Source organism: Deinococcus sp. QL22 (assembly GCF_023370075.1).
In the GTDB taxonomy this organism is placed as follows: Bacteria; Deinococcota; Deinococci; order Deinococcales; family Deinococcaceae; genus Deinococcus.
The window spans coordinates 2,760,095-2,816,597 of sequence record NZ_CP097149.1 but is presented as its reverse complement, the minus strand read 5'-3'; the positions used below and the strand labels follow the sequence as shown (position 1 = coordinate 2,816,597).

At 62.7% G+C, this 56,503-nt stretch carries 57 protein-coding genes (1 of these 57 only partly in view); 38 read left to right on the top strand and 19 right to left on the bottom strand.

The features are described from left to right. Positions 1-59: 59 nt before the first annotated feature. The 6 genes from M1R55_RS14030 to M1R55_RS14005 all read right to left on the bottom strand — a co-directional run bounded on the left by M1R55_RS14030 (position 60) and on the right by M1R55_RS14005 (position 7,771). Complete coding sequence (locus tag M1R55_RS14030; protein WP_249392350.1) at positions 60-326, bottom strand: M-like protein; 267 nt, start codon at positions 324-326, stop codon at positions 60-62. A 190-nt stretch (positions 327-516) separates the two neighbouring features. Further along, positions 517-1,638, bottom strand: coding sequence for a DUF58 domain-containing protein (locus M1R55_RS14025; protein ID WP_249392349.1), 1,122 nt, complete (start codon positions 1,636-1,638; stop codon positions 517-519). Beyond that, positions 1,635-2,633, bottom strand: a complete 999-nt coding sequence (locus M1R55_RS14020) for a MoxR family ATPase (protein ID WP_249392348.1) — start codon at positions 2,631-2,633, stop codon at positions 1,635-1,637. The genes M1R55_RS14025 and M1R55_RS14020 overlap by 4 nt, the downstream gene beginning before the upstream one ends. Positions 2,634-2,638: 5 nt before the next feature. Continuing rightward, positions 2,639-4,096, bottom strand: a complete 1,458-nt coding sequence (locus M1R55_RS14015) for a DUF4129 domain-containing protein (RefSeq protein ID WP_249392347.1) — start codon at positions 4,094-4,096, stop codon at positions 2,639-2,641. 150 nt (positions 4,097-4,246) lie between these two features. Beyond that, positions 4,247-6,019 (bottom strand): RNA polymerase sigma factor RpoD, encoded by a 1,773-nt coding sequence (rpoD, locus tag M1R55_RS14010; protein WP_249392346.1) that lies wholly within the window; start codon positions 6,017-6,019, stop codon positions 4,247-4,249. A gap of 477 nt (positions 6,020-6,496) precedes the next feature. Next, positions 6,497-7,771, bottom strand: coding sequence for a class I SAM-dependent methyltransferase (locus M1R55_RS14005; RefSeq protein WP_249392345.1), 1,275 nt, complete (start codon positions 7,769-7,771; stop codon positions 6,497-6,499). A gap of 284 nt (positions 7,772-8,055) precedes the next feature. Between M1R55_RS14005 and M1R55_RS14000 the strand changes: the two genes are divergently transcribed. Together M1R55_RS14000 and M1R55_RS13995 are read left to right on the top strand one after the other, a co-directional pair. Next, positions 8,056-8,751 (top strand): ribonuclease HII, encoded by a 696-nt coding sequence (locus M1R55_RS14000; RefSeq protein WP_249392344.1) that lies wholly within the window; start codon positions 8,056-8,058, stop codon positions 8,749-8,751. Between the two features lie 139 nt (positions 8,752-8,890). Beyond that, a complete protein-coding gene (locus M1R55_RS13995) occupies positions 8,891-9,121 on the top strand; it encodes a hypothetical protein (protein WP_136366736.1) in 231 nt (76 codons plus the stop codon). Between the two features lie 64 nt (positions 9,122-9,185). Here the strand turns inward: M1R55_RS13995 and M1R55_RS32130 are convergent, their stop codons facing one another. From M1R55_RS32130 to M1R55_RS13975, 5 genes are all read right to left on the bottom strand, one after another. Beyond that, positions 9,186-9,485 carry a transposase gene (locus tag M1R55_RS32130; protein ID WP_249394130.1) on the bottom strand — a complete coding sequence of 100 codons (300 nt, stop codon included), beginning with the start codon at positions 9,483-9,485 and terminating at the stop codon, positions 9,186-9,188. Positions 9,486-9,527: 42 nt separating this feature from the next. Next, on the bottom strand, positions 9,528-9,800 hold the full coding sequence (locus tag M1R55_RS32125) for a hypothetical protein (protein WP_371827114.1): 273 nt from the start codon (positions 9,798-9,800) through the stop codon (positions 9,528-9,530). Positions 9,801-9,820: 20 nt separating this feature from the next. Beyond that, complete coding sequence (locus tag M1R55_RS13985; protein WP_249392343.1) at positions 9,821-10,291, bottom strand: helix-turn-helix domain-containing protein; 471 nt, start codon at positions 10,289-10,291, stop codon at positions 9,821-9,823. Between the two features lie 180 nt (positions 10,292-10,471). Further along, positions 10,472-11,329 (bottom strand): GNAT family N-acetyltransferase, encoded by an 858-nt coding sequence (locus tag M1R55_RS13980; protein ID WP_249392342.1) that lies wholly within the window; start codon positions 11,327-11,329, stop codon positions 10,472-10,474. Between the two features lie 56 nt (positions 11,330-11,385). Next, on the bottom strand, positions 11,386-12,120 hold the full coding sequence (locus M1R55_RS13975) for a hypothetical protein (protein ID WP_249392341.1): 735 nt from the start codon (positions 12,118-12,120) through the stop codon (positions 11,386-11,388). Positions 12,121-12,256: 136 nt separating this feature from the next. Here M1R55_RS13975 and M1R55_RS13970 point away from each other — a divergent pair, with 136 nt between their 5' ends. Both M1R55_RS13970 and lepA read left to right on the top strand, forming a co-directional pair. Continuing rightward, complete coding sequence (locus tag M1R55_RS13970; RefSeq protein WP_249392340.1) at positions 12,257-12,817, top strand: MOSC domain-containing protein; 561 nt, start codon at positions 12,257-12,259, stop codon at positions 12,815-12,817. Positions 12,818-12,900: 83 nt separating this feature from the next. After that, positions 12,901-14,706, top strand: a complete 1,806-nt coding sequence (gene lepA, locus M1R55_RS13965; protein WP_249392339.1) for a translation elongation factor 4 — start codon at positions 12,901-12,903, stop codon at positions 14,704-14,706. Positions 14,707-14,775: 69 nt separating this feature from the next. Here lepA and M1R55_RS13960 read toward each other — a convergent pair whose 3' ends face one another. Then, complete coding sequence (locus M1R55_RS13960) at positions 14,776-15,390, bottom strand: LysE family translocator (RefSeq protein ID WP_249392338.1); 615 nt, start codon at positions 15,388-15,390, stop codon at positions 14,776-14,778. A 138-nt stretch (positions 15,391-15,528) separates the two neighbouring features. Between M1R55_RS13960 and M1R55_RS13955 the strand changes: the two genes are divergently transcribed. From M1R55_RS13955 to ftsZ, 12 genes are all read left to right on the top strand, one after another. Further along, positions 15,529-16,596 carry an RNA ligase (ATP) gene (locus tag M1R55_RS13955; RefSeq protein ID WP_249392337.1) on the top strand — a complete coding sequence of 356 codons (1,068 nt, stop codon included), beginning with the start codon at positions 15,529-15,531 and terminating at the stop codon, positions 16,594-16,596. 255 nt (positions 16,597-16,851) lie between these two features. Further along, a complete protein-coding gene (locus M1R55_RS13950; protein WP_249392336.1) occupies positions 16,852-18,009 on the top strand; it encodes a HAMP domain-containing sensor histidine kinase in 1,158 nt (385 codons plus the stop codon). Further along, positions 18,006-18,590 (top strand): response regulator, encoded by a 585-nt coding sequence (locus M1R55_RS13945; protein WP_026298755.1) that lies wholly within the window; start codon positions 18,006-18,008, stop codon positions 18,588-18,590. The genes M1R55_RS13950 and M1R55_RS13945 overlap by 4 nt, the downstream gene beginning before the upstream one ends. A gap of 167 nt (positions 18,591-18,757) precedes the next feature. Continuing rightward, positions 18,758-19,291, top strand: coding sequence for a hypothetical protein (locus tag M1R55_RS13940; RefSeq protein ID WP_249392335.1), 534 nt, complete (start codon positions 18,758-18,760; stop codon positions 19,289-19,291). Between the two features lie 151 nt (positions 19,292-19,442). Next, complete coding sequence (locus tag M1R55_RS13935) at positions 19,443-20,621, top strand: pyridoxal phosphate-dependent aminotransferase (protein WP_249392334.1); 1,179 nt, start codon at positions 19,443-19,445, stop codon at positions 20,619-20,621. 80 nt (positions 20,622-20,701) lie between these two features. Beyond that, the gene (locus M1R55_RS13930; protein WP_249392333.1) at positions 20,702-21,454 is read left to right on the top strand and encodes an AIM24 family protein; all 753 of its coding nucleotides are present in this window, start codon (positions 20,702-20,704) and stop codon (positions 21,452-21,454) included. Between the two features lie 371 nt (positions 21,455-21,825). Then, complete coding sequence (gene murG / locus M1R55_RS13925; protein ID WP_249392332.1) at positions 21,826-23,064, top strand: undecaprenyldiphospho-muramoylpentapeptide beta-N-acetylglucosaminyltransferase; 1,239 nt, start codon at positions 21,826-21,828, stop codon at positions 23,062-23,064. A gap of 253 nt (positions 23,065-23,317) precedes the next feature. Beyond that, positions 23,318-24,703 carry a UDP-N-acetylmuramate--L-alanine ligase gene (gene murC, locus M1R55_RS13920; protein ID WP_249394223.1) on the top strand — a complete coding sequence of 462 codons (1,386 nt, stop codon included), beginning with the start codon at positions 23,318-23,320 and terminating at the stop codon, positions 24,701-24,703. Then, entirely contained in the window at positions 24,700-25,605 is a 906-nt protein-coding gene (locus M1R55_RS13915) for a UDP-N-acetylmuramate dehydrogenase (RefSeq protein WP_249392331.1), read from the top strand. Before murC ends, M1R55_RS13915 begins: the two co-directional genes overlap by 4 nt. Next, on the top strand, positions 25,602-26,342 hold the full coding sequence (locus M1R55_RS13910; protein WP_249392330.1) for a cell division protein FtsQ/DivIB: 741 nt from the start codon (positions 25,602-25,604) through the stop codon (positions 26,340-26,342). The genes M1R55_RS13915 and M1R55_RS13910 overlap by 4 nt, the downstream gene beginning before the upstream one ends. Beyond that, entirely contained in the window at positions 26,339-27,715 is a 1,377-nt protein-coding gene (gene ftsA, locus M1R55_RS13905) for a cell division protein FtsA (protein WP_249392329.1), read from the top strand. The genes M1R55_RS13910 and ftsA overlap by 4 nt, the downstream gene beginning before the upstream one ends. A 422-nt stretch (positions 27,716-28,137) precedes the next feature. Continuing rightward, positions 28,138-29,211: a cell division protein FtsZ gene (gene ftsZ / locus M1R55_RS13900; RefSeq protein ID WP_064014594.1), complete on the top strand. Its 1,074-nt coding sequence runs from the start codon at positions 28,138-28,140 to the stop codon at positions 29,209-29,211. 177 nt (positions 29,212-29,388) lie between these two features. Here ftsZ and pfkA read toward each other — a convergent pair whose 3' ends face one another. From pfkA to M1R55_RS13880, 4 genes are all read right to left on the bottom strand, one after another. Then, complete coding sequence (gene pfkA / locus M1R55_RS13895) at positions 29,389-30,393, bottom strand: 6-phosphofructokinase (protein WP_249392328.1); 1,005 nt, start codon at positions 30,391-30,393, stop codon at positions 29,389-29,391. Positions 30,394-30,444: 51 nt separating this feature from the next. Continuing rightward, complete coding sequence (gene rsmI / locus M1R55_RS13890) at positions 30,445-31,416, bottom strand: 16S rRNA (cytidine(1402)-2'-O)-methyltransferase (protein WP_249392327.1); 972 nt, start codon at positions 31,414-31,416, stop codon at positions 30,445-30,447. Next, the gene (locus M1R55_RS13885) at positions 31,409-31,645 is read right to left on the bottom strand and encodes a hypothetical protein (RefSeq protein ID WP_249392326.1); all 237 of its coding nucleotides are present in this window, start codon (positions 31,643-31,645) and stop codon (positions 31,409-31,411) included. The genes rsmI and M1R55_RS13885 overlap by 8 nt, the downstream gene beginning before the upstream one ends. A 106-nt stretch (positions 31,646-31,751) precedes the next feature. Then, a complete protein-coding gene (locus M1R55_RS13880; RefSeq protein WP_249392325.1) occupies positions 31,752-32,180 on the bottom strand; it encodes a hypothetical protein in 429 nt (142 codons plus the stop codon). 197 nt (positions 32,181-32,377) lie between these two features. Between M1R55_RS13880 and M1R55_RS13875 the strand changes: the two genes are divergently transcribed. After that, complete coding sequence (locus M1R55_RS13875) at positions 32,378-32,818, top strand: 23S rRNA (pseudouridine(1915)-N(3))-methyltransferase RlmH (protein WP_249392324.1); 441 nt, start codon at positions 32,378-32,380, stop codon at positions 32,816-32,818. Between the two features lie 136 nt (positions 32,819-32,954). Here the strand turns inward: M1R55_RS13875 and M1R55_RS13870 are convergent, their stop codons facing one another. After that, the gene (locus tag M1R55_RS13870) at positions 32,955-35,921 is read right to left on the bottom strand and encodes an insulinase family protein (RefSeq protein ID WP_249392323.1); all 2,967 of its coding nucleotides are present in this window, start codon (positions 35,919-35,921) and stop codon (positions 32,955-32,957) included. 137 nt (positions 35,922-36,058) lie between these two features. Here M1R55_RS13870 and M1R55_RS13865 point away from each other — a divergent pair, with 137 nt between their 5' ends. The 14 genes from M1R55_RS13865 (at position 36,059) to M1R55_RS13800 (ending at position 48,859) form a co-directional block, all read left to right on the top strand. Further along, a complete protein-coding gene (locus tag M1R55_RS13865; RefSeq protein ID WP_249392322.1) occupies positions 36,059-37,108 on the top strand; it encodes a cell ssuface protein containing Ig-like domain protein in 1,050 nt (349 codons plus the stop codon). Then, positions 37,105-37,992, top strand: coding sequence for a hypothetical protein (locus M1R55_RS13860; RefSeq protein ID WP_249392321.1), 888 nt, complete (start codon positions 37,105-37,107; stop codon positions 37,990-37,992). The genes M1R55_RS13865 and M1R55_RS13860 overlap by 4 nt, the downstream gene beginning before the upstream one ends. Continuing rightward, the gene (locus M1R55_RS13855; protein ID WP_249392320.1) at positions 37,989-38,525 is read left to right on the top strand and encodes a hypothetical protein; all 537 of its coding nucleotides are present in this window, start codon (positions 37,989-37,991) and stop codon (positions 38,523-38,525) included. The genes M1R55_RS13860 and M1R55_RS13855 overlap by 4 nt, the downstream gene beginning before the upstream one ends. Positions 38,526-38,668: 143 nt before the next feature. Next, entirely contained in the window at positions 38,669-38,881 is a 213-nt protein-coding gene (locus tag M1R55_RS13850) for an RNA-binding S4 domain-containing protein (RefSeq protein WP_064014586.1), read from the top strand. A 151-nt stretch (positions 38,882-39,032) separates the two neighbouring features. Further along, positions 39,033-39,590 carry a DUF1684 domain-containing protein gene (locus M1R55_RS13845; RefSeq protein ID WP_249392319.1) on the top strand — a complete coding sequence of 186 codons (558 nt, stop codon included), beginning with the start codon at positions 39,033-39,035 and terminating at the stop codon, positions 39,588-39,590. Further along, positions 39,587-40,558: an FAD-binding oxidoreductase gene (locus M1R55_RS13840; RefSeq protein ID WP_249394222.1), complete on the top strand. Its 972-nt coding sequence runs from the start codon at positions 39,587-39,589 to the stop codon at positions 40,556-40,558. Before M1R55_RS13845 ends, M1R55_RS13840 begins: the two co-directional genes overlap by 4 nt. A gap of 156 nt (positions 40,559-40,714) precedes the next feature. After that, positions 40,715-41,716, top strand: coding sequence for an isocitrate/isopropylmalate dehydrogenase family protein (locus M1R55_RS13835; protein WP_249392318.1), 1,002 nt, complete (start codon positions 40,715-40,717; stop codon positions 41,714-41,716). A gap of 317 nt (positions 41,717-42,033) precedes the next feature. Then, positions 42,034-42,951: a phospho-N-acetylmuramoyl-pentapeptide-transferase gene (locus M1R55_RS13830; RefSeq protein WP_249392317.1), complete on the top strand. Its 918-nt coding sequence runs from the start codon at positions 42,034-42,036 to the stop codon at positions 42,949-42,951. A gap of 33 nt (positions 42,952-42,984) precedes the next feature. After that, the gene (locus M1R55_RS13825) at positions 42,985-43,968 is read left to right on the top strand and encodes a class I SAM-dependent rRNA methyltransferase (protein ID WP_249392316.1); all 984 of its coding nucleotides are present in this window, start codon (positions 42,985-42,987) and stop codon (positions 43,966-43,968) included. A gap of 129 nt (positions 43,969-44,097) precedes the next feature. Continuing rightward, positions 44,098-44,790: a cytochrome c gene (locus M1R55_RS13820; protein WP_249392315.1), complete on the top strand. Its 693-nt coding sequence runs from the start codon at positions 44,098-44,100 to the stop codon at positions 44,788-44,790. Positions 44,791-45,004: 214 nt separating this feature from the next. Further along, positions 45,005-46,699 (top strand): dihydroxy-acid dehydratase, encoded by a 1,695-nt coding sequence (gene ilvD, locus M1R55_RS13815; protein WP_249392314.1) that lies wholly within the window; start codon positions 45,005-45,007, stop codon positions 46,697-46,699. Positions 46,700-46,805: 106 nt separating this feature from the next. Further along, on the top strand, positions 46,806-47,279 hold the full coding sequence (locus M1R55_RS13810; protein ID WP_249392313.1) for a helix-turn-helix domain-containing protein: 474 nt from the start codon (positions 46,806-46,808) through the stop codon (positions 47,277-47,279). Next, positions 47,177-47,926 (top strand): IS630 family transposase, encoded by a 750-nt coding sequence (locus M1R55_RS13805; protein ID WP_249394221.1) that lies wholly within the window; start codon positions 47,177-47,179, stop codon positions 47,924-47,926. The genes M1R55_RS13810 and M1R55_RS13805 overlap by 103 nt, the downstream gene beginning before the upstream one ends. A gap of 21 nt (positions 47,927-47,947) precedes the next feature. After that, positions 47,948-48,859 (top strand): restriction endonuclease, encoded by a 912-nt coding sequence (locus M1R55_RS13800; RefSeq protein WP_249392312.1) that lies wholly within the window; start codon positions 47,948-47,950, stop codon positions 48,857-48,859. A 3-nt stretch (positions 48,860-48,862) separates the two neighbouring features. On the opposite strand, the gene M1R55_RS13795 is transcribed toward M1R55_RS13800, so the two are convergent. Both M1R55_RS13795 and M1R55_RS13790 read right to left on the bottom strand, forming a co-directional pair. After that, positions 48,863-50,038: an acyl-CoA dehydrogenase gene (locus M1R55_RS13795; protein WP_305880267.1), complete on the bottom strand. Its 1,176-nt coding sequence runs from the start codon at positions 50,036-50,038 to the stop codon at positions 48,863-48,865. Positions 50,039-50,454: 416 nt separating this feature from the next. Then, a complete protein-coding gene (locus M1R55_RS13790; RefSeq protein ID WP_249392311.1) occupies positions 50,455-50,703 on the bottom strand; it encodes a hypothetical protein in 249 nt (82 codons plus the stop codon). 134 nt (positions 50,704-50,837) lie between these two features. Between M1R55_RS13790 and M1R55_RS13785 the strand changes: the two genes are divergently transcribed. The 7 genes from M1R55_RS13785 to M1R55_RS13755 form a co-directional block, all read left to right on the top strand. Beyond that, positions 50,838-51,089 carry a hypothetical protein gene (locus tag M1R55_RS13785; RefSeq protein ID WP_249392310.1) on the top strand — a complete coding sequence of 84 codons (252 nt, stop codon included), beginning with the start codon at positions 50,838-50,840 and terminating at the stop codon, positions 51,087-51,089. Positions 51,090-51,233: 144 nt separating this feature from the next. Further along, complete coding sequence (locus M1R55_RS13780; protein ID WP_019010543.1) at positions 51,234-52,274, top strand: rod shape-determining protein; 1,041 nt, start codon at positions 51,234-51,236, stop codon at positions 52,272-52,274. A gap of 166 nt (positions 52,275-52,440) precedes the next feature. Then, entirely contained in the window at positions 52,441-52,872 is a 432-nt protein-coding gene (fabZ, locus tag M1R55_RS13775; protein WP_249392309.1) for a 3-hydroxyacyl-ACP dehydratase FabZ, read from the top strand. 91 nt (positions 52,873-52,963) lie between these two features. Beyond that, a complete protein-coding gene (locus M1R55_RS13770) occupies positions 52,964-54,109 on the top strand; it encodes an LptF/LptG family permease (RefSeq protein ID WP_249392308.1) in 1,146 nt (381 codons plus the stop codon). A gap of 84 nt (positions 54,110-54,193) precedes the next feature. Next, positions 54,194-55,360 (top strand): glycosyltransferase, encoded by a 1,167-nt coding sequence (locus M1R55_RS13765; protein WP_249392307.1) that lies wholly within the window; start codon positions 54,194-54,196, stop codon positions 55,358-55,360. 169 nt (positions 55,361-55,529) lie between these two features. Next, positions 55,530-56,225, top strand: a complete 696-nt coding sequence (locus tag M1R55_RS13760) for a polysaccharide deacetylase family protein (RefSeq protein ID WP_371827113.1) — start codon at positions 55,530-55,532, stop codon at positions 56,223-56,225. Between the two features lie 76 nt (positions 56,226-56,301). Continuing rightward, positions 56,302-56,503: the 5' end (the start) of a trans-aconitate 2-methyltransferase gene (locus M1R55_RS13755; protein WP_249392306.1), read on the top strand. Its footprint extends 539 nt past the window's final position; 202 of the gene's 741 nt are visible here — the first part of the coding sequence; its start codon is at positions 56,302-56,304; its stop codon lies beyond the right edge, outside the window.

Sequence of the window (56,503 nt, the reverse complement as noted above, 5' to 3'; positions counted from 1 at the left end):
CTGTACACAGAGTATTTTTGTTTTAGAGCTTAACCCTGACCTCCATTTCTTTTCGGTTCTTACTCGCCTAATTTGCCGTCTTCACCCATATTCGAGCTTGGCGGATCGCTGGCCACCATGCTGCCTGCCGAGGCCACGTCCTGTTTGTCCATGCCGCGGTTTTCAAACTCGCCGGGAGCCTTGCTTTGGGCACTCACTTCGGCGGCAATTTCTTTGCGGGGGTCAGGCTTGCCCATAAACTGCAAGTCCACGTTGGTAATTTCGTCCTCAGTTTTGACGGAAGCGTCGGCGGGAATCTGGCCGCTCTGATCGTTGGGGTTGGTCATGCGCCTACGGTAGCAAGCGGAGGTGTATTGGGCCTGAGCCGTTTCTTTAGGTGGGGATGGCTCTGGGCGTCTAAGGTGCCGAGGCGAGCAGGGTTCAGGCAGGCGAGGCAAGAAGAACGGCGCGAATCGCATCCACAGCCTTTCTTAGACCCTCGACCCTTCGACGCCCTCCCTCCGCCAACCCACGCCCCTACCCGCCCAGCCTCAACCCACTCTGATTGCCGCGCAGCACGAACACAATCACCCCCACTCCGGCCAGTGCGCCCGCTTGCCGCTCCAGCTCACGGATAGAGTCGGGGGCGGCCACCCACTGACGGCGGGGCTTTTCGCCGGGTTCCATATAAAAGCCGTCTGGGATGGCGATCAGGGCGACCCGGCTGGCAGTGGCGCGGGCACGCATGGCCTGCTCTATCAGGGCACCTCCGGCGCGGGCGGTGAGAATAATCAGATTGCCGCCAGAGCGAATGGGTGGAATGGTCGGTGAATCAGCATCAGGTACAGCCTGTGCCAGCCGCAACAGCGCGGCCCGCATCGCTTCGGGGCTGCGGCCTGTAGGAGTGGCCCCGGCGTTGGTGGCGACGGAAATGGGCAGGTCGAGCGCGAACGATTCCTGCACCAGACTGGCCGCCAGACGCACGGCGCTCTCCAGATACACGTCACCGCCGCCACTGAGATCAAGGTAAATGGTGACGCTGCTGGCGGCGGTGCGTTCCGGCACACGTACGGTGAGGCTGCCCGTGCGGGCCGTGAGCCGCCAATGCACCCGGCCCGGTGGGTCGCCGGGAACATAGTCGCGCACGCCGCGCAAACTGATCGGGTCTTCCAGGCCGTGCGTGCGAGACCACGCGCCCTCGCTCAGCAGGGGCCGCAGCAGATCGGGCAGCAGCAGGCCGTGTGTGCCAGGATAAACCTCCAGGCGGGTGGGCACCTTGAGCGGAAGACTGCGCCAGAACAGCCCCAGCGGATCAGCCCAGCGCAGAGTTCCCCCTTCCCACTGGAACACGCCCCGGCGGTTCAGCGTCAGCGTGGTCTGGACTTCGTGGATGGCCTCGCCCTGCACCCAGCCTGCCAACACGGGCACGGTATCGGCCACCACCGTACGCGGGGGTTCGTCTTCGATCAGCACACGCACGGGCAAGAGGTTGAATACTTTGGCCTGCACGGTCAGCGGAATGCGGCCGCCTGCAAAGGCAGAAGTGGACAACGTTCGGGACAGAGTGACGGTGGGCGGGCGGCGGTAGGCCAACCAAAGCGCACCCACCAGCAGGCCAATGAGACCGAGCCAGAGCAGCGCGGCCAGCAGCAGGGTCATGGCTGGGCGAGAGCGTCTGGCATGGACTGAACCTGTACTGGCCCAGACTCCACCGGAACGGGTTCGGCCCGCAAGACATCGGCCACCACTACCTCTCCCGGCGTGCCCTGAAGCCGCGCCTCTACCCGCAGGCTCAGGCGGTGGGCCAGCACGCCCGGCGCGGCCCGCTGCACATCGTCGGGCGTCACGAAAGCCCGGCCTTCCATCCACGCGAGCGCCTGCGCCACCCCCTGCAACCCCAGGCTGGCACGCGGCCCGCCGCCCAGCGCCACCAGGGAGTGCTGCCGGGTACGGGCGGCCAACCTGGAAACGTAGCGCCGCAAGTCTTCGGCCACGAATACGCCCCGCACGGCGCTCTGGGCGGCCAGCAGATCGGCGGGCGTGGCGACGGCTTCCAGCGCGTGAATCGGGTGTAGGGATTGCAGACGGCCCAGCATCCGCACCTCTTCATCCAGCGTGGGGTAGCCCACCGACAGGCGCAGCAGAAAGCGGTCAAGTTGCGCTTCGGGCAGGCGGTACGTGCCCTCATGTTCCACCGGATTTTGCGTGGCGATCACCACGAACGGCGCGGTCAGGCGGTGCGTGACGCCCGATTCGGTGACCTGGCCCTCCCCCATCGCCTCCAGCAACGCCGACTGCGTTTTGGGCGTGGCGCGGTTGATCTCGTCGGCCAGCAAGATGCCCGTGAAGATCGGCCCAGGCACGAATTCGAAGGTTCCGGTGGCGGGGCGGTACACGCTGACGCCCGTGATGTCGCTGGGCAGGAGGTCAGGCGTAAACTGCACCCGGGAAAACGGCAGGCCCAGAGAGGCGGCGAGGGCGCGGGCCAGCATGGTTTTTCCGGTGCCGGGAGCGTCTTCCAGCAGAATGTGGCCGCCTGCCAGGATTCCGGCCAACGCCAGAGCAGTCACGTCGTTTTTGCCCACCATCACGCGGGCCACATTGTCGAGCACGCGCCCGACAAAGGCTGGAGTGGGGGATTGCGAAGCAGTCATGGCCGCTATTCTGCCGCCTCTGAGGAGGCAACGGGCGGCAAAGTTGGCAGTTCGGCCCGAATGGTCTGTTCGGCGGCCTCGGCAGCGTCGGCGTCGGCAGTGCTGACCGAGCCGCCGTAGCGCACTGGAGCGTAGACGCGGGCCAGCAGATTCAGCGGGGCCGCCAGCGTGGGCAGGGCGGCGGCTAGGCGGGAAGCGTAGCCCTGCGGCGTTTCGTGTGCGGCGCGGCCCCGGCCCACATCAGTCAGCGCGGCTTCGACGTTGCGGTAGGCCACCCGGACGCGGTGTAGAGCGGCGCCATCGGGTGCATCGGGTTCGGCAGGTACGGCGGCCTGAGCATCCCGGCGACTGGCCCCGCGCAGGCTGAGAGCGGTGTGAATCAGCAGCGCGAATACGGCCAGATAGAACAGCAACGCCGCCCACAAGACCAAATTCAGGTAGGAAGTCAGGCGGCGTTCTGCCGGGGCAAATTCACCCACTTCCGCATCAGCGGGCGGCAAAACCTCGGCCTGCGCGGGGGGCAAGGTTCCGGCCTCGCTGGCGGGCACACCGCCGAATGCCAGCGATACCAGCAGCACCAGCGTCAGTACCAGGCCCGCGCCCATCAACCATTCCACCAGTGTTGCAGGCCGCCCCCGCCCCGCTGGAATGACCCGCAGGAGCAGTACCAGTGCGAACAACACGAGAACTCCAGCCACGAACACCAGTTCGGCGGGCGGCGCTGAAATCGCATTCTCGGTGCTGAGGCGGGGGCGCGGCACAGTGGGTTGCAGGGGGACTGGATTGGATGGAGTGGCGCGGGGATTAGCGGGGAGAACTTCAGACGGAGCCTGGGCCTGCGCGGGCGGCACAGGAGAGGCGTTCCACAGCGGCGCGGGGCGGGGTAGCGCAACCGCCAGAGCCAGCGCAAGCGCTACAGGCACGGCCAGCCAAGCCGCACTCCTTCCCGGCCAACCTGCACCCTCGCGGCCCAACCAGCCCGGTCTGCGGTCATCCAATCCCGGACGCATCAGCGCTCCGCCTGCCAACGCCAGCAGCAGCAACGGCTGAGGTGACACCAAACCTACGGCCAGCACCAGCAGCAAGCCTCTGCGCCGTCCTTCTTCCAGGAGCGCCGCACCCCAAGACAGCCCCGCCACACCCAACAGGCCAGCCAGATACAGCACCAGCAGATTGCCCAAGGCAGCAGAACGCAACGCCACCTCCAGCCCGCCAAGGCCCAGCAGATGAACCAGAATCGCGCCGCCCACGATCAGAAACGAAATCAGCAGGCGGCCTTCATGCCACAGGGGCAAGCGCACGCCCAAGCCAAACAGGACACAGAGCAGCAGGCAAGCCCACACAGGCAAGATACCGAGCAGGGCCAGGGGCAAGAGCGCCGCGCCATAGGTCTGCCAAGTTGGGGTGTGTGGGGCTTCGGCTGGCGTGATCTGATCGTCTGGGATTGCGTTCGGGGCAGACATTCTGGGGGAGTGTAGCGTGTGAGATTGAGGAATTGACTCTGATATGAAGTGAAGGTCACTCCAGTTGTGTTCAGAGCAGTTGCCTTCTCCCCCACCCACAACAAAAACCCGCCCCAGCCGAAGCCAGAGCGGGCAGAACACCTGAGATGTTTAATCCAAGAAGTCGCGGAGTTTGCGGGTGCGGCTTTCGTGGTACTTGAGCTTGCGCAGCGCCTTGTTTTCAATCTGGCGGATGCGTTCGCGGGTCACGTTGAAGCGCTGACCCACTTCTTCCAGCGTATGCTCGCGCCCGTCCACGAGGCCTTTGCGGAACTTCAGCACCAGGGCTTCGCGTTCGGTCAGCTTGCTCAGAGCCTTCTCAAGCTCCTCGCTCAGCAGCGTTTTGGCGGCGTTGTCTACCGGCGAATCCAGATTCTCGTCGGGAATGAAATCGCCGTAGAAGCTGTCTTTTTCATCGCCAATCGGTGTTTCCAGCGACACTGGCTCCTGACTGACCTTCTGCACTTCTTCGACTTTGGTGGCGTCCCAGCCCGGCCCCATCGCCTCAGCAATCTCCTCGTGCGTGGCTTCGCGGCTCAGTTCCTGCTGAAGCTGACGGGCCGTGCGCGTGAGTTTGTTGATGGTTTCGACCATGTGCACCGGAATCCGGATGGTGCGGGCCTGATCGGCAATGGCGCGGTTGATGGCCTGACGAATCCACCACGTCGCATACGTGGAGAACTTGTAGCGGCGGCGGTACTCGAACTTTTCGACGGCGCGGATCAGACCCTGGTTGCCTTCCTGAATCAGATCGAGGAAGCCCAGGCCACGTCCGGTGTACTTCTTGGCGATGCTGACCACGAGGCGCAAGTTGGCCTCGATCAGGCCCTGACGGGCATTCGCGCCGTCTTCAGTCTGGCGCATCAGGCGGCGGCGGCCCCGGTCATCCATCTCCAGGTCTTCGTCCAGCGTTTTGCGGGCGGCCTCGCCTTCCTCGATCCGGCGGGCGAGCGCAATTTCTTCTTCCAGCGTCAGCAGGGGCACGCGCCCAATTTCGTGCAGGTACTGACGCACAGGGTCGTTGCTGACGGCGCGGGGCATATCATCAAAGTATTTTTCTTCGTCGTCTTCGGTGTTGGCCGCCGCCCGGTTGATCGGGCCACCCTCTTCGGCTTCCTCCGCGTCGTCGTCGGTGTCCTCGTCGTCCTCGTCCACGTCCTGCACTTCGATGCCCTGTCCGGCAATAAAGAGCTGCATGTCTTCAAAGGCTTCGGGGCTTTCGGGGTCGAGGCCGCTGGCTTCGAGGGCCACACTCAGGGCCGCCGCGATGTCCTCGCTGGACAGGATGCCTGCCGCTTTGCCCACCTTCAGCATGTCCTGAATGCTGGGGTGCGCGTGGTAGGGCTTGTCGGCGGCGCTGCCTTTGCCGCTGGGCGCAGGCTTGGGGGCCGCTTTGGCAGCCGCACTCTTGGCCGAGGATTTGGTAGCTGGAGCTTTGGCCGCAGCCGATTTGGGAGCGGCCTTGGCTTTGGCCGCAGGCTTGGGCGCGTCGGTTGCCGAATCTGCACCCGGCTCCGCCGCACCATCATCGGTGGTGGCAGGCGCAGCTTTGGCCGCTTTAGGCTTGGCAGCGGCCTTTTTGGGGGCGGGCTTGGCAGCGGCACCATCGGCACCGTCTTGAGCAGCCTCTACAGCAGGCTTGGCTTTGGGTGCAGCGGCCTTCTTGGGGGCAGACTTGGGTTGATCAGGCGCGGGGGCCGTGTCCACAGAGTCAATCTGCACGGCCTCGGCACCAGTATCGGCGTCAGGCATGGCGGCGCGGGTGCGCGGTTGGGTACGGGTGCGGGGCTTATCGGGAGTCTTGATGCGGCTTTCTTCGGGGGCGGCAAGCGTCGCCGCTGCGGAAACCTTGCTGCGCGTGCGGGGTTTGGTGGAATCTGCCATGCGGCCTCCTGAAACGTCAGTGTTGGATGTGAGAATGTAGATCAGCGGGTCGTATTTTCCGGGCCAAAGTCTGAGCGGCGGAGAGGTGGCAACGGTGTTTGTCGCCATGTGCCAAGCAACTGAAGGGCGTCGGTCTTTGGCCGGAAACGCAAGGCTGAGAATACAGGAGAAGGAAGGGAGAAAAGCGCCTGGGCGGAACACTTGAAGCGGTAAACGTGCAACGGTGGCCTGGACGCGTAGAAGTGGGCGGGAAGCCCAGAAGGAAGGTCAGCGCAGGCCGGAGCGTGTCAGTCTAGCAAACTGTCATGTTATGGGGCGACACGGCAAACGCCAGATACGCCTCACGGTTCACGAAGAGGCGGGCATCTGGCGGCAGAAGTGGTGGGGAAACTAAGGTCAACACTCTGGATACGGGCTTTGGCGGGGAAAGGTTCCCGCTGGCGCTTCTGTGGCCTTTACTCAGCCTTTAATACAGATTCAGACTGGCTTGCTTGCTCCCAAAATCTTAAATCCACCGTCGCGCAGCAACTCGCGCACAGGGCCAACTTCTTGCATTGTCGTTTCGTAGGGCAACGGCTCATTGGCGACCAGATAGAGCGTGCCACCCGGCACAAGGCGGCGCACTGCCGTCTGAATAAATTCGCGGGCCACGTCCAGCACCACGCCGCGCCCCACATGGAAGGGCGGATTGGTAAGGATCAGCTCAAAGGTACGGCCTTCCAGAGCCGCGTCTACGTCGGAGTGGATGCACTCCCCTGCCAGGGTGTTGGCCTGCAAGGTGGCCTCTGCGCTCCGCACGCTGGACAGATCGCCGTCGACCAGCGTCACTTCTGCGCCGTGCTTGGCGGCCCACGCGCCAATAATGCCCGTGCCGCAGCCCAGATCCAGCACGCGCTTGCCCGCCAAACTCAGGGTTCCGGCCTCCACCATTGCCGTCAGGTGTGCCAGAAACAACGTGGTGGCCTTGTCCAGCCGTCCGGCGCTGAAGACTCCGGGCAGGCCCACCACGCCAACACCATAAGCCTCGTAGGTTTCAGGTGCGGGCATTGGGGGCGTCTGACCGGGCCGCCGGATCAGCTTGGCAACGCGCATTCCACCGTCGCGGCCAATGGTTTCGCCCGTGCCGAAGGCCGCGCCCGCCGCCCTCACATAGCGGTCAAAGCCTTTGTCCCGGTCTCCGGCGATGTACAGGGTGCCGCCGGGAGGCGTGCAGGCGTGCGCCCAGGCCACCTGCGCCGTTGCGTAGGCGGTGCCCCGATCTCCGGCCAGGACGAGCGCCACCGTCTGTGCCCGCGTGGGCCATGCGGCGCTCAGGTTGTCGCCCGGACAGGCCGCCCGCGCCTCTATTCCGGCTGCTTTCAGGGCTGCCAACGCCGCCGCCGAACCTTCTACCGCCCGCAAAGTCACGCCCGGCAGCGATCCGGTCAGGCCGCCCATCGCCGTCAGGTCGAGCACATCGCCGCGCACCTTTTCACGGCGCATGGTCTGCACCATCAACGACTGTGCATCGTCCACCTCAGGGTAGCCGCGTACACCGGGCTTGGTGAAGGCGTGCAGCCCGTCTAGGCGCGGGGCGAGTGCGGCGGGGCGGGCATCGAAGTAATTGTAACGCTGGACGGCAGGCGCGGCTTTGGGTGCGGAAGAACTGCCTGTGCCAGCGGAGCTTCCAGCCGATGCGGGGGCCGATCTGCCCGCCGATTTGTCCGGGCCTCCCCGCGAGACTCTAATTTTCTGTTTACGTGTGCCGGTCATGCGTTCCCGTTTATCACATGCTGCCTGCCTGTGCTTCACGGCACGTGCGGCGCACCGACTTAGGTTCATGTCTAGTCAACACTCTTCCCCGGCTCCACTGTGTGAAGGCCGCATTACGCCAATACCCACTCTTTGCCCATCCCTGCTGTTTAGGCTACAGGTGTACCACAACCTAAAACCGACCGGGTGAAGTCGGTTCATCCGCCCGCCAGTCCCGCAGAATCATACGCGCCGCTGGCGGAGCTTTCTGGTGGACGCAGCGGTGGTTGCGCTAGCCTGAGCCTGTGTCTTCTTCTGGGCCAAATTCTGTGCCGTCCGTGACTCCCGATTGGGCCTTCGAGCGAGAGCATTGGCGGCGCGGCGCGTTCCGGGTAGCAGGCGTAGACGAGGCCGGACGCGGTGCGTGGGCGGGGCCAGTCACGGTGGCCGCAGTGATTTTGCCCGGCTTGGCGGTAGAATACCCGTTCAGAGACAGCAAGCAACTGACGGCGGCGCAGCGGGAACGGTACGCGGCGCAGGTGAAGGAAGTGGCGCTGACCTGGGCTGTAGAACACGCCTGGCCCGATGAAATAGACCGCCTGAACATTCTGGGAGCCACGCACGCTGCCGCCGCCCGCGCCCTGTCTCGCCTGACGCCCGCCCCGCAGGCCCTGATTACCGACTACCTGAAACTCCGCACGCCCCTGCCCCTGACCGCCCCGGCGAGGGCCGACGCCCTGAGTTACACGGTAGCCGCCGCCAGTTTGCTGGCCAAAACCGAGCGTGACCGCGTGATGGTTGAGCTTGACGCCGAGTATCCGGGCTACGGATTTGCCGCCCACAAAGGTTACGGCGCTCCCGCACACCGCGCCGCATTGGGGCAGTTGGGTGTCACGCCGCAGCACCGCCGCACCTTCGCGCCCATTGCGCGTTTGTTGGCACAGGAAGAAGCGGGCCGGCTGTTTGAAAGCCGTTCCTCAGACGGTCTTGAGGAAAGCTGAAGAAACCGGATTGGCGACCCTTCCGTAGCCATTCCCGCAGAACCACTTAGAGAGGCGGCTCACATTAACGTTGATTCAGGCAGGAACGGCCACGCACCGGGCGCGGGGTTCAGGCCGCAACATTCGTTAGGAGACTGCTATGGACAACCGCAATATTTCCAACCTGCTTACCGTCGCCGGATTCGCTTCCATTCTGGGTTCTATTGCCATCTGGGCCTCTCAGGGCGGGCAGGGCAAGGACGCCGAAACCCGCGCACACGGCGAACGCTTCGGCATTTTCGTGGGTCTGTGGGCACCCACCTTCTTTATTCTGGCCAACCGCTACAACCGCGCCGCACTGGAAGACGGGCGCAAAATTTTCGACAACTGAACCCAGATAGACCAGTCTTTTCAACTCAACTAGTGGACAGCCACAGGCATGTCTGTAGTTATTCTCACGCTGGGTCGTGCCGTCCGAGCTTCTCCCGCGCAGCTGGTGTTGAGAATTGCCAGTTCACGCGCACCGCCCGCGCATTGCGGTCGGTTTCCCAGGCCTGTATCTCACGCTCGACGGCCTCTTTGCTGGCCAGACGTTGCCCAAGACACTGACGTTGCAGGGCCGACCATTCGAGTTCGGCCATGTTCAGCCAAGACGCATGTTTTGGCGTGTGTACCCACTCAAATCGACGAGTCAATGGCCGGGCTTCCTCTGCCGGAAGAGGTTGATATAACGCCGCTGGGCTGTGTGTCGACAGCTGATCCAGGACGAGTGTGATCTTCTCTGCCTCGGGAGAGCGTCACTCCAGGCTCTGGAGTTGCGCTGCGAACTCCGCATTTCCTCGTCGCTCGGTCACCGTGACCGTACGTTGACCCGTCAGGGGTTCGAAGGCCACGAAGAAATTCACCGTGCCGCACCGCTTGTCTTCATGATCCACCCGTGCCGGGATTCCCGGCACGGGTGGCCATGGCTCACGGACATGATCAAGCAGCTGGTAGGATGTTTCATCGAAGCAGATGACCGGCCGCGAAGCGTCGTAGGGCTGAGCATACGTGTCCAGCACAGCTTCCATGCGCCAGACGAAGTCCGCGCCTACCTGAGCGACACACCCACTTTGAACTTGCCACGGTCCCTGCGCGTTTTTTTCAGTGTGCGCCGCACCGTCTCGTCACTACTACTGTCCACCACGCCTAAGGTCACCAGACGATCCGCCAAGAGCTGCATCGTCCACTTCTCCCGACCATCAGGTGCCCGACAGACTTCGGCAATCAGGATCGCCGTCTGCTGAGGATCCAGTTTCGGGGGCTGCTGAGGACGCTCTTTTTCGTACAGGGCAGCCTGCAGGCCGCCCTCAGCGTCCTTCTTGCGAATGGATGCCACAGTCGCAGCATTGACGCCCTGACGCTGGGCCACCTCCTGATCGAGGAGCCCTTGCTCGCTCAGCAACAGCAGACGTGCGCGGGTCATGACCCGCGCACTGTGCACGCCTTTGCGCGTCATGTCCGTCAGCTGTTGCCGCTCATCGTCACTCAGCTTCACAACCCACTGCTTCTGTCGTCCCATTCCTGAGTCTAACCCATGTCATGCCTGTGGCTGTCCACTAGAAGGTGTCACAGTGGGGCTGCCGAGTATTCTTTGCCCCGACTGCAACTTCTTTTTTGTGTATCGCAGACCCGTCGCTGTTCAGGTTGACGGCACGAATCCGAGTAGAGGCCACAAGCCAACGGAGGCCGGTTGACGCGCTTACTCTTGCGGGGAGCGTTCCCATCCGGTCTGAATCTCGGTGGGCCGGAAGCCGGCGCGTTCGTACAGGCGTTGGGCGTGGTAGGCCGGGTCAGCCACGATGACCAAGGTCTGGGCGTGCAGGTGGGTGCGTGCCCACTCGCCTGCCCGGTGTACCAGGGTGCCCGCCAGTCCCAACGAGCGGGCCTCGGGGTGCGTTTCCACATTCTGGTAGCGCGTGACGCCGCCCGCCTGGTTGGCCGCGTCCGCCGAGAAGACGCCCAATCCCGAATACATCTGGCCTGTGGGGTCAAACGCGCCGAACATGGCTCCCCGCCCTCTTTGCTGAGCGGCGCGGGCGGCTTCCAGCTTGCGGGCAGCAAAGCTTTGGTAGCCCGCTGCCTCGTGCGGCTCTGGATCGGCGGCGTTCACGGCCATTCTGAGGGCCAAAGCTGCTAGCCAGTCGGCGTCCTGCGTGGCGTCCAGTGGCCGGAACTTCAGGTCGGTGTTGAGGGTACGGGGCGGGAGCGTCTGAGAAGTGGTCAGGACGGTATCGCAGTGCAGGCTAAATCCTGCATTCAAAAACTCCTGCTCTGCGCCGCCCTCGCCATCGGTGGTATCCAGCCCAAAGGTCACGTGCCGGGCCTGCGGGTGTGCCTGCTGAAAAGCTTCCAACCACGCAGTCAGCTCGCCCGGACGCGGGGGCCGGGGCATCAGTAAAAAGTTGCCCCACCAGAACGTAGGATTGCTGGGCGTGGTAATCCGAACAACACGGCCCAGTTCCGCCAGTTCCAGAACTTCGCAGGAACCGCCCTCATGCAGGCGCAGGGCCAGATCGGTGTGGTAGCCCAAAGAAAGTGGGCGCTGAAACTCGCTCATGCGCCCCAGTATGAAGCCGTACCAGTATGAACCCGGCCCTTGGGAACCGCAGCCGTTTACGGCGTCACGGGCAAGTACCGCCAATTCACATTTGCCAGCGTGTGAGAACTGGTCACGGTGGCAATCGGCGCGTCGCTTGAAGGCTGCCCGGTACGGGTTTCCAGTGAATTCCAGCCGTGCTTGAGGTCGTAATTGATCTGGACAGTGCCCTCTACCGTGCTGCCGTCGGCGCGGGTAAAGGTGCAGTTCAGGGTTCCCGTAATCCGCACATCGCGGTCAGCGTAGGCGTGGGTGCGGGTGGTAATCAGAATGTCCTGCGACGTGAGGCGGTTGCTGATGGCGGCGCTGGCGGGCATCAGTTGACCCGTGATTGCCCCGCCCGCACTTGTGGGCATAAAGGTGCCGCCGTTGAGTACGAGCACGCGGGCATTGGGGGTACTGGCAACGGGTTCGCCACTGCAATCCACGCCGCGCACCTGGTCGGGCAGCACGCTGGGCACAGTGGGCAGATTCTCCAGGTTGCTCCGGCTGGGCAGGCGCGGTGTGGTGGGCAAGGCCAGCCGGTAACTGCCGTCGGCCGCCACCGCTGCCGAGGCGATCGCCTGCGCCTGTCCATCTATAGAAGCTGTGAATACGGCAGTTCCGGCACTGGGCGGGAACACGATAACGCCACTCGCACTGACGCCCACTCCGCTTTCCGGGCCGACAGCGCCGCAGGCACTCAGCGTTGCCGCGCACAGGAGGGCGGGCAACAGGCAGCGGGTCAGCAGGGCAGATGGGGGGCGTCTCATATGTCTGGTTCAATCTTAACGTTCCACTCTTTCAGTAACGGCACAGAGTTGTGATGGTACCGGGCAGGTTACGAATATCGGTTCCCGGATAGTCAGACCGCCCGATCCAGCGAACCTGAGGCAGAATGGAAACAAGATGAAGTCCACTGCTTCCGCCCCGACCAGCATCGTTTCTGTGGCGGCCAGCCCCACGCACAGCTTTAGCAAACAGCCTTTGCCTGGCGTGCAGTTGTTGGCCGGATTGGGCGTGCAGGGCGACGCACACGCGGGCCACTCCGTGCAGCACCGTTCCCGCGTGGCGGCCGACCCCACGCAGCCCAATCTGCGTCAGGTTCACCTGATTCACGGCGAACTGCTGGATGAACTGAACGCGGCAGGCTTCGACATTCAGCCCGGCGATCTGGGTGAAAATGTGCTGACACGTGGCTTAGACCTGTTGGCGCTTCCGGTGGGCACACGCCTGCATGTGGGCGCTGAGGCAGTGATCGAGGTCACGGGTTTACGGAATCCTTGCAGCCAGATCGAAGCCTTTCGGCCCGGACTGTTGGCGGCGGTGCTGGGCCGAGATGAAGCTGGGAACGTGATTCGCAAAGCGGGAATTATGGGCGTGGTGGCGGTGGGCGGCGAGATTCGCCTGGGCGATTCCGTGCAAGTGGAGTTGCCACCGCTGCCTCACCGAGCGCTGGAACGGGTCTGAATTCCGGCCTCCGAGTGAGACTTTGTTGGGCCTCTGTTTGCCCGCGTCCTATTCCTTTTGCCCCCTCCCGCTACACTGCGGGGGTGAATGTTCGGAATTTTTCAATTATTGCCCATGTGGATCACGGCAAATCTACGCTGGCTGACCGCATCATGGAGCGGCTCGGCGCGATGGGCGAGCGAGACAAGCGCGACCAGACCCTCGATACGCTGGAGCTGGAGCGCGAGCGCGGCATTACCATCAAGTCCACACCTGTTCGTCTGACCTATGTGCGGCCCCCGCAGGAAGACGGCACGGGCGGCGAAAGCTACACCTTCAACCTGATCGACACGCCGGGGCACGTGGATTTTAATTACGAAGTGTCGCGCAGCCTAGCGGCCTGTGAGGGCGTGCTGCTGCTGGTGGACGCCTCGCAGGGCGTGGAAGCGCAGACCATCGTGAACGCGTATCTGGCCATCGACAGCAATCTGGAAATTATTCCGGTCATCAACAAAATTGATTTGCCCGCCGCCGACCCGGAAGGCGCAGCGCAGGAATTAGAGGACGTGATCGGCATTCCCGCCGACAGCGCTGTGTTCGCGTCCGGCAAGTCGGGCATCGGCATTACCGAAATTCTGGAAGCCATCGTAGACCGCATTCCGCCGCCGCCCGGCGATCCCGAAGCGCCCCTGAAGGCCCTGATCTTCGATTCCTTTTACGACGCCTATCAGGGAGTCATTCTGTTCGTGCGGGTGCTGGAAGGCACGCTGACGCCCAAGCAGCCCATCATGCTGTTCAACTCCGGCAAAACCTTTGATGTGGATAAATTGGGGACGTTTACCCCCGGATTGATCGTCAGCGACTCGCTTCCGGCGGGGGCGGTGGGCTGGGTGGCGGCAGGAATTAAAGACATTCACGACGCGCAGGTGGGCGACACGCTGACCCAGAAAGACCGGCCCACACCGGAGCCTTTTCCGGGCTTCAAACCCGCGCAACCGGTGGTGTTTTCGGGCCTATATCCCACCGACACCGAGGATTACCGCAAGATGCGCGACGCGCTGGAAAAGCTGAAGCTGAACGACGCGGCGTTTACCTTCGAACCCGAAACATCGGAGGCGCTGGGCTTCGGCTTCCGCTGCGGCTTCTTGGGCCTGCTGCACGCCGAGATTATTCAGGAGCGGCTGGAACGCGAATACGACCTGGACTTGATCGCTACCGCGCCCGCCGTGGTGTACCGGATCAGCCTGACCAACGGCACCATTTTTGAGACCCAGAACCCGGCAGAATTTCCCACCCGTGACCGGATCAGCGCCACCGAGGAGCCGTACATCAAGCTGAGCATCATGTTGCCCGAGGAACACGTGGGGCCAGTGATGCAGCTTCTTCAGGAGCGCCGGGGCAGCATGATCACCATGAATTACGTAGGTAAGCGCGTGGAACTGCTGTACGAGGTGCCGTTTGCCGAGATTCTGTACGATTTCCATGACCGCCTGAAGTCCATCAGCCGGGGTTACGCCAGCATGGATTACGAGCAGATCGGCTACCGCGACGGCGACCTCCGCAAGGTAGACATCATGGTGAACAACGAAATCGTGGACGCCCTGGCCGTGATCGTGCACGAGGACAAGGCCTACGGAATTGGCCGCAAAATCGTGGACAAGATGGCCGAAGTGATTCCGCGCCAGATGTTCCCCGTGCCGGTGCAGGCCACCATCGGCGGCAAAATCATCGCCCGCGCCACCGTGAAGGCCTACCGCAAAGACGTCCTCGCCAAGTGCTACGGCGGCGACATCAGCCGCAAGAAGAAGCTGCTGAACAAGCAGAAAAAAGGCCGCGCCCGCATGAAGCAGATTGGGACTGTGGAAGTGCCGCAGGAAGCGTTCCTGGCGGTACTGAGTACGGACGAGTAAGTCTTAAACCCATCAGACCAAAGGGCGCACCAGCAGGAATCTCTCCTCTGGTGCGCTTTCTTACTGTCCCTAGCGGTCTGTCAGGGCCAACTGGACGCTCAGGGCGGCAAAGGTGGCCGCGAACGAACGCCTCAGCCACACAATCGCTTTGGGCGAGCGAGCCACATAAGTTCGGATGCTGCCCGACAACACGCCGTAAACCGCGAACACTCCGAAGGTAACGGCCATAAAGACCGCGCTGAGAAGCAAAAATGAAGCGCTGGGCGAAGGCGTACCCGCCGGAATGAAATGGGGCAAAAACGCGAAGAAAAACAGGGTTAGCTTGGGATTCAGTAGATTGAGCAACACAGCTCGCACAATGATCTGACGAGAGTTTTGGCCCGCCGTACCCGCACTGAATTGCAGTGTTCCCCGGTCTTGCCAAGTGGCCCAAGCCAAATACAAGAGGTAGGCGGCCCCAGCAAACTTGAGGCCCTGAAAGACGGAAGCGCTCATGTGCAATACGAAAGACAGGCCCAAAACACTGGTGAGCAAGTGCGGGATGATGCCCAACGTACACCCGAACGCGGCAGCAAGACTGGCCCGCCAGCCATGAAACAACCCTGTTGAGATTGTATAAATTGCGCCCGTTCCTGGAATCAAGGCGACGATCAGCGAGGTCAGCATGAATTCTGTGGTGAGCATGGGTGCTTCACTTTAACCGGGACAAGAGAGTTGCCGTACATAAGCCATCGCTGATGGAAATGGCGGATTGCCGTTCCCACGTTCGGGGCGGCATTCTTGCTGTCGGGCTGCAGCTCTGGCCCAAAGGGAGAACACGCGATGGCACAGCGGCAAGTGATCAAGGCAGAGGCGCAGCTTTTTCCGCACCCCAACGCGGAACGGCTGGCGTTATGCAAGGTAGGGCCATTTCAGTTGGTGGTTCAGAAGGGCAACTTTAAAGACGGTGACCTGATCGTAGTCGCGCCGGAGCGGGCGCTGTTGCCGCCGCAGTTCGCGGGCCTGTACACCAACGCCGACACGGGCGTGTCCTATCTGCACGGCCCAGATGCCAACCGGGTGGTCAGCATGCGGCTGCGCGGCGAGCGTTCTCAGGGTGTGATCTTGCCGCCGGACATGCTGGAATCGCTGGGCCTGGCCGACCTGCCGATAGGAGAAGACCTGTCTGAGGGGCTGGGCATCACGTTTTACGAGCCGCCCGTGCCTGTGTCTATGGCAGGCGACGCCGAAAACGTGAGTGGCGTGCTGGGCGGCGGATACCGGCACCATGACGTGGAACAGTTCGGCATCTACGAACGCGACTTTGTGCCCGGCGAGCCTGTGGTAGTCACTGAAAAACTGCACGGGTCGCAGGGCATCTACTACCGTGCGGCGGGCGGCGAATGGGTGGTGACCAGCAAAGGGCTGTCGCGGCAGGCGCTGGGGCTGAAGGAAAATGCCGGAAACGTGTACTGGCAGGCCGCCCACGCCGCTGGGTTGTTCGCGGCTGTGGACGCTGCGTACCCGTTGGGTCAGGAAGTCCAGTCAACAGAAATACAAGTCTTCACTGAAGTGCTGCCCGTGCAAAAGGGCTACGGCTACGGCCAAAGCGGGCCAACCCTGCGGGTGTTCAGAGTCGTGGTAGATGGCAAGGATCAAACGTTTACCGACTTTGGCGGCTGGTTCAGAGACTGGGCCGTGCCGCTGCTCTACGCTGGCCCCTTCGACACTGCTCTAATTCGCACGCTTAAAGACGGGCCCGAAACCGTGTCTGGGCACAGCCTGCATACCCGTGAGGGCGTGGTGGTCTCGCCCGCTGCCGCCCGCTACGCGTCGGACGGAACATCACTGCGGGTCAAGCTGATCAGCGACGCTTACGCCAAGAAAGAAACCGGAGATGAGCTGAGCTAGGGAGCCTGCCCGCCAGCCTGAGTCCTTAATGAAGACCAGACGGTAGCGGGTCGAGACTGATCCCTCAGCCTGCTACCAATTGGACTGGAGTCCCTGAAACACGGGGAATCTGGCTGCAAAGAATCCTTCCTGACTTCCATCTGACGCTACACAGCGGCCCACCCATTGGGTGCAGAGGCTGGGGGGATTGACACATAGCCGACCAACAGGTAACCGTGACGGTTCTGTCAGAACATGACAGTTAAGCTGTGATTTATGAGCAGACGTGATGCCAGCATGAGTTCTGCCCCAAAGCGGGCAGCGACTCTGGTGGTATCTCCTGCACAGCCCGGAAAACAGGCCAGGTACCGGGCAACCCTGCGCGCGCAATTTACATTGGTCATTTTCTTGCTGGCTTTCTTGCCCAATCTGGTGCTGACTTTTACGGCGCAGCCCAATGTGCCGACCTTGACGCTGGTGGCATGGATGCTGGTGGTCGGCCTGCTGTGCGCGATTACAGGCTACGTCCTCAGCGGCGCGTTGCTGCGGCCCCTGAACCGCCTGGAGACAGAAGTGCAGCGCGGCGATTTTGCCGAACCACACGCCGACGACCCCGCCGAAATCCGGGCTTTGCGCGGCGCATTTACCACTTTGCTAGACCGCCTCGGCACCGAGCAAGGCCGCCGCAGCGCGTTTATGGCGACACTGGTACACGACCTGAAAACGCCCCTGATCGCCACCGGGCACCTGACACACGCCCTGACCGCCTACCCGCTGCCGGAAGCCGAGCGCCGTGAAGTCGGCGTACAGATCCAGGCCGAGACGACGCGCCTTCTGGCACTGGTGCAGCAGATGGCCGACGCCCACCGTTTCGAGCGCGAAGACGTGAAGTTGCAGGCCGATCAAACCGATCTGCGCGGTGTGCTGGACAATGTGGCCCGCCGAGTGGCCTCCCAAGCAGAAGCACGCAGCCTGACCCTGAGCGTCAGCGGCAGCGGCTCTGCATCCGTAGACGCCCATGTCATAGAACGCGCCGTTTCCAACCTGGCCGAGAACGCTCTGCGCTATGCCCACACCGGCGTGCATCTTTCCGTGACGCCGCAGGGAATTTGCGTAGAGGACGACGGCCCCGGCCTCAGCGGTGATCTGGCCGACCTCGCGCAGCCGTTCAATTCTCAGCCTGCCCTGATCGCGGGGCAGCACTACACCGCCGGAACCGCCGGGCTGGGCCTGTTTATCGTGCGGCGCATTGCCGAGGCGCACGGCGGGCAACTGCTGTACGAGCGCCACCCTCCCAACCGATTAGAGCCGCCTGACCCATTGGCTCCACCTTCAGTACACGATCCAACTCCCAGTGCCACCCATACTGTCCCAGGCGCTTTTTCCCCTTCCTCTTCCCTGTTTACCCTGACCCTTCCGGAGGTCACCCCATGAGACTAGTTATCGCTGACGACCACCCTTTGTTCCGTATGGGCCTCAAGTACGCACTCATTCATCAGGGATTTGATGTGGTGGCCGAGGCCGCCGACGGGTTGGCCGCGCTGGACGCCTGCCGTCTGCACCAGCCCGACGCCGCCCTGCTGGACGTGAAAATGCCCGGCATGACCGGTATCGAGGTGTGCGAGAAACTGCGCCTGAGCAACCCCAACGTGGTCAGCGTCCTGATTACCACCTTCTCCGAACCCGCCATCGTGCAGGCTGCCCGCGCTGCCGGGGCAAGAGGCTACGTGAGCAAAGAAACCGATCCCGAAAGCTTGGCCCGCCAACTGCGCGACATCGTGGCCCACCCCGAAATTGACCGCCTGCCGCATGTAGATGTGCCGCGCCTGACCCCCCGTGAATCCGAAGTACTGCCGCTGCTGGCTCAGGGCTACAGCAACAAGGAAATCGCCAAAAATCTGGGCGTCAGCCCCGACACCGTGAAAGATCACCTGGCCCGCCTGTACGCCAAACTGGACGCCGGAGACCGCACCGAGGCCGTGAGCCGCGCCCGTTCCATCGGCCTGCTGCACTAACTCATCAAATAACACCACAACAAGGGGCGCTTCGGCGTCCTTTTTCGTTGTTAAGTCCCTCGCCGTAACGTTTTAGCTTTACCGAGCGAAGCGAGTATCGAAGCTGGGAGGGCGCAAGCACACGCATTTGTGCTTGCAAACTATTTTCACCCCATCAGAATGCAGGGGTGATAAAGATTGCTGCCCGTGCCCTGCTGCTTGCCGCCGTATCTGGAAGTGCTGTGTTAGGAAGTGCAAACGCGCAGACCGCTTCTCCTTCCAACCTGTTCAGTGCCCCCACCCAGCGCGAGGGCCTGACCGTGTGGGGCAGCCTCACATCCGAAATTTTTATTCTTCCCGGTCTCAGCGCAGGCCTCAGCTTTCCGGTGGGGCAACTGGGCAGGGCCAGTGTATCTGTGCGTGGTATGGCCGACGTGATCTTTTTTCCCCTGCCAGATGTGTCCGTGCCGATTGTGCCATTGGTGGGGGCCGATCTGCTCTTCAGTGGGCCGGTGGGCAACGTCACCGTGTACGGCGGGCCGGGCATTGGCACTGTACTAGGCGACCTGTTCTGGGTCAGCGGCACGGCGGGCATTCGCAACTCGTTCGGAAGCTCGCGCTGGGGCTACTTTGGCGAATTTAAAGGGCGCTATCTGTTCGACACAGCTGGAACTGTCCTGTCCTCGCCCGGCACGCGCCTTGGCCTGACCTACCGGTTTTAGCTGGATGGGGAGTGTGGATTGAGGAGGAGCCAGAACGAGGGAACAGCCGAACCACGATCTACCCTCCCTTTTTCCGTGGCCCACAACCCAACCGCCCCACTCGCATAGATTCCGCCCCACCTCGTTTCAGGCTGCCAGGTACACTCACGCCATGACCACTGCCGCCCCGTTTCGACTCTCAAACCGTGTCCAAAGCCTGAAGCCTTCCTCTACGGTGGCCGTGACCACCCGCGCCCTGGAACTGCGGCGGGCGGGCATAGACGTGATCAGCATGAGTGTGGGCGAGCCGGATTTCGACACGCCCCCACACATCAAGGCGGCGGCTGTTGCAGCTATAGAGTCGGGCAAAACCAAGTACACGGGCGTGAACGGAATCCCCGAGCTGCGCGAGGCCATCAGCGCCAAGTTTGCGCGGGAAAACGGCCTGAGCCATGCACCCGACGCCGTAACGGTGACCAGCGGCGGCAAACAGGCGCTGTTCAACGCCTTTTTTGCCCTGCTCAATCCCGGCGACGAGGTACTGATTCCCGCGCCGTACTGGGTCAGCTACCCGGAAATGGTGGCGTTTACCGGGGCGGTTCCAGTGCCTGTGCCGACCACACCCGAAACGGGGTTTATGCTCGATCCGGCAGAGGTGGAAGCCCGGATCACGCCGCGCTCCCGCATGATTATTCTGAACAGCCCCGGCAACCCGACTGGCGCGGTGTTTTCGCCAGAGGTACTGCGGGCGGTGGCAGCCCTCGCAATGCGCCACGGCCTGATCATCGTGACCGACGAAATGTACGAGCATCTGGTCTACGACGCCGAGCAGATCAGCATCGGCACCTACGCACCCGACCACACCCTGACCATCAACGGGGCCAGCAAAGCCTATGCCATGACCGGCTGGCGAATCGGCTATGCAGGCGGGCCAAAATCGGTGATCGCGGCCATGAATGCCATTCAATCTCAGAGCACCAGCAATGCCAGCAGCATCTCTCAATACGCCGCACTGGCCGCACTGGAGCAGCACGAGGCCACCACCGAATTCATTGATATGGCCCGCGCCGCCTACCGCCAACGCCGCGACGCCATCGTGTCGGGCCTGAACGCGCTGGGATTGCCCACGCCCACGCCGGAAGGAGCTTTTTACGTGATGGCCGATACCACCAAGCTGCACGCGGACGAGCTGGAAGCCGCCCGTCTGATTCTGGATCAGGGCCGCGTCGCTGTGGTTCCCGGCACAGATTTCGGCGCTCCGGGGCAAGTGCGCCTCAGCTACGCCACCAGTTTGGAGCAGATCGGAGAAGTGTTGCGGCGGATTGGCGGGGTGTTGGAAGGGCAACCCTGAGTGCAAGCGGCATTTATTTAGCCTTCATCTTCCTTGCACTCTACGGGAACCCAACTCACACTCTGCCCGTACCCCACAGCATGACCAACATGACCCCCGGTGCCGATGGTAGCTACAACCTCCGTGACTTTCTGGTGCAAACTGCCGAGCGCGACAATCCCGGCGAGGTCTTTGAACTGGAAAGCAGCAAGATGCTGGAAGCCCGCGTGGATGGCCGCATCTGGAGCAAATTGGGCGCGATGATCGCCTATAAGGGTAACCTGAATTTCAAGCGCGAGGGCACGCTGGAAGGCGGCCTGATGAAAGCCCTGAAACGCGCTGTGAGCCAGGAGATGAGTCCACTCGCCAAAATCGAGGGGCGCGGCGTGGTGTATCTGGCCGATCAGGGCAAAGAAGTCAGTATTTTGCGGCTGCAAGGCGACACCCTGAACGTCAGCGGCAACGACCTGTTGGCCTTTGAGGACAGCGTGAAATACGACATCACGATGCACCGCCGGATCGCGGGTATGGCGGCGGGCGGCCTGTTCAGTGTGCGGGTGCAGGGGCATGGGCTGGTGGCGATTCTCAGTCACGGCAAACCGCTGACCCTGCGCGTCACGCCCAACGAACCCCTGTTTACCGACCCCAACGCCACCGTCGCCTGGAGCGGCAACCTGACGCCGCAACTGCGCGTGGATTCCAGCCTGCGCTCTATTTTTGGGCGCGGCGGCGGCGAAACGTATCAGATGGTGTTTCAGGGCGACGGCTTCGTGGTGGTGCAGCCCTACGAGGAATTTGAGCAGGGCCTGGGCGGCGAGAGCAAGGGGGGCGGAATCAGTGATCTGTTTGACTGAGAGCGTGATTATAAAGGGTCGCCGATTTCGGCAAATCTCGTGTAGAACAGCATTCGCTTTGCTCGCTCACCCCCTCTCCAGCCCTTCCCCCTCAAGGGTGAGAGAGCCACAGCCCCATCTTTACGGCGTTTCTAGGCTTTTGAGCAATCCAAATGGAACCTTATAAACACGCTCTGAGAAAAACTGTGAGGGGTGCGGAAGTGAACACAGAGGAAGGAGGCTAAGCCAGTGTTGGCAGACCGCCTTCCTTTTTCATCCAATTTCACATCCTGCACAGCATTCCGGGCACTCTGCGCCTTTCCGACTGACCAATGGCGACTCACCACTGACGCTCTGGCGCTACACTTCCCCCCAATGAGTCAGGTGATCCGGTGAGTTTAATAGTCATGGCAACGGGCGGCACGGGCGGGCACATTTACCCGGCGGTAGCGACGGCGCGGGCGCTGATGGCGCGGGGGCATTCGGCGCTGATTTTGGGACAGCGCGGCGGTATGGAAGAACGCATCGCCGCCGAACAGGGCCTGCCGTTTGAGGGTGTGGACGCCGGAAAACTGGCCCGCAGTGGGCAGGGCCGCCCCGACCCCCGGGAACTGTTGAAGGCTGGACAGGGATTGGCACAGGCGCGGGCGGTCCTGAGACGCCTGAAACCCGGCGTGGTGGTGGGCTACGGCGGATTTGCCAGTTTGCCAGGAGTGTTGGCTGCCCAAAGCTTGGGCCTGCCCACCCTTCTACATGAACAAAATGCACGGCTGGGGCTGACGCAACGGCTGGCGGTCTACCGGGCAAAAGCAGTGGGCACCGCCTATGAACGCGTGATCGGATTGCCGCCCGCCAAAACCACGATGGTCGGCATGCCCACCCGCGAAACCCGCATGAGCCGCGCCGACGCGTTGGCACAGTTGGGCCTGCAAGATGGCCCTCTCACGCTGCTGGTCATGGGCGGCTCTCAGGGGTCTCTGGCCCTCAACAGTGCCGTGCCCGACACCCTGCGGTATGTTCTGGGCGAGGAAGGCCTGCTGGGAGCCGGGGCAGGCGGCGGCGTTTCTCAGATGAGTACGCCCGTGAGTACCGGAGCCAGAGGCGAGATGAAAGCCGGGGCCGGATTGGCACAGATTGATCTGGACTTTACTGGGCCGCACCTTTCCAACCCTGACCACAGCCTCCGCGACAGCCCCGCCGTACAGGTCTTGCATTCTACCGGGCCGCGCTGGTTGGGAGAGGTGGCCCCCCGCGTGCAGGATCTGGGCTGGTATCACCCCACCGGATTTGTGGACGCGGTGGCGGCGTGGTCGGCGGCGGATGTGGCGATCACGCGGGCAGGCACGGGCACGCTGGCCGAGGCTGCCTTTCACGGCGTGCCCGTCATCATGATTCCCCTGCCCGAATCGGCAGAAAATCACCAGTACCACAACGCGGCGGCGGTACAGGCGGCGGGAGCGGGCCGCATGGTGGAGCAGCACCGAGTGGGCGAGGCACTGGGGGAAGCGGTGTTAGAGTGTGCGGCGTCGGGCACGCGAACCGCCATGCAAGCGGCGGCCCTGGCGCGCTCTCCTGTAGGAGCCGCAGACCGCTTCGCAGACCTGATAGAGCGGCACCTGAATCGCCTCTGACTCACCGCCGTTTGATCTCACATCAGCCTGGTTTCACAGCTACTTGATTTCACAGCCGTTTGACTGCGCCGCACCTGACCCCCCAAACCCATGACCAACACTGCCCATGACTGACCCTGCCCCCGCCCCCGCCCCGTCCACGCCTACATCGCCTGCTGGACGCTCCGAATCCGCCTCTCTGGCCCGCTCTGAGTTGCCCCAATCTGAGTTGACCCCTTCTGACTCCGTTACCCAACCGCGCCACTATCACCTGATGGGCATAGGCGGCATTGGCATGAGTGCCTTTGCCCGCTTGCTGGCAGCGCGTGGCCTGAGGGTCAGCGGCTGCGACGCCCAGATTTCCGAACTGACTGCCCAACTTATCAAAGAAGGGATTCCGGTGGCCCAGCACCACGACGCCGCGCACATTACGGCGCAGCCCTATGGCCGGGTAGACGTACTGGTGGCCTCTGAAGCCGTGCCCAAAGACCATCCGGAAGTGCTGGCGGCACACACAGCGGGCGTGCAGGTGCAGCCCCGGATGTCGTTGCTGAACGAACTGTTGTCGGCTGGCCCCAGCATCGGCGTGATCGGCACACACGGCAAAACCACCACCACGTCCATGATCGCCATCGCCATGCAGGGCGCAGGCCTTGACCCGGCGGCGTTCGTGGGCGGCATCGTACCCGAATTTGGCAGCAATGCGCGCGTGGGGGCTGGCCCCTTTGTGGCCGAGGTGGACGAATCTGACCGGGCCTTTGCGCTGCTGGGCTGCGAAACCGCCGTGTTTACCAACGCCGAGGATGACCATGTGGGCGGCAACATTGCAACTTACTGGGACACGGTAGAGGAACAGCACGCCGGATTTGCCCGCTTCGTGTCTCAGTCGCGGCGGGTGCTGGCCTGCGCCGATTGGCCGGGGCTGGATGAACTGACGGGCGGCGCACCCGAACGGCTGACCTATGGACAGGCACAGGGGGCCGATTACCGCGCCGTAAATGTGCGGCCTGATCCGGACGGCACGGCATTCACGGTGACCTGGCAGGGTCAGGGGTTGGGCGAGGCGCGGGTGGGCCTGCCCGGAACCCACAACGTGCTGAACGCACTGGCAGCGTTGGCCGTTACGCACCTGTATGGCGGAGATTTTGCCGCCGCAGCCGCAGCTTTGGCCGCTTTCCGGGGGCCGGGACGCCGCTGGCAGCACATCGGTACGGCGCGGGGCGAGGCGGGTGGGGCGCTGGTCGTCGACGATTACGCCCACAACGCCACCAAAGTCGCCGCCGCCGTACAGGCAGCCCGCCAGACCGGGCGGCGCGTGCGGGTGGTCTTTCAACCTCACCGCTACCTGCGCACCCAGCAGTCCTGGCCCCGCCTCGCCGACGCGCTCATGGACGCCGACGAGGTGCTGATGCTGGACATCGCTGCCGCTTCCGAAGACCCGATTCCGGGCATTCACGCCACGCTTATTTCGGGCCGAATGACGGACAATGGACACGGCGGCGTGACCTACAGACCGGATCGTGCAGAAGTCGTGCGATACCTGCGCGAGTCGGCCCAGCCCGCCGATATCATCGTGACGATGGGCGCGGGCGACGTGTGGAAGCTGGCCCGTGAAGTGGTGGCGCTTGAAGGGGTGGCTCCGGCTGAGGTGAACGTGTGAGCGTTTCCGACACCGTTGCAGTCAGTCACACCGGAGCGCGGGTGGAACGCCTGCCGCTGGCCCGATACACCACCTTGGGCGTGGGCGGCGAGGCCGAAGTCTGGTTCGTGTCCACGCACGAGCAACTGGCCGAGGCCATGAGCCAGCCTTACCGGATTCTGGGCGGCGGCAGCAATCTGGTCATTGCCGACGAGGGCCTGCGCGAGCGCGTGATTCGCCTGAGTGGGCCGCTGGGCGAAGCCGACTTGGAGCCTGATCCGGGCCTCAGCACGCCCGACCAGATCGTGACTGGCTGGGTGGGCGGCGGCGTACCCCTGCCGGGGCTGATTCGCAAGCTGCAAAAGCTGGGCTGGTCTAACTTGGAGGGCACGGTGGGCATTCCGGCGCAGGTGGGCGGCGCGGTATGGATGAACGCGGGCACGCGCTACGGCGAGATGTTCGACGGCCTGCACACGCTGGAAATCGTGACGCCGGAAGGCACGCGGCAGGTCACGCCGGACGATCTGAAGTGGGGCTACCGAGACAGCGGCATTCCGCGCAACCATATCGTGTCGCGGGTGCGCTTAAAATTGCGGCCCAGTACGCCGGACGCCGTGTTGGACGCCATGAAATTTGCCGACAATGCCCGCAAGGGTCAGCCCAAGATGAAAACTCCTGGCTGCGCCTTCAAAAATCCGGGCGGCGTGAGTGCCGGAAAGCTGATCGACGAGGCGGGCCTCAAGGGACTGCGGGCCGGAAACGCCATGATCGCTCCCGAACACGCCAACTTCATCGTGAATCTGGGCGGAGCCACGAGTGCCGATGTGCATACCCTGCTGGACGCCATTCGCAGCCGCGTACCTGTGCCGATGGAACTGGAATATGAACTCTGGCCGGAACCAGTTTGGCCGGAGCAGGCATGAGCGCCCGCAAGGTGGGCGAGGGCAACCGCCGGATTACGCCGGAGCCTGCTGAACCTGTGATCATGCCTGTTGATGCAGTGGAGTCAGAGCCGGAAGCCGTGCCTCTTCCCCCTGCCCCCAAGTCCCGCCGCACCCGCCTCTGGACAGCGTTGGGCCTGACATTGGCCGCCGCAGCTTTGGCAGGTGCTTGGTTCGCCTTGCCGATTCGCACGGTCACAGTCGCAGGCAACAGCCAACTGTCAGAGGCGCGGGTGCAGGAGCTTGCGGGCCTGACGCCGCAGTTCGGCTGGCTGTACTACGGCGCTTGGCGGGCGCGGGCGCTGGCCAGCCATCCCTGGATGTTGTCGGCCAAAATTGTCAAAACGTTTCCCGATGGCATCAGCGTGAGCGTGGTCGAACGCAAGCCCTACGCCCGCTGGAAGCGCCTGGACGGGAGCATTGTGACTCTGGCCGCCGACGGCACGGTGCTGCCCGGCGCGGCCCTCAACAGCACATTACCGCTCCTCGGTGGCTGGGGGCCAGACCGTTTGGCCGACGCCCTCTACGTCACGCAGCTCCTATCGCGCTACACTGTGCAATCGGTTGCCTATACGCCGTCTGGGGTCACGGTCAATACGGGACTCGGCGCGGTGTGGAGCGGTGATCTGAAATCCCTCGTAAAGTATGCTGGGAGCATCAGCATGTACCCAAACAAAAAAATTAACATCTACCCGTGGGGGGTGAGCGTCCAAGAATGAAGGAAAATTCAATCATTGTGGGCCTCGATATCGGCACCACGAAAATCACCACCGTCATCGGGGAGATCGCGCCAAACGGCACCCTCGACATCATCGGGCAGGGCAGCGTGCCCAGCGAGGGCATGAAACGCGGCAGCGTGGTGAACTTGGAACGCGCCACCCACGCCATCCGGCAATCGGTGGCCGCCGCCGAGCGTGTCAGCGGCGTGAAAGTGGGCAGCGTGTTCGTCAGTGTGGCGGGCAACCACGCCAAAGCCATTACCAGTCACGGGCTGGCCGCCATTCGCCGCAATCAGGAAATCGCCCAGCCTGACGTAGACCGCGCCATAGAAAACGCCCGCGCCGTACCGCTCGATCCCAATCTTGAAATCATCCATACGCTGCCGCAGGAATACGTGGTAGACGGACAGGAAGGCATCAAGAGTCCGGTGGGCATGCACGGCGTGAGGCTGGAAGTGGACGTACATATCGTGGCCGGAACCGCCGGGCCGCTGCTGAATCTGCGCCGCTGCGTGCAGGAAGCAGGCCTGAAGGTAGACGGCTTCGTGCTGCACGCGCTGGCCTCCGGACTGGCGACGTTGGAAGCCCTGGAACATACCCAGACGGTCATCGTGATCGATATGGGCGGCGGCACCACCGATGTGGGTGTGTTCAAGCGTGGCAACCTCGCCCACAGCGCCAGCATTCCGATTGGCGGTGAACATGTCACGGCAGACCTGGCGCAAATTCTCAAGATTCCGATTGAAGAAGCCGAGAACGTGAAGCGCAAGTACGGCGCGGCCCTGCCCGAATTGGCCGACCAGGATCTGACACTGGAAATTACCACCGCGTCGGGCAGCACGCACGCCATCAGCGCTTTCGAACTCTCGCGCATCATTAAGCCGCGTATCGCCGAGATTTACGGCATGATCCGCGACGAGATTGATCAGGCGTTGGGTCCAGTGGAACTTGTGGCCCAGACGGTGGTCATCACGGGCGGCGCGTCGCAGCTCCGGGGCAGTGCAGAACTGGCCCGTGACCGCTTCCGCTTGCCTGTGCGGGTGGGCCGTCCACGCGGCATCGGCGGCCTCAGCGATATCGTCAGTAGCCCTGCCCACGCTGCCAGCGTCGGTCTGGTGCTTTACGGCATCGGGCAGGACGGCAAGGTGCCGGACATGATCTTCGAGGGCATGGAAACCGTGCAAAACGGCACGCCAGCGCCCATCAGTGCGGGCACCAGCCCCGGCAACGGCGCTCCGGCTGTTACGCCCGCTACACCATCCGCCCCGTCAGGCGAACTTGTGCCATTGAAGCTCGACCCCAACGCTACGCTTAAAAAAGACAAACCAAGCTTTGGCGAGCGCATCAAAAATATCTTCAAAGATTGGGTCTGAATTCATAGGACGAACTGGCAACTCTGCCCACGCTTCTTGCCTATAGATTGAACCCCACTTTGATCGGTGGGGTGTTTTCTATAGGCCACAGGGCTGAATGCTAGGGCCATTAACTCTTAGCATTGACTCATACGGCACATAAATCTATGGGGCCTGAGAGCAACAAGCAGCAATTACATGGATGATCTTGCGTTGACCATCATCAGCAGGCGAGTCTGGTTTAGACGGCTGCAGCGTTATTTAAGCCATAAGCGGTGACCATCTGACTTCCTTCTCTACAGGGTTTCATACCCACGTTGACCCATGCAACCACCAAGCTCAAGGCCAACGCCCACAGAGAGGGATCGTGGGTTAAACTACGCCGAAGAGCGAACAGCTACGGGACAGTCCTAAGCGGCCGTGCCGGAACGTAAGGAGACAGAATGCAAGCGGCCAAAATTCGTGTAATCGGCTTGGGCGGAGCGGGCAACAATGCCGTTAACCGCATGATTGAATCAGGACTCGAAGGCGTAGAGTTTATCGCTGGGAACACCGACGCGCAGGTGTTGGCCAAAAGCCACGCCGAAGTACGGATTCAGCTGGGAGACCGCCTGACACGCGGCCTGGGCGCAGGTGCAGACCCGGAAGTGGGCGAAAAAGCGGCCCTCGAAGACCGGGAACGCATCAAGGAATACCTTGACGGCACCGATATGCTGTTTATTACAGCGGGCATGGGCGGCGGCACGGGCACGGGTAGCGCCCCTGTAGTGGCCGAAATTGCCCGCGAGATGGGCGTCCTGACGGTGGCCATCGTCACCCGCCCCTTTAAATTTGAAGGGCCGAAGCGTCTGCGGGTGGCCGAGGAAGGCATCGGCAAACTGGCTGACCGCGTAGACGGCATGATTGTGGTGAACAACGAGAAATTGCTGACTGCCGTAGACAAGAAGGTCAGCTTCCGTGAGGCGTTCCTCATTGCTGACCGCGTCCTGTACTACGGCGTGAAGGGCATCAGCGACGTGATCAATGTAGAAGGCATGATCAACCTCGACTTCGCTGATGTACGCAACCTGCTCGCCAATTCGGGCACGGTTCTGATGGGCATCGGCGCGGGCCGGGGCGAAAAAGTGGCCGAAGAAGCCGCCATGAGCGCTATTCACAGCCCGCTGCTCGAACGTGGTATCGAGGGCGCACGCCGGATTCTGGTCAACGTGACTGGCTCGTTTGACCTGTCCATGACCGACGCCAACGAAATCGTGGAGAAAATTCGCGAGGCCACCGGCTTCGAAGATCCCGACATTCTGTTCGGCATTACGCCCGACGAAGCTGCGGGCGACGAAGTGCGCGTGACCGTGATCGCCACTGGCTTCAACGACACGCCCATCAGCATTGCCGGGGGCACGAGTGGCCGCAGCTCTATCGAAACCATCGTGAAGCCTGTACGCGGCACAGCCACGAGCAGCTACGATCCCAAGGATTACGACATCCCCGCGTTTTTGCGGAATGTAGAACGGGAATAAGCAGAGGTTGTTGAGGGCCGCGTGCTGGGTGGGCGCGGCCTTGTCTGCTAGCTAGAGAACGGTCTAAGGGTCTAGCGTCAAAGAGTCTGAGGAAGGGCATTCGCTGACGTTCAGCACCGCATCCAACATAGGAAGCCAGCTGCCCCAGATCAACTGGGGCGGCTGGCTTTTTCCCTTCTACACGCTCAGGGTCTTGGCGCAGCGGTACAGGTCGCGGTTCACGTCTTTGCGCTTTTCCCAAGTTTCATGCAGGGGAATGTGGCTGATGCCTCCGCCTTGCCTGCCGACCATCACGTCACTCTTGCCGTCCATGAGGGCGTAGACGGCAGCTTCACCCAATCGACTGGCGAGAACACGATCACTGGACACGGGCGTGCCGCCGCGCTGGATGTGGCCCAGAATGCTGACGCGGGTTTCCTGGCCTGTGCCCTCGTGAATAGCCTTGCTGACACCTTCTGCACCGCCCGGATAGCCCTCGGCCACAATAATGATCGAACTGGCTTTGCCTTTGGCGAGGCTCTGCTTCACGATCTCGACGACACCGTCTACGGGCTTGGCGTCTTCGGGAATAAAGACTTCCTCGGCCCCGCCCGCCACCGCAACTTCTAGAGCGATGTGTCCGGCGTGACGGCCCATGACCTCGATCACGAAGATTCGCTCGTGGCTGGCCCCGGTGTCGCGCAGTTTGTCTACGGCGTCCAGGGCCGTCTCGACTGCCGTAAAGTAGCCGATGGTGTGGTCTGTGCCGTACAGATCGTTGTCGATGGTGCCGGGCACGCCGATGACGGGGAAGCCGTGTTCCTGCTGCAAATAGTGTGCGCCGTGAAAGCTGCCGTCGCCGCCGATCACGATCAGGCCGTCAACTTGCCAGTCGCGCAAGTTCTGTGCGCCTTTGGCCCGGCCTTCCGGACTGCGCCAAGTATGAGAACGGGCCGTAAGCAAAATGGTGCCGCCGCGCTGGATGGTGTTGGCCACGTCACGCGGGCCGATCAGGGCCATGTCGCCCTCGTGGAGGCCCTGAAAGCCCCGGCGCACGCCCACGACTTCTATGCCGTTGTGGGTGGCTGTTCTCACGACGGCGCGGATGGCCGCGTTCATGCCGGGGGCGTCGCCGCCGCTGGTCAGCACGGCCACACGTTTCAGGCCGTTGGGATTGGGATGGTAGGTCTGTGGTTCAATCATGGTGGGCCTCATGGGTGGGATGGATGACAGGAAAGGGGTGGGAAGAGGCGCTCAGGGCTGCTGAGCTTGGGTGACCTGTAAGGCCAACGCGTAAGCGTCATTCTTACGCAAACCCTGCCGCATGAGCGCGTCACGTATATCCCTGACCCCTTGCCCCGCTGCCGCCCACGCTCTGGCCTGCTCTGCCGGATCGGTCACGGGCTGCGCTGGGTCGGCCTCGCCCTCTGGTCGGCCCGCCACCACCAATACGATTTCGCCGCGTGTGCCTGCCTCAAAATGATCGGCCAATTCTGCCAGGCTGCCGCGCCGGGTCTCCTCGAACCGCTTGGACAGTTCTCGCGTAACGCTGGAGCGCCGCAGTGGGCCGCAACTGGCCGTCAGATCGGTCAGGGTGGCGTGCAGGCGGTGAGGACTTTCGTAGATGATGCTGGTTTCGACCCGCGATGCCACCGCGCTCAGGCGGGCTTTGCGGTCTTTGCCCGAACGCGGGAGGAAGCCCTCGAAGGTAAACCGGGCATTGTCCAGGCCCGACAGCACCAGCGCGGGCACGAAAGCGGTGGCTCCGGGCAGCACTTCTATGGGCACATCGGCGGCAATGGCGGCCTGCACGAGTTCCGCGCCGGGGTCACTGATTCCGGGCGTGCCTGCATCGCTGACATACGCCAGGCGGGCGTAGCGTTCCAGCACTTGCGGGGCGCGGCGCATGGTATGGGCGTCCAGGCGTACCAGCGGCTTGCGGATGCCCAGATGTGACAACAGCGCCCCAGTGCGTCGGGTGTCTTCGCAGGCCACAGCGTCGGCGGCCCGCAGGACTTCTATGGCCCGCAGGGTCAGATCGCCCAGGTTGCCTACAGGCGTGGGCACCAACCACACCCGAGCCCCGTCTGGAATAGGACTGAGCGGGGGCAGGTCGGCGGAGGCGTCATTTGCTGCCTCTGACCACTCTTCGTCCAGCACCAGTTCGTCAAGGCTGTCAGCTTCAACACGGTCAGCCTCAAGCCTGTCTTCCCGTGTGCTACTCATCAGTCGGAAGACGGCCTGCCGTGCCTTCTAACTGCAATTGGGACATGGCCATGCCCGGCGTCGGCTTGACCCGCACCCGCACCTTGCGTGGGCGTTTCAGGGCGCTGGTTATTCGGGCCCGGAGCAGTTCGGTTTCGCCCACCGTGACCGTAACCACTGTGCCTTCGGGCAGGCGTGCGCCGATCAGAACCACCACTCCGTCTTCCACGATGCCCTTATAAGCCCTCATAGGTGCGCTCCTTGCCTGACGTATTGCTGGGGATACTGCTCCTTAACACTGGCAACCTTCATACCTCTCAGGATACGCATCATCACGGCTTTCGTTCCGTGCAGCCTCACGCTTCACGTCCCTGTGCGCGGCGTTGGCGGCGTTCGGCGTTAGACAGGGCTTCGCGCAGGGCCACGATTTCGCTTTCCCGTGCGCCCCCCAGACGGGCAAAGCGGTCTATGACCTCGGCAGCCTCGCGGCGGCGGTCTAGGCGAAGCAGGATCAGGCCCAGATGTTCGCCGCCCACAAAATAGGCGCGGGGGCTGGACGGATCGGCGGCCACCTGCGCCCGCGCCGCCGCCAACCGCTGCACCGTGACCCGGTGGCGCGTGACCTGCCAGCGCACCACGTAGGCTGCCAGCGCAAAGGTCAGGACTGCGCCCAGCATAGACGCGCCCAGCACTTCCGGTACGCCCAGCTGAGCGCCCAGCCGCACCGTCAGCGGAAAGCTGAACGACAGCACCACCAGCACCGCCAGAGTCGCCGCGTAGTTCAAGTGCGCCCCCCGAGCGGGAGCAAAAGCAAACCGGACATACCTGCCAGTTTAACGGGCGAGGCGTGCGGGCGCTGTGTGTCTGTGTACTGCGGGTCAAGCATGGGTCACAAAACCAAACGTCTGCCGACCGGAACCAGTCCTCTGGGAGAAGACAGGCCCGCGCTTTCTGGCCGCACCTCTTCTGCCAGACTGCCCCCATGAGATTGCACCTGATTACCGTGGGCGAACCCAAACTGGCATATGCCCGCGCAGGCTGGGACGAGTACGAAAAACGCCTGCGCCGCTATCACAAATTGACCGTGACGCGGGTGACAGGCAAAACGCAGGCGCTGGAAAGTGAGGCCATTCTCCGCGCCGCCGGGAAAACCCCGCTGATCCTGCTCGACCCACGCGGCCAGCAGTTCACATCGGAAGGGTTGGCGGCGTACTTGGACGGACAGGGCTTGGGCGGCACGGGCGAACTGGCATTTGCTATCGGCGGCCCGGAAGGACACACCGACGGGTTGCGGGCTGGAGCTTACGCCCTGTGGAGCCTCGGCACGCTGACCCTGCCTCATGATCTGGCGATGGTGGTGCTGGCCGAGGCGCTGTACCGGGCGGCGACGATCAGTGCGGGGGAGCCGTATCACCGGGGGTAAGGCGAACGTGGAGTGTGGATCGTAGAACGTAGAAAAAGCGCGGTGGCAGAGGCTTTCCCGCTCGCCTCTCCCACCGCAGCCCTGCTTAATCAAGCTCCATTTTGCCCCTGCTACGATCTACACTCCACGTTCCTGCTCAAACTCCCTGCACCTCAAATTTCAGCCTCATCTCCTCCATTTCCGCATTCGGATCGCGTCCGGCCACCAGCGCGTAGGCGGCCCGCTCCGGCGTCAGGTAGGTGTCCATGACGCGGCGGAGGTCGTCCAGTTGTACGGCCAGCAGACGGGCTTTGAAGGCCTCCTGCACTTCGGGCGTGAACCCGGCCTGATCGCCGTAGAAGCGCAGGCGGCCCACTGTGTCAGGGCTGGTCAGGGGGTCTAAGATTTTGCTGGCGGTCAGGATGGCCTCAGTCAGTTCGCGCTCGCCCAGTGGCGTGTCGAGGAAGGCGCGGGCGTCGCGGAACACCTGATAGGTGCGGGCAATGTGCGGGTCGCGGTAACTGGTCATAGAAAACACGCCGCCCCGCGTGTCGAAGCCTGCGCCGCCGCCGTATGCGCCGCCCTTCTCGCGGATTTCCTTGAGCATGTACTCGCTCCTGAGCAGGCGCGACAGCACCAGCAACGCGGGACTGTCGGGGTGCGTGTAGGGCACGGTGGGATAAGCGATGGCATTGAAGGCCACCGGAGAATCGGTGGTGCGGGCCTGCGGGCCAGTGTCCAGCACACTCAGCGCGGGGCGTCCGGTGGGGGCGTCTCCGGTAAACAGCGTGGTGATGGATTGCACGTCCAGGCCGATGTCGTCGGGCGTGGCGGTGAGGCAGAGCAGCGGTTGCCCCTGCGTGATCAGGTCGCGGAGTTGGGCGAATTGGCTCAGGAGGGAGTCAATGCGGGCATCAAGACCCTCTGCACCCGACTCGCCCTCTGGCCCTTCTACAATCGCTTTAAGAGTCGCCAATGAGGTCAGCCCGCCAAAGCGTTCTTCCAGCACGGCGGCGGCGCTGACCTGTGCCGAGGCCAGGCGATCCGCGTAGGCACTGCCCGAACCCACCACACTGGCTTTCATGCCCGACAGACGCTGTTCCAGCAGTTGGCGGGTGCGTTCGCGGGTAAATTCTGGGGCAGAGATCAGGTCGTGCAGCACGGCCACCAGTGCGCCGCCGTTGCGGGCCAACGCTTTTCCACTAAACGTGACAGCCAGGCGCACGGCACTCAGGTCGTCGGGGGCAGTGCCGACGCCTGCGCTGGCGCTCACGCCGCCCGTCACGGCCTCTATGCGCCTCGACAACTCGGCGTAATCCTGCCCAGCCGCGCCGCTGCGGGTGACCGCATAGGTGTAGAGCGGCAGCACGTCCAGCAACTCGGCGGGCACGTCAGGCAGGCGGATTTGCACATCCAGATAACTCAGGCCGCCGGTGGGCTGAGGCACGCGGCCCACCAGGGCACGGCCTTCCTGCGTGGTGCTGTAATCGGGGCGCTGCACATCGGGCGTCACGTCGCTAAGCGCCAGCGTGGGCAGCACATTCGGGTCGGATTCCTGCGCCTGAAGTGACTGGAGTTGCAGGCTCTCACGCACGATCCGGGCGCGGTCTTCATCGGTGAAATCTTTGCTGAGGCGCTCCACCAGTTCACGTTCGGCCTGCTCGGCCTGCGACGCCAGCAGCGGATCGGGCGTGACCACCATCGTGACGCGGTGGGGCAGCGCCAACAGGTCTTCCAGCATGGTTTCGAAGACGCGTTTGCCACTGTCCAGATCGGCCCGCAGGCTGTTCAGTTCGGCATCCAACCGCAGACCCGTTACGGGATCGCCGCCGTACAGCCAAGGCCCCATCAGCCGGAACATCACTTGCAGGCCATACGGATAGCCGCTGTTGCTGACTTCCTTTTGCCCGATCTCGAACTGGTGCAGGCTGCTGGCGATCAGGTCGGCGGGGATACCGTCACGGGCGATGCCCGCCAGTGTGTCCAGCACCAGCTTTTCGACTTCGGCGGCTTTGCCCGCACTGAGTCCTTTGAGGCCCACTGCGAACGCGCCCTCACGGAAGGAATCTCGGTAGCCCGTCAGGTCGGCCAGCGCCGAGCCGATGCCAGATTCGATGAGCGGGCGGGTCAGCAGCGCGGCGGAGTTGCCCAGCAGCACGTCGCTGAGGACGCTCCAACGCAGGTTGAGGTCGGAGTTGCTGGAGCGGCCCAGCTTCCAGGCCAGCAGCACCTGGCCGCCGCGTTCCACATCCGAACCCGGATAGGTCACGTCCACGCGGCGCGGTTCGGGAAAGTCGGGCTGATCGGGCACGCTCACATCCAGCGATTGCGGCGCAAAACGGGCCATGACGTGCGACTCGATTTCGTCCAGCACGCGGGCCAAGTCCTGATTGCCGTAGGTGAAGAAAAAGGCGTTGCTGGGGTGGTAATGCGCCGCGTGGAAGGAGCGCAGGCCCTCATAGGTGAGGTTGGGGATGTCGTTTGGCTCGCCCCCACTGTTGACGGCGTAGGTCAGGTCGGGATACAGCGCCTTGCCCAGCGAGCGCCACATCACCGAACCCGCGCCCGCCATCGCGCCCTTCATTTCGTTGTACACCACGCCCTGCAACTTCAGCGTGCTGGTCGGGTCATCCAGCTTCTCGAACTCGAAGCGGTGGCCGTCTTGCCGGAAGGATTCGTAGCGCAGCAGGGGGAAAAAGGTGGCGTCCAGATAGACCGACAGCAGGTTGAAGTAGTCCTGCACATTGCGCGTGGAAAACGGGTAGGTTGTCCAGTCGTTGGCAGTCATGGCGTTCATGAAGGTGTTCAAGCTGCGGGGGGCCATCGCAAAAAAGGGATCGGGCACCGGGTATTTCTGGCTGCCCATGAGGGCCACGTGTTCCAGAATGTGCGCCACACCCGTGCTGTCTTTGGGCACGGTGGGAAAGGTGACGCCAAAGGCCAGGTTGTCGTCCTCGCGGATCACGTGGGCGTGCCGTGCGCCGAGTTCGTGGCGCAGCAGCAGCAGCGTGCCCTGCATTTCCGGTAACTGTTCGGCGCGCTCTACGGTGTAGCGGCCCAACTGCGTGCCCACACTGGGAATATCCACACTGGGGGCCGCTGCCTTGGTTCTCTGCATGGTCATGGGCCAAAGTCTAGCGCCGGGAACCCGGCCGGAAGGTGGGGCTGACCCCCGGAGACTCAGGCTCTCCCTCATCTGCCTCAGCCCTGTGCTTACGTTCTCCCCATCTGTCTGCCCGCTCAGCCCGGTACACTGCCCCCATGCAAGCTCCGATTCACCCGCTGCGGCGTGCACCTGCCCCGCGCCTCTGGCCGCTCCTGACGGTGGCGCTCTTGGGCCTGGGTGCCCTGAGCGCCTGCGGCAGCAGCACAGGTACAGGCAGCACCGCCACCACTGGGGCCGATCCCTTGACCTTTACTCTCACGTCCCTGCCTGTGGGTTACGTGGCCGAATCCTACGAAGCGCCGTTGGTGGTCACGGGCGGCACTGGGCCATACGGTTTCCGGGTGGCGGCGGGCACTTTGCCACCGGGTATCAGCCTGAGTGGGCAGCGTCTGGTCGGCAAACCCACCAAAATCGGGGCCTACAAATTTACGCTGGAAACCAACGATGCGGGCCTGAGAAGCAAGGTGCAGGAATACACGCTGAACGTGAACGACCTGCCGCCGCTGGCGCTGACGCCCACGCTACCTACTGGAGAAATCCGGGGCGAAACGCGGGTTCCTGTAACAATCGCCGGGCCGCGTGCAGTGCGTGCCGCCCGCCTGATGTGGACTCTGCCCAAAGGCGTGACCGTGACCCGTGTGCAGCCCGGCGAAAATGGCGGCGTCCTGTTCTGGCGGCAAGAGGGGCAAACTCTCAGCGTCAGCGTGGGCTTCAAGGCCGTTCCGAGGGCGGGCGCACGAGTGATGCTGGTGAGCATCCGGCCCAGCGGCCCCGTGACCCTGAGTGCGACTGGGTTGGCCTTCGAGGCCCGCGACGGCACTGGCAAACTGCTGGCGCAACAGGGAATGCCCACTGTTCCGGGATCGAATGTACCAGCGGCTCCGGCAACGACAGGTTCGGGGACGACTCCGGCAGCAGCGGCGGCCAACTCCGGCACGACTCCGGCCAGCACCAGCACCACTGCGCCAGCCTCTCCGGCCACGACACCACCAGCCACGACCACGCCCCCAGTCACAACCGACCCGGTGACAACTCCGCCCGCCTTGAATCCGCCTGCTCCCACCCCGCCCGACAGTGATACACCTGTGCCCATAGACCCCCCCGGCCCCGGCACACAGCTTCCCCCTACAGGCGGCAGCGCATGAAGCGGGCACGATTTTCTATAGTTCTGACGGCGGCGCTCCTGAGCCTGAACCCCGTGCAGGCGAGCACATTCACGGCGCTGACGCTGACGCAGCAGGCCAAAAAAGCGCAGGTGATCGTACGGGTAACGGTGGGTGCGCCCACCACCACGCAAACTGGTTCGGGGCCAACAGCGGTGTCGTGGGTCAATTACCCGCTGACCGTGACCGAAACCATTGCCGGAGACGTAGCCAGCCTGCCCGTGCGTGAAGGCAAACCCACGCTGATGTTTCTGGCGGGCCTTCAGAACGTGCCCACGCTGAACTCTGGGCAGGACGTGTTTTTGCTGCTGTATACCGGCACGCAGGACAGCCCGCTCGTGGGCTTCAATCAGGGCGCATACCCGGTGGTGAATGGCCGCGTGACCCGCTGGAACGAGGCGGCAGCCTTTGGGACAGAAGCGCCCACACCTACTGTGACGCCCATTCCAGCGACCAGCCCCACAACCAAGACGACAACAAACACAGGAACCAGCGCAGCGACACCCAGCACTCCAGCAGGCACGGCGGCTCCTGCGACCACTCCCCCGGTAGACGGCGCGACGGCAGCGGTCAGCAACCCGGTGACGCCCAGCCCAACGCCAACCACAGGGACTGCAACTGCGCCAGCGACGACAGCAACGGGAACGACGACTCCGCCAGCGGCAGCGGCAACCCCAGTCAACCCAGCTCCAGCTTCTTCCACAGCTTCCTCGGCGACAGCAACTCCCGTCACCCTGGCCATACCACCCACTCCCTCAACCCCGGCAGCAACCGTCACGCCAACCCCCGCCGCCAACCCAAACGCCTTCGAGCGTGATCCAGCTAAGTTCCGAGATCAACTCCGGGCTGCAAGGAATACCCCATGAGCCGTACCAAACAACGCCTCTTGCTGCTCAGCGCCCTGATGTTGGCAGCTTCGGCCAGCGCCGCTACCGTCAAGCTTCGCCCGCAAGGAGCCGAATTGACGCGTCTGGTCGAGCAGGCCCTCAGCGCCATCAGCACCAAAGAACTGCCCGTGACACTGGACAGCAGCAGCGGCCCGGTTCTGAGCATCGGCAGCAGCAACGGCGTGGCCTTCAACCCGGATGTGTCGGCCCGCGTCGTGGGCACCGGAGCCGATCAGCGCATCGAATTTAACCCGAATGGCCCGCAACCCCTCACCGAGGCTCTCCGCGCCGAACTTTCCCGCTTTATCGGCCTGCAAGCATGGACGCCCGAAGCCGCCAAACTGCGTCTCAGTGGGGCCGACCTGAACGGTGACGGCGCAATCGACCTGACCGATTTTGCGCTGATCATGAACAATTTCGGCAAAACGGGCAGCTTGCCCGGCGACCTGAACGGAGATAGCCGCGTGGATGATTTGGATTTGCGGTTGTTTGGGGCACAGTACAAGCCGTAAAAGTGAGTGTGGGTCATAGGTGGTGGGGAGTGGAAAGGGCGTCTAAAGAGCTAGGGTCTAAGGGTCTACGAAATGATTCCTGCTGACACTCAAACCTTTGACCATGTTCCACTCATCGCGCCCCGGCCTGCTACGCTGCCCCCATGACCGGGCGCAACGACCAACCTACAGACACGATTGATCTGCAAGACTTTCTCAAACTTCAGGGCGTGGTGCAAACAGGCGGCGAGGCCAAATTTCGCGTGCAGGGCGGCGAAGTCCTGCTGAACGGCGAGGTCGAAACGCGGCGGCGCAAGAAGCTGCGGCGCGGCGACGTGGTGGAATACGCGGGCCAGACCATGAAGGTCGATTGGTGATAAAAATTCAGAGCAAAGCCGTGTTTTGCGGCTGCAATCCGACTTGCAAAGCCCCAAAGAGGAGCGAAGCGAGCAGGAAAGAGTACGGGGTTCGGGAAATGGACGGACGTCCGGTGTCCTTCCGGGTCGCCGGGAATTGGACGGAATCCGTATGACGCAGGCGCACGCTGAGGCTATTGCCGAGTTCCGGCGGCGCAAAGACGAGCATTTTGCAGCAGGGCGTGGGCCGATTGGGGCGGCAGCTCTGGCCGAATTCCGGGGCCTGAGCTACTTCGCACCTGATCCGGCGTGGGTGTTTACGGTGCCTGTGCAACCCGGCGACCTGGCCGAAATGACACTCGGCACGAATACCGGCGAAACTCGGACGATGGCGCGGTTCGGCTTGGCAACGGTAGACCTCCCGTCCGGTTCCCATACGCTGTCGCTGTTTGCACCACTGGGAGAGGAGAAACCCGCACGGGTATTCGTGCCCTTCCGCGACGCCACCTCACGCACTGGGGAAACTTACGGCGCAGGGCGCTATCTAGATGCACCGCTGGCCCAAGCCCCTGAATCTGACGAGATGCTGGTGCATCTGGATTTCAATATGGCTTATCACCCATACTGCGCGTATGGCGACGGCTGGACTTGCCCGCTGCCCCCCGCCGAAAACGTGCTGCCCGACGCCGTGCAGGTGGGGGAAAAGCTACCGAGTGGAGTGGCAAACTGACTGATGTTCTGGTGATTGGGGCGGGCGTGGCGGGCGCGTCGGTAGCTTACTTTTTAGCGTCGGCAGGCGCACGGGTGACGGTGCTGGATGCAGGCTTCAGCACGGCCAGCACGGTTCCGGCGGCGTTGCTGAACCCGGTGCGCGGGCAATCGGGCGCGGTGGATGCCGGGGCAGTGGAAGGCATGGCGCTGACGTGGGCTTTGGTTCAAGCGCTGACCGACGCCGGCTACGACGTACCATACGGCAAAACCGGAGTGCTTCGGCCTGTGCCCGATGTCCGCACCCGCGCCCGCTTTGAGAAACGCCTGCCCGCTGATCTAGCGCACAATTGGCTGACTCCCGGAGACTCGCCCGTGCCACTCAGCCCCGGTTGGGATGCCGTTTTACATCTGCCGGCAGGGGGGTGGCTGGACGGCGCGGCCTTCACGCGGGCACTCTTGGCGGCGTCGGCAGCGCGGGTGGTGCGTGGGCGGGCGCGAAAATGGAACGCGACATCGATGGATTTGGACGTCGGCACACGGCTGGAAGGAGGTGCGGTGGTCTGGTGCGGCGGCTCTATCGGTGCAAGCTGGATTGGCGCGAATTGGGCAGGCCACCCCGCCACCCACCGCGCCGGAACCATGCTGCTGCTCTCGCGGTCCGTGTGTGCGCTGCCCATCAGCTTCGGCGCTTACCTCTCCCCCGCTGCGTCCGGGGGCGTTTTAGGCGCAACATTCGAGCAACCCTCGCCCATCTGGAATGCTGGCCCGCTACCGCTGGGATCGCTGGATTGGTTGCTGAAGAAGGGTGAGGCGTTGGCTGACCTGTCGGGTGTACAAGTCACCGGGCGCTGGAGTGCCTCGCGGTTGTCGGGCCTGCAGGTGGGCCAAACTCCGCAGGGCTGGTGGCAACTCACGGGACTGGGCAGCAAAGGCTTTTTGCTGGGGCCGCTGTGGGCTCGGGAGTTGGCCGGGCAGGTTGCAGGCTAAGTGGTTTTTTTTGGCGGCGATCAATGTGGCGGGTTGCCCTTTCTTAGACCCTCGACCTTTAGACCCTTAGACTCACTCCCCCGCCCCCGCCCCCGTCACGCCCCCGGTAACGCTTCCATTCTTACAATTGCTCCGGCTGTCCTCTAGACTGACCTTATGGCGAAGTACCGTATTTGTTTGATTGAGGGAGACGGCATCGGTCACGAGGTCATCCCCGCCACCCGCCGCGTTCTGGACGCTGCCGGGTTCGACGCAGAGTACGTAATCGCGGAAGCCGGTTACGAGTACTTCCTGGATCACGGCACCAGCGTGCCGCAGGCCACCTACGACGCGGTAGAAAACACCGACGCGACCCTGTTCGGCGCGGCCACCAGCCCCAGCGGCATCAAGCCTGCCGGGTTTACCGGGGCCATCCGTCACCTACGCCAGAAGTACGGCCTGTACGCCAATGTGCGCCCCACACGTACCCGCCCCGTGCCCGGAGCCTACGAAAATGTAGATCTGGTCATCGTACGCGAGAACACGCAGGGGCTGTACGTGGAGCAGGAGCGGCGCTACGGCGACACGGCCATTGCCGACACCGTGATTACCAAAGACGCCAGCGAGCGCATTGGCAAATTTGCTGCCGACCTCGCTATGAAGCGCGACAAACGCCTGACGGTGGTACATAAGGCGAACGTGTTGCCTGTGACGCAGGGCCTCTTTCTGAACACGATTCTGGATCACACCAAGACCGTGGAAGGCCTGAACACCAGCACCATGATCGTAGACAATGCCGCCATGCAGCTTGTTCGCAACCCCCGCCAATTCGACGTGCTGGTCATGACCAACATGTTCGGCGACATCCTGTCCGACCTTGCCGCCGGACTGGTGGGCGGGCTAGGCATCGCGGCCAGCGGCAACGTGGGCGACAAGTTCGGCATCTTCGAGTCGGTTCACGGTAGCGCCCCCGACATCGCCGGGCAGGGCGTCAGCAACCCCACCGCCAGCATTCTGGCCGCCGTGCTGATGCTGAACCACATCGGCGCAAGCGAACTGGCGACCAAAATAGACAACGCCGTAAACACTGTCCTGACCGAAGGCCCACGCACCCGCGACCTCGGCGGCACGGCAGGCACGGAAGAATTTACGCGGGCAGTGATCGCACAGCTTAAGTAAAACCAATCAAGTAGGGACGTGTGGCGTAGGTAAACCACACGCCAATGGGGAAGCTGGGGCGAAATGCTCCGGCTTTTTCCGTGTCTGAACCGAGTCAAAAGGTTTGCATTCCAACTGGGGTTTGTTCCTCTGCACCTGTGGGCGTCGCTGCGAGGTTGCCCGCAAGACCGCCACTGCTCCGGCCCACCCTCCCTTCACCCCCGACCCAGCGCACTCCGGCGCGTGGTACTCTCCCCGGTTGAGATGCTGCCCACTTTCTTGCCGATAAAATCGCCCCAGATTTACCCGCTTTCCCACTGCACCGCGCAGGTGCGCCCATGATGATCTTGGCGGCGTTCCTGTCGTGGTTTTTGGTGGGCCTGTTTATCCGGATCAGCAAGGCGCGGGGCTGGGGGCAGCCGGTTCGTAAGGACGGGCCGCAAACCCATCTGGTCAAGGAAGGCACGCCCACGGCAGGCGGGGTGGCCTTCGTGCTGGCGCTGGCCGTCGTGTTCTTCCCACTGTACTTTACCGGGCGGGCGGGCGACTCGCGGGAGCTGCTGCTGATGCTGGCGGCCCTCGGCATGGGCATCATCGGCGGGCTGGACGACTTCCTGAAGGTGGTATCGCGCATGCGGGGTAGCGGCAAAAAAGAGCTGCTGGCCCGAGAAAAATTCCCGCTGCAAATCCTGGTGGGCCTGATCTTCGCCTACTTTGCCGCCCCGCTCGCCAGCCATGAACTCTTACCCTCGTTCGGCACGGCGGGCGACATCATTTTGCTGACGCTGGTGATGGTGGGTTCGGTCAATGCCTTCAACTTCACCGATGGGCTGGACGGCTTGCTGGGCGGCGTGGCGATCATCGTGCTGCTGCCGCTGCTGGCCGTGTCGCCTGTGTCGGCACTGTTGGTGGCCGTGTTGCTGGGCTTCCTGTGGTTCAACGCCCACCCGGCCCGCGTGTTCATGGGCGACATGGGCAGCCACGCCATCGGCGCTATCGCGGCGGGCGCGTACATCCTGTATGCCGATGTCTGGCTGCTGCCGCTCGCCGCCATCATTCCCGTCGTGGCCGTGCTGAGCGTGGCCATTCAGGTTATTTCCTTCAAAACTCGGGGCAAGCGCGTGTTCCGGATGAGTCCTATTCAGCACCATTTTGAACTGAGCGGCTGGCCCGAAACCCACGTGACGCTACGGTTCTGGGTGGTTACGGCGGTAGCGACGGCGGCGGTTTGGTGGATTCTGGGTGGCAGGCCGTAAAAACTGTGAGGAGTGAGGGGAAAAGGCAACAACATGACAGGTGAGGTTTCTAGTCTTCCAGTCAATTTAGAAGAGCTTCTGGCCGAGGCTTGGGCGGCGCGGGCGCATCTTCCGGCGGCTGGAAGCACGTTTTACCGGGCGGTGCATACCACCGAAATGGGCGGGCTGTTTTGTGTAGATGTGGCGGGCGATGCGGGCATTCTGAGCCTGTACGCCGACCTGTGGCCTGAGGATGAACAGCGTTTGGCCCAAGCCTGTGCGCGGGAGGGGCAACTGGTGGGCGTGTACCTGAAACGCCGTCCGGTAGAAGCCCGGCACGCGGCGAACATTGCCCGCGATCTGCTCACGCCGCCCGATCCGGTGTGGGGCGAGGCACGGCCCGAAGTGACCGCACTGGAAGAAGGGGTACCGTTTCTGATTCGCCCCGGTGCAGACCTGAGCGTGGGTCTGTTTCCGGATGCCCGCCGCGCCCGGCAGTGGGTTCGCGAACACGCCAACCATCAAGAGGGGCGGGTGCTGAACACCTTTTCGTATACCTGCGGCTTTGGCGTGAATGCCCTGCTGGGCGGGGCTTCCAACGTCAAAAATGTAGACCAGTCGCGCAAGGTGCTGAACTGGGGGCAGGAAAACTACGGCCTAAGTGGGCTGGACGCCCCCCGAACCGACTTTATTTCCGGCGACGTATTCGAGTGGCTGGAACACTTTCGGCGGCGCGGGCAGGAGTTTGATCTCGTGATTCTTGACCCACCTAGTTTTGCCCGCAAAAAGTCAGGGGTGTGGCGGGCCGAGCGCGACTACGCCCGACTTGCGACGCTGGCGGCCAAGGTCACGGCCCCCGGTGGGCAAGTGCTGGCGATGCTGAACCATGCAGGCGTGTCTCCGGTGGCCTTTGACCGCATGATGGAAGTCGGCCTGCCCGAAGCGGCGCGGCGCGGACGGTTGGATGTGCGCCTGCAACTGGGCGAAGATTATCCGCAGGCGCGGCATTTGAAAGCGCATGTGTGGCAACTGGACTAGGAAAACAGTGCTAGAGATGGAAGGCGGGAAGATTTGCGTTGTGTGGGGCAACAGAACAGGTATGCTGATTACAGTTTCCCGCCACGCCTAGCCCCACCGCTCCCCTCACCCTACCCCGGAGGTCTGCCCATGCCCACCCGTTTTCGTTCGGCGCTGCTCTGGCTCGCGCCTGTGCTGCTGGCTTCCCCCATCGTGGCCGCCGCATTGCAGACGACTCCAGCAGCCAATGTCACCGCACCCACTGTGACGCTTCCGACCCTGAAATTCACGACTCCCAATGCGGCGAGGGGAGCACAGATAAGCGCCAATTGCGCGGGCTGTCACGGGGTTGGCGGAGTCAGCAAGGACGAAGCTGTGCCCTCTTTGGCCGGACAGGTGGCGAGCTTTACGCGGCAGCAATTGGTTACTTTTAAGGCCAAACTGCTGCCCGACCCGACCATGCAAAACATCGCTGGACGCCTGACCGATCAGGATATGGCCGACATTGCGGCTCACTTTGCGACCCTTACCCCCGGCCCCGCGTGGAAGGGTGCAGATGCAGCGGTACGGGCACAGGGTGCGGCGCTGTATGCCAAAGGTGACCCGGCCCGCAACCTGATCGCCTGTTCGGTATGCCACGGAGCCGACGGACGCGGAAATGACGCGCTGGTGATGCCCAGCATAGCCAACCTTGCTCCAGCCTATGCGGAAGGAAAGCTGGCCGAATACCGTGAAACCGTGCCGTATGCCTACCCCAGCCCGCAGGCCATGCACGCCGCCGCACAGGGGCTGACGGATGAGGAATTGACGGCTTTAGCGGCGTATGTGAGCAGTTTGAAGTAGGGGTCTTTCAAGTAGAGATTCTGCGTCCACCTCCGTTGCTGACGCAACGCCCCCCTTGAGGGGAGGACAACTGCTTTTGCACGCCCCTCTCTTGCGCAGCTTTACAAGTCTAAGGGGGCTGGCTGCGGAGCAGAATGGGGGGTTCGCCCAAAATCCCACCCCTGTCTGACCCACACACCTCACCCTGTCCCTGCGCGGGCCTATGCTGTAGCGCATGACGGATACCACCAGCAAACGCAAACTGAACTGGAACAGCCATCAGGTCACGCAGGGCGACGCGCGCGCGCCCAACCGGGCCATGTTGCGGGCGGTGGGCTTTCAGGACGGCGATTTCGAGAAGCCGATTATTGGCGTGGCGCACGCGCAGAGCAACATCACGCCCTGCAACAACGGGCTGGGCGAACTGGCAGGCCACATCACCGGGGCCATTACCGAGGGCGGCGGGATGCCTCAGGTGTACGGCACGATTACCGTGTCGGACGGCATCAGCATGGGCACTGAAGGCATGAAGTGCAGCCTGGTCAGCCGTGAAGTGATCGCCGATTCCATCGAAACCGTTTCGCGGGGTCAGAGCCATGACGGCGTGATCGTGGTGGGCGGCTGCGACAAGAACATGCCCGGAGCCATGATCGGCATTTCGCGCCTGAATATCCCGGCGATTTTCGTGTATGGCGGCACCATCAAGCCCGGCCATTACAACGGCAAAGACCTGACCATCGTCAGCGTGTTCGAGGCGGTAGGCGCACTGGGCGCAGGAAAAATGAGCCGCGAAGACTTCAACGAGATCGAGAAACGCGCCTGCCCTGGCAATGGCTCCTGCGGCGGCATGTACACCGCCAACACCATGAGCAGCGCCTTCGAAGCGATGGGCATGAGCCTGCCTTTTTCCTCCACCATGAGCGCCGTGGACGCTGAAAAAGCCGTGAGCAGCGCCGACAGCGCCCGCGCCCTGCTGAAACTGATCGAAGCAGACATCCGGCCCAAAGACATTCTGACCAAGAAGGCTTTTGAGAACGCGATTACCGTGATTATGGCCGTGGGCGGCTCTACCAACGCCGTGCTGCACCTGATGGCGATTGCTCATGCCTGCGACGTAGACCTTGATCTGGCCGATTTCGAGCGTATCCGCGAGGCGACCCCGGTCTTCTGTGACCTGAAACCCAGCGGCCAATACGTGGCGACTGATCTGCACGACGTGGGCGGCATTCCCCGCGTGATGAAGATGCTGCTGAAAGCGGGCCTGCTGCACGGCGATTGCCTGACCGTGACGGGCAAAACGATCGCAGAGAACTTGGAGGGTGAGCCGGAAGAACCGAACGCCGGGCAGGACGTGATTCGCCCCTACGATCAGCCGATCTACGCGCAAGGCCACCTCGCCATTTTGCGCGGCAACCTCGCCCCCGAAGGCAGCGTCGCCAAGATTTCGGGCCTGAAGAGCATCAAAATTACTGGCCCCGCCCGCATCTTCGAGAGTGAAGAAGAGAGCATGGCGGCGATCATGGCCGATCAGATCAACCCCGGCGACGTGCTGGTCATCCGCTACGAAGGCCCCAAGGGTGGCCCCGGTATGCGCGAAATGCTCTCGCCCACGTCGGCCATCATCGGCAAGGGCCTCGGCGACAGCGTGGGCCTGATTACCGACGGGCGCTTTTCGGGCGGCACGTTCGGCCTCGTCGTGGGCCACGTCGCGCCGGAAGCCTTTGTGGGCGGGCCGATTGCGCTGGTGCATGAGGGCGATACGATCGAACTGAACGCCGAAACCTGCGAGTTGACGCTCCATGTGGACGACGCGGAGATCGAGCGCCGCCGGGCCGCGTGGGTGCAGCCGGAACCGCGGTACAAGCGCGGCGTACTGGCGAAATACGCGAAGTTGGTCAGCAGTGCAGCGGTGGGAGCTTATACGGACTGAGACAGATCTAAGGGTCTAACAATCTCAGGAGATGGCCGTCTATTTACGGGTAGGCGGCCTGCTTGTTTGGGCTAGTACAGCGTTTTGCAATTTAGTAGAGTTAGTTATGCCTCGCCCTCTGCTGTACAAAGTGGAATTGAGCCCTGAGCAGGAACAGACTCTCAAAGCCATCACAACGAAAGGGACCCACAAGGCGCGGGTCATGACCCGCGCTCAGATCTTGCTGATGGCCCATCGGCAGATGGGTGATCTCGCGATCAAGGAAGCCCTGGGGATCAGTGTGCAGATGGCGCAGTCGATCCGAAAACACTTCGTGCTCGGAGGGCTGGACGCGGCGCTCTATGAGGCCCCACATACGGGTCGACCCGCGAAATTCACTGGCCAGGATCGGGCGGCCATCACGGCACTGGCGTGCCGTGAGGCTCCCACAGGCCATGCCCAGTGGAGCGTTCGCCTGCTCGCCGAAAAAGCCGTGGAATTGAACGTGGTAGACGGCATTGCGCCGTCCACGGTGTTCTACATCCTGAAAAAAACGCGCTCCAGCCGCACCGCAAAAGGCAGTGGTGCATCGCGCAACTGACGGCAAAGTTCCTGTGTGAGATGGAGCGTGTCCTGGACGTGTATGCCCGGCCCTATGATGAGCGCTTCCCCGTGTTGTGCTTCGATGAGCAGCCTTGTTTCCTGATCGGCGACGTCATGGCCCCGGTTCCGATGGAACCGGGACGAGTCGCCAAGCAAGACTATGAATACGAGCGATTTGGAAGTGGCGCGGTGCTGCTCGCGGTTGAACCCCAGACTGGTCGTCGGTTTGTGAACGTGTGTGCCCGACGAACGGCCGAGGAATACACGGCATTCATGGAGGAGCTGGAACGGGCCTACCCAGCAGCGGTACAGATCACCCTGGTGCAGGACAACCTCAATACCCATCATGGGGGCAGCTTCTACAAGTGGATGTCCCCAGAACAGGCCCACCGGTTGATGGGCCGATTCGAGTGGATCTACACGCCGAAACACGCCTCTTGGTTAAACATGGCGGAGTTGGAATTCAGCGCTCTTCAGCGGCAGTGTTTACATCGGCGGATTCCTTCGCTGGAACGACTTCGTTCCGAAGTCGAGGCGTGGGTGGCCGCGCGTTCACGCGCGGCCATCACACTCAACTGGCAGTTCTCGACTCAGGCCGCCCGACGAACCCTCGGACGCCACTATGAAACCATTCGTATTAATTGAACGCTGTACTAGGCTGGGGCAATGGCTGTTCCGGATTACCAATCGCTGATGCGCCCCCTACTGGAAGCCGTGCAAGACGGCACCACACACGTGATGCGCGAGGTTGCCGGCCATGTGGCAGCCACACTCGGTCTAAGCGATTCAGACCTACAGGAATTGCTCCCCAGCGGCAAACAGACCATCTATAAAAACCGGATCGGGTGGGCCAAAACCTATTTGACCAAAGCACAAGCTCTAGCCACAGAAACACGCGGGACTGTCAAAATCACCACGCGAGGGCAGGAGCTTTTGGCACGAACTCCGGGCCGAATCGTCCAACGTGATTTGGAGATCTACCCGGAGTTTCTAGCCTTTAAAACGACGGGCCAATCCCAAACGGCACCAGCCGCACCAACGCCGGATGACATTTCTTTGGTGACCTCACCCGAAGAGCAACTGGCAACGCTCTACAGTCAACTTCTCACCTCACTGGCCGATGAGTTGCTGAGCCAAGTCATGCAGATTTCACCCCAACAATTTGAACGGCTCGTGGTGGAAGTGCTGGTGTCGATGGGCTACGGCGGCAGTGTGCGCGACGCTGGGCAAGCATTGGGCCGCAGCGGTGACAACGGCATCGACGGCATGATCAAGCAAGACCCGCTGGGGCTAGACCGGGTGTATCTGCAAGCCAAAAAATGGCAAAACACAGTGCATAGTCCGGAGATCAGAACCTTCGCCGGAAGCCTGACCTATCACCGCGCCAGCAAAGGCGTATTTCTGACCACCTCCGGCTTTAGCGAGGGAGCTAAACAAACGGCGGCCCAGATCGGAAACATCATTTTGATTGACGGCCATATGCTTGCCAGCCTGATGATCGACTACAGCGTAGGAGTGTTGACCCGCAAAACTTACAGTATTCGCCGCGTTGACAGTGAATACTTTGAAGAACTGTGAGCCTCACCCACCCAGTTCTTTAAACACCGCCCGGCTAATCACCAACTGCTGAATTTCGCTGGTGCCTTCGTAAATCTCCGTCACTTTGGCGTCACGGTACAACCGTTCTACCGGGTAGTCGCGGCTGTAGCCGTTGCCGCCGAATATCTGGATGGCGTCGCGGCTACAGTTCACGGCGGCGTCGCTGGCAAGCAGCTTGGCGATGCTGGCCTCTTTGCCGTAGGGCTGGCCCGCGTCCTTCAGCCACGCGGCTTTGAGGGCCACCATCCGGGCAGCCTCGGTGTGGGCGGCCATCTGCGCGATCTTGAATGACACGCCTTCAAATTCGCTGATGCGTTTGCCGAACTGCTCGCGCTCCAGGGCGTAGCGGGCGGCATGTTCCAGAGCGCTGCGGGCAATGCCGAGTGCCTGCATGGCAATGCCGATGCGCCCCGCATCCAGGCTCGCCAGCGCGATAATCAGGCCCTGCCCTTCCTCACCGATCAGTTGATCCGCGCCCACCCGCACGCCATCAAAATTGACGGTGGTGGTGTGGGCAGCGTGCAGGCCCAGCTTTTCTTCGGGCTTGCCAAAGCTGAGGCCGGGGGCGTCGTGCGGCACCACAAAGCAGCTCACGCCGCGTGCACCCGCGCCGCCTGTACGCGCCATCACAAGGTAAGTGTGGGCCTGCCCGCCACTGGTAATCCACGCTTTGCTGCCGTTCAAAATCCAACCGTCATCAGCGGCCTCAGCCTTTAGTCTCAGGCTGGCGGCGTCACTGCCTGCCCCGGGTTCGGTCAGGCAAAACGCGCCGATGTGCTGCCCAGTCGCCAGGGGGCGCAAATACTGCTCGCGCTGGGCGTCGGTGCCATAGCGCAAAATCATCTGTTCGGGCAGGCCATTTTGCACACTCACGATCACGGCCACACTTGCATCAGCCGCCGCGATTTCCTCTAAGCACAGGGCGTAGGTCACGCTGTCCAGTCCCGCGCCGCCCCATTCTTCGGGCACGGTGGCCCCCATCAGGCCCAGGTCGGCCAAGCCGCGCAATTGCTCGTGTGGATACTCACCGCTGCGGTCAAACTCGGCGGCTTTGGGCGCAATCTCGGCGCGGCAATATTCGCGCACATGTTGCACAATCATGCGCTGCTCGTCGGAGAGGGCAAACGACATGCCAGGGGCGGCCAGGGTGGCGGTCATGGCGCCAGGCTACCAAACGGGCGTTAGGGAGACAGTGAGTGGGGTGGGGCGGTTGGGATGGGGGCGGTTTATGGAAGCGTGAGCTAAGGGTCTAGGGTCTGAGGAAGGGCAATCGCGTTGCTCACTCACCCCATCTGCTTCGCAGCTCTGCGAGTCCCCGGCCTTCCCCCTCTCCTGCGGAGCTGTGCCAGCCAAGGGAGAGGGCGCAACAACCCCGATACCGCCCCCCAGCTCGTCCCCGCCCCATCCATGTGAGGCCGTCGTCCACGACGACTGGCGATTCCGCTTCAAAAGAGAGATTTAGGTAAGTCTGAATCCAACAAGATCAATCCTGCCTAGCGCAGCGCCGCTCCCCTACGCCACCAGGTAGGGCCGAGGGTGGGGCAAATCGTGGAACAAGACAAGCAACCCCAATCTCAATCGCCTAACACCCGCGCCAATTCCTCTTCTATCCCCCGCCCCCGCCACCCCGACTCTATAAACAGTGCCTCTCCCCCATCCCAGCGCAGAGATGCACCGATCACGGCCCCGCCAGCAATCGCCAAAGCAGCGGCGGTCAATTCGGGGAGCGGCGCGGCAGGCAGCATTCGGGCAACAGCGTTGCGGAGAGTGTGAGACAGGGGCAGGGGTGGGCGGGTTACACGGACGCGGGCAGGCAAAGACACGCGGGCCAGTGTAGCGGCTAAATGCCGACACCGATGATTCACCAACGGTGGCAATGCTGCGTTTTCACCCTGTTCCCACCCAGCCCAACTAGAATGCCCCGAATGAAGGTTTTGTTAGAATCGCCGGAGGTCTGGTGCGCGTTGTCGCGTGGATCTTAACCCTGCTGTTGGTGCTGTTTGGGCTGGGGCTGGCCGCCCTGACTCTGGGCGCTTTTGCGGCGCTGAGTGCGGGTGCGCCGCTGTGGTTGCGTTCGGTGGGCAGCCTGGAAAGTGCCATGAGCGCCGGGCTGGGCTGGGCCGATATCCCCGGCTTCACGCGGGCGCTGGTGCTGGCCGTGCTGACCAGTGCCGTCGCCGCGTTGGGGGCATACATCAAACCCCGCTGAACGTCGACCAATAGGGGTAATTTTAACTGGATGAGTCGTGGTTTAAGCTCTCCTCATGCCCCGTGATAGCATGACAGGGTTTTGCGCCCGGTCAGGATCTGAAGCCTGCGCCGAGCTTCCCCAATTGGGAACCGGAGGAAATGCGTGCGGTTGTCTGAAGATATTGGCATTGATCTGGGAACGGCGACGTTCCTTATTTACAGCAAGACCCGTGGTTTGGTACTGCAAGAACCCAGCGTGATCGCCATGACACGCGACAGCAAGCAGGTCAAAGCGGTGGGCGAGGAGGCTTACCGCATGATCGGGCGCACGCCGGGCGGAATTGTGGCAGTGCGGCCCATCAAAGACGGCGTTATTGCTGATGAAGGCCTCACCGAAAAAATGATCACCATGTTCCTGCAAAAAGTGCAGGGCAACGCGGGACGCCTATTCGGGTTCAAGCCTCAACTCATGGTCGGTGTACCCAGCAACGTCAGTGACGTGGAAAAACGCGCCGTGCTGCGGGCCGCCCTGAACTCCAACGCCAAACGCGCCTTCCTGATCGAGGAACCGCTGGCCGCCGCCATTGGCGCGGGCCTGAAGATTGCCGAGCCGATTGGCAGCATGGTCGTGGATATTGGCGGCGGCAGTACCGATGTGGCTGTGATTTCTCTGGGCGGCATCGTGGTCAGCGAATCCATGCGGATCGCGGGCAATGAGTTCGATGAAAGCATCATCCGCTATGTGCGCCGCAAGCATAACGTGCTGATTGGTGAGCGCACCGCAGAAGAAATTAAGGTGAAAGTGGGCGCGGCCATGCTGCTGAACGACGGCGAAAGCCTGACCGCAGAAGTGCGCGGGCGCGATCTGGTCAACGGGTTGCCCAAAACCATTTCGCTGGACAGCCATGACGTGGTGGAAGCCCTGTCGGAACCCGTCTCCAAAATTGTGGACTGCGTGAAGCGCGTGCTGGAAATCACACCCCCTGAACTGGTCAGCGACATTATTGATCGGGGCATCGTGATGACGGGTGGGGGCAGCCTGCTCCGCAACTTCGACGAACTCTTGCGTCAGACCACCGGGATTCCCGTTGCTGTGGCCGAAAACGCAGTTGAAGCCGTTGCGGTAGGCACAGGCATGGCGCTGGAAATGATTCCGGTGCTGGGCGACAGCCTCGTGTCGAGCGACAACTACTTGCGCCGCTGAACAACGTCTGAGAGTCGAGAGTTTCAGGGTCTAAGGATTTTAGGGCGAGAAGTGGGCGCGGGCCGGATAAGATGGCTGCGCCCGCTTTTTGGCTTAGGCTGCAACGTCTGCTCTGTTCTTAGACTCTTGACCCTTAGATCACGCCAACGCCCCCAACAGGAGCCACATGACCGAACCCCTGCTCATCCAAGACATCCTAAAAATCCTGCCTCACCGCTTCCCATTCGTCATGATTGACCGCGTGCTGAGCGCAGAGAGCGGCCTCGTGCATGCCGTCAAAAATGTGAGCATCAACGAGCCGTTTTTTACCGGCCACTTTCCCACTGAACCTGTGATGCCAGGGGTACTGATTGTTGAAGCCTTGGCGCAGGCGAGCATGTTCTGTATGCGCGAGCAGATGGAGCCGGGGCAGATCGGCTATCTGGCGGGCATCGAGGGCGCACGCTTTAAGCGCAAGGTGATTCCGGGGGACGTTCTGCACCTGCACGCCAAACTGGAATTCTTGCGCCGGGGGCTGGGCAAAACGACCTGCCGCGCCGAGGTAGACGGCATGGTGGCCGCCGAAGCCACGATTCTGTTTGCTGTGGCGAAAGGGTGAGGAACGTGGATTGTAGAGAGTGGATCGTGGAGAGTAGCGAACGCCCCACGATCCACGATCCACGATCCAGCCACCGGGCCAAAGGCACCCCATGACCCGCCTCTCCCGCTACGTCACGCTAGAGCTGCTGCCGCCGCTCCTGGCGGGCGCACTGCTATTTACGGCCATCCTCAGCTTCGGCTACTTCTTTATTTCCAGTCAGTGGCTCACGGGCGTGCCGATTGGCCTCGTGGCCCGCTGGATCGGCTTCCAGATGCCCGATACGCTGGTGAAGGTGCTGCCAATGGCGGTGGTGCTGATGACCGTGGTGGCCTTCGGACGGCTGGCGACCGAGCGCGAACTCGTGGCGGTGCAGTCGGGCGGCATCAGCCTGGGGCGGGTGGCGCGGCCCGTGTGGGCCACGGCGGCGGCGGTCACAGCCCTCTCCATCTGGCTGTCGCTGTGGGTAGCTCCGAGGGCTAACATAGAAACGCGCGGCCTGTACTGGGACGTTCTCACGGGCGCGGGCCTGTCTCAGCTCGTGGGCAAAACGGTCGATCTGGGCAACAATCTGACCCTTTCGCTGGGCAGCTACGACGGGGCCAAGCGCGAACTGAAACAGATTCGGCTGGAACAGTGGTCAGCTGACGTGCCCAAGCAGGGCCGGATTATTTTTGCCGACGCCGGAACCTTTGAAAACAACCGCCTGACCCTGCGCGGCTACAGCGTCTATTCGGTGGATTACGCGGCGGCGGCGCAACTCTCCAAGGTGTCCGAAACTGACCCACAAGCCTTCCGCGAAGCCGTGCAGGCCGTGTTTCCCAGCGTAATTTTGCCCCCCAAACCTTCTGACACATTGGTCATAGACACGGGCCTGAGCCGTAAGAAAACGCTGGCGACCTATGCCGACGCCATCGGCGCAGACGGCGAGGGTTGGAATGAATTGATGGCCGTGCTGAACGACAAGAATGCCAAAGCGTCCGAGCGTCAAACGGCCCGCGTGAACCTGAACCGCAAGCTGGCCCTGCCCTTCGGAAATCTGGTGTTGGCACTGGCCGCCCTGCCGTTTGCCCTGCGCTATGGGCGCACTTTAGGCGTGTCCCTCGGCCTTGCCCTGATGATCGCGGTGGGCTACTACCTCGTGTTTTTTCTGGGCCTCACGCTTGCGCCGCTGCTGCCCGGTCTGCCCGAAGTGGGCGTGTGGCTGGCGAATGTGGTATTCGCAGGGCTGGGGCTGGCACTGTTGAGGCGGGGATGAGGCAGATTGTGAGATGTGGGAGGTTGGTTGTAGGGTATGGGATCGTGGACCGTGGACTGTGGAGCGGAGCAAGCGGCGGCGCATATGCCTGAGCTTTCCCCTTCTGACCCGCTGCGGGCACTGATCGTTTCAGCCTCGTTTGGGAGTGGGCACCATCAGGCCAACGACGCGATAGACCGGGCACTCCGGGCGGCAGGAACTCCGCTGGATGTGCGGCACGCCGACTTTATCGAGTACATGACTCCTGTGGAACGCCTGTTTACACTGCATATCTACGACTGGTGGTTGCGGCACGCGCCGGGCATGTACCGGGCCTTCTATGACTGGACAGACCGCGAATCGGAACCCAAGGCGCTGACCAACGTATTTACGTGGCTGGGCAGGCGCGGCATGCTGCGCGATGTGGGCGAGGTGCGGCCCGAGGTGGTGGTCAGCAGTTACCCCACGCCTACCGCGCTTGCCAATGCCGCCCGCATGCGGCTGGGGGCAGACTTTTTGAATGCGCTGGTGGTCACCGATTACCGTGTGCATCATCACTGGGCGCGGCCCGAAGCCGAGTTGCTGATGGTGGCGACGGATGAGGCGCAGGAACAGATGGCCCGCTGGAAGATTCCGCCGAAGAGCGTGGTGGTCACAGGTATTCCGATTGCGCCGATTTACCGCCAACTCATCGGCTCGGATCAGGCGGCGCTGCGGGCCGAACACGGCCTAGACCCAGAACTCCCGCTGATTTTGCTGTCGGGCGGCGGCACAGGCGCTTACCGGGCGCTGGGCCGCGTGCTGACCGAGCTGGGTGGGCTGGGGCGGCGGGTGCAAGTGCTGGTGCTGGCCGGAGCCAAGGAACAGGGCGTCACGCGCCTGGGCGGGGCCACCATTCATCATCTAGGTTTCACGCGCCGCTTTCCGCAACTGCTGGCCGCCTCCGATCTGGTGGTGGGCAAGGCGGGCGGCCTCACGGTGGCCGAATCCACCACATTGGGCGTGCCACTGGTGGTCTACGAACCGATTCCGGGGCAGGAAGAACACAACGCCGACTATCTGGTACGGCACGGCGCGGCCCTGTGGGTCAAAGAGCAGAACCAATTGCGCGGCTCTGTTCTACACGCCCTGGACTCCAGCGAACGCGCCCGCCTAAGCGCCGGAGCAATGGCTGTGAGCAAGCCAGATGCGGCGGAGCGGGTGGCGGCGGCGTTGCTGGGTAAACTGGGCAGAGAACAGGCAAAACCGTTGGTGGTGAGTGGTCAATGGTGAAGCCGAAGCCCTCCGATTCCCGCCCCTTTGGACAAACGTCAAAGGTACGTTCATCTTCTGACCCCGACTTCTGTTGCCACTCCTTTCAGTCAGATTCGCTTCCGGCTTATCGCGATTTTTTATGAGTGGGAAGGGCAAAAATGGGGTGCGGCTCCGAACATTGGGGTTGGTGAGCGCAGTGGGGGCCGTCTATATTGGCCTGCCCTATGTGCTGGTGCAGCGGCTGAATCTGGGAACTGTGCGGCAGGGCACAGGGGCAGAAAAAACCTTTGCCCTCACCTTCGACGACGGGCCAGACCCGACCACCACACCTGCCGTACTAGACGCGCTCCGGGCGGCCAATGTACGGGCCACCTTCTTTGTCATCGCCGCCAACGCCGAGGCGCACCCCGACCTGATGGCCCGCCTACTGGCCGAGGGGCATGAGGTGGAACCGCACGCGGCGCGGCATGTTCATGCTTGGATTCGTTCACCTTGGGGCGCATTACTCGATCCTGTTCGGGCCGCCCGCCGGGTGAGTGCGTTGACGGGCCGGGCCGCCCGCTTCCACCGCCCACCACACGGCGCGTACACGCTGGCAACGGTGCTGGGGCAGCGCGTGGCAGGCGTTACGGGCGCACACTGGAGCGCAGAGGGCGGCGACTGGGAGCGTGGAGCGAGTCCTGAAACAATGCCCGCCCAAGTGCTCTCCAAACTTCACCCCGGCGCAGTGCTGGTGCTGCACGACGCTGGCCCCGGCGCACGCGTGACCGTGCCTGCCCTGCCCGAACTACTGCGGCAAATGCAGGAAGCGGGCTGGCAGGCTGTCCCACTGGGAGAGTTGCCGGGGATCAGGGTGCGGACTTGGCGGGATGTGGTGCGCTGAAAGTGGTTCCAATGCTGGCGACTCAAGGGACTTGCCCCACACCCCACTTCCCGCCCAAAGCATCTACCCTGTCCCTGTGAACTACGACGATTTCGCCGACCTGTACGATCATCAATACGACATCTACCGCGATGACCTTCACTTTTATGCTGGCGTGGCCGAGCGCACGGGCGGCCCGGTGCTGGAAATTGGCGCAGGCACAGGCCGGGTCACGGCATTTTTGGCGCGGCGTGGCGTGGCGGTGACGGGCATAGAACCCAGCGCACGCATGATCGAGC

Excerpts from the sequence above, each read along its gene's own strand:
- M1R55_RS13820 (WP_249392315.1), top strand. The coding sequence starts at position 44,098 with ATGCCCACCCGTTTTCGTTCGGCGCTGCTCTGGCTCGCGCCTGTGCTG.
- M1R55_RS13935 (WP_249392334.1), top strand. The coding sequence starts at position 19,443 with ATGACCACTGCCGCCCCGTTTCGACTCTCAAACCGTGTCCAAAGCCTG.
- M1R55_RS13865 (WP_249392322.1), top strand. The coding sequence starts at position 36,059 with ATGCAAGCTCCGATTCACCCGCTGCGGCGTGCACCTGCCCCGCGCCTC.
- M1R55_RS14015 (WP_249392347.1), bottom strand. The coding sequence starts at position 4,096 with ATGTCTGCCCCGAACGCAATCCCAGACGATCAGATCACGCCAGCCGAA.
- ftsA (WP_249392329.1), top strand. The coding sequence starts at position 26,339 with ATGAAGGAAAATTCAATCATTGTGGGCCTCGATATCGGCACCACGAAA.
- M1R55_RS13885 (WP_249392326.1), bottom strand. The coding sequence starts at position 31,645 with ATGAGGGCTTATAAGGGCATCGTGGAAGACGGAGTGGTGGTTCTGATC.
- M1R55_RS13875 (WP_249392324.1), top strand. The coding sequence starts at position 32,378 with ATGAGATTGCACCTGATTACCGTGGGCGAACCCAAACTGGCATATGCC.
- M1R55_RS13855 (WP_249392320.1), top strand. The coding sequence starts at position 37,989 with ATGAGCCGTACCAAACAACGCCTCTTGCTGCTCAGCGCCCTGATGTTG.
- M1R55_RS32125 (WP_371827114.1), bottom strand. The coding sequence starts at position 9,800 with ATGGAAGCTGTGCTGGACACGTATGCTCAGCCCTACGACGCTTCGCGG.
- M1R55_RS14005 (WP_249392345.1), bottom strand. The coding sequence starts at position 7,771 with ATGACCGGCACACGTAAACAGAAAATTAGAGTCTCGCGGGGAGGCCCG.
- rsmI (WP_249392327.1), bottom strand. The coding sequence starts at position 31,416 with ATGAGTAGCACACGGGAAGACAGGCTTGAGGCTGACCGTGTTGAAGCT.
- rpoD (WP_249392346.1), bottom strand. The coding sequence starts at position 6,019 with ATGGCAGATTCCACCAAACCCCGCACGCGCAGCAAGGTTTCCGCAGCG.
- M1R55_RS13910 (WP_249392330.1), top strand. The coding sequence starts at position 25,602 with ATGAGCGCCCGCAAGGTGGGCGAGGGCAACCGCCGGATTACGCCGGAG.
- M1R55_RS13980 (WP_249392342.1), bottom strand. The coding sequence starts at position 11,329 with ATGAGCGAGTTTCAGCGCCCACTTTCTTTGGGCTACCACACCGATCTG.
- murC (WP_249394223.1), top strand. The coding sequence starts at position 23,318 with ATGGGCATAGGCGGCATTGGCATGAGTGCCTTTGCCCGCTTGCTGGCA.
- M1R55_RS13845 (WP_249392319.1), top strand. The coding sequence starts at position 39,033 with ATGACGCAGGCGCACGCTGAGGCTATTGCCGAGTTCCGGCGGCGCAAA.
- M1R55_RS13835 (WP_249392318.1), top strand. The coding sequence starts at position 40,715 with ATGGCGAAGTACCGTATTTGTTTGATTGAGGGAGACGGCATCGGTCAC.
- M1R55_RS13985 (WP_249392343.1), bottom strand. The coding sequence starts at position 10,291 with ATGGGACGACAGAAGCAGTGGGTTGTGAAGCTGAGTGACGATGAGCGG.
- M1R55_RS13945 (WP_026298755.1), top strand. The coding sequence starts at position 18,006 with ATGAGACTAGTTATCGCTGACGACCACCCTTTGTTCCGTATGGGCCTC.
- M1R55_RS13930 (WP_249392333.1), top strand. The coding sequence starts at position 20,702 with ATGACCAACATGACCCCCGGTGCCGATGGTAGCTACAACCTCCGTGAC.
- M1R55_RS13950 (WP_249392336.1), top strand. The coding sequence starts at position 16,852 with ATGAGCAGACGTGATGCCAGCATGAGTTCTGCCCCAAAGCGGGCAGCG.
- M1R55_RS13995 (WP_136366736.1), top strand. The coding sequence starts at position 8,891 with ATGGACAACCGCAATATTTCCAACCTGCTTACCGTCGCCGGATTCGCT.
- ilvD (WP_249392314.1), top strand. The coding sequence starts at position 45,005 with ATGACGGATACCACCAGCAAACGCAAACTGAACTGGAACAGCCATCAG.
- M1R55_RS13800 (WP_249392312.1), top strand. The coding sequence starts at position 47,948 with ATGGCTGTTCCGGATTACCAATCGCTGATGCGCCCCCTACTGGAAGCC.
- M1R55_RS13955 (WP_249392337.1), top strand. The coding sequence starts at position 15,529 with ATGGCACAGCGGCAAGTGATCAAGGCAGAGGCGCAGCTTTTTCCGCAC.
- M1R55_RS14020 (WP_249392348.1), bottom strand. The coding sequence starts at position 2,633 with ATGACTGCTTCGCAATCCCCCACTCCAGCCTTTGTCGGGCGCGTGCTC.
- M1R55_RS13810 (WP_249392313.1), top strand. The coding sequence starts at position 46,806 with ATGCCTCGCCCTCTGCTGTACAAAGTGGAATTGAGCCCTGAGCAGGAA.
- M1R55_RS13975 (WP_249392341.1), bottom strand. The coding sequence starts at position 12,120 with ATGAGACGCCCCCCATCTGCCCTGCTGACCCGCTGCCTGTTGCCCGCC.
- M1R55_RS13825 (WP_249392316.1), top strand. The coding sequence starts at position 42,985 with ATGACAGGTGAGGTTTCTAGTCTTCCAGTCAATTTAGAAGAGCTTCTG.
- M1R55_RS13970 (WP_249392340.1), top strand. The coding sequence starts at position 12,257 with ATGAAGTCCACTGCTTCCGCCCCGACCAGCATCGTTTCTGTGGCGGCC.
- M1R55_RS13765 (WP_249392307.1), top strand. The coding sequence starts at position 54,194 with ATGCCTGAGCTTTCCCCTTCTGACCCGCTGCGGGCACTGATCGTTTCA.
- M1R55_RS13850 (WP_064014586.1), top strand. The coding sequence starts at position 38,669 with ATGACCGGGCGCAACGACCAACCTACAGACACGATTGATCTGCAAGAC.
- M1R55_RS13795 (WP_305880267.1), bottom strand. The coding sequence starts at position 50,038 with ATGACCGCCACCCTGGCCGCCCCTGGCATGTCGTTTGCCCTCTCCGAC.
- M1R55_RS13960 (WP_249392338.1), bottom strand. The coding sequence starts at position 15,390 with ATGCTCACCACAGAATTCATGCTGACCTCGCTGATCGTCGCCTTGATT.
- M1R55_RS13830 (WP_249392317.1), top strand. The coding sequence starts at position 42,034 with ATGATGATCTTGGCGGCGTTCCTGTCGTGGTTTTTGGTGGGCCTGTTT.
- M1R55_RS14025 (WP_249392349.1), bottom strand. The coding sequence starts at position 1,638 with ATGACCCTGCTGCTGGCCGCGCTGCTCTGGCTCGGTCTCATTGGCCTG.
- M1R55_RS13870 (WP_249392323.1), bottom strand. The coding sequence starts at position 35,921 with ATGACCATGCAGAGAACCAAGGCAGCGGCCCCCAGTGTGGATATTCCC.
- M1R55_RS13860 (WP_249392321.1), top strand. The coding sequence starts at position 37,105 with ATGAAGCGGGCACGATTTTCTATAGTTCTGACGGCGGCGCTCCTGAGC.
- pfkA (WP_249392328.1), bottom strand. The coding sequence starts at position 30,393 with ATGATTGAACCACAGACCTACCATCCCAATCCCAACGGCCTGAAACGT.
- ftsZ (WP_064014594.1), top strand. The coding sequence starts at position 28,138 with ATGCAAGCGGCCAAAATTCGTGTAATCGGCTTGGGCGGAGCGGGCAAC.
- M1R55_RS13770 (WP_249392308.1), top strand. The coding sequence starts at position 52,964 with ATGACCCGCCTCTCCCGCTACGTCACGCTAGAGCTGCTGCCGCCGCTC.
- M1R55_RS14030 (WP_249392350.1), bottom strand. The coding sequence starts at position 326 with ATGACCAACCCCAACGATCAGAGCGGCCAGATTCCCGCCGACGCTTCC.
- fabZ (WP_249392309.1), top strand. The coding sequence starts at position 52,441 with ATGACCGAACCCCTGCTCATCCAAGACATCCTAAAAATCCTGCCTCAC.